Below are 54,687 nucleotides of genomic sequence, written 5' to 3' on the forward strand. Positions count from 1 at the left end.
GGTGGCGGGCGCGGATCCGGTCCACCACGAGCCGTTCGGCCATCAGGTCGAGGTCGGTGACGACGTCACCGAGTCCGCCCTTGGGCCGGGCGGTGAAACCGTCGGGGAAGCGGGACCGCAGCAGCGCCCCGGCCTCCTCGGCGGCGGCGACCGCCGTGGCGCACTCCGAGGTGAAGCGGGCCGTCGGGTCAGGCAGGTGGTTCGGGCTCATGGATCCTCCTGAGGGCGGCCTGCGCGATCCGGACGGTCTGGGCCGCGTCGCACGTCCTGCGGATCACCCGGCGGCCCGGCGCCCGTAAGGGGCCCAGGGAGAGGTCCGCCCGTCCGGGCAGGGTGCGGCCCAGCACCAGGGTGGCGGCCGGCCGGCCGTCCGGGACCACGGTGGTGTGGAACTCCCCCGCGGGCAGGGCGTAGGTCTGGCCGCGCGAGCTGGTCTGCTCGACGCCGGGCAGACAGCGGACCAGCCGTCGGGTGGGCCGCAGTTCGTCCACGCCCGACGGGTCGCTGTGCACCTCGAACACCCGGTGGGTGGGCGTCCCGGACCCCTCCTGGACGGTCACCCGACGGTTGCCGAGCCGCCCGTACAGCACGGTGCTGGTGAGGTCCCAGCTGTGCGAGTGGACCTGATGCCCGGTGAGGACCGGGTCGGCGGGTCCGAAGACGTGCACGCACATGCCCCGCGGTCCGTCCCGCAGCACGGGCAGGCACACGAACCCCAGCGGATGCCGGACCGCCCGCAGCTCCCGACGGCCGCTGACGATCTCCTCCAACTCCGCGGCGGCCTGCCGCATCACCTCGCCGACGGCCCCCCGCCGCGCGGCCCGCTCCAGGCCCGGGTAGTCCATCGTCTCCCCCTTAGGGCCTACCTCCGGTACGGATCCTCCGCGTGCAGCGCCCTGTCGATGATGTCGCCGACGTCCCGGTCGGTGAAGCTGGCCGGCAGCGGCAGGCCGAGCCGGTCCAGCAGCCGGCGGACCTCGTCGACGGTCGGTTCGTCGCTCAGCGCGGTCGCCTCCCGCAGGTCGAGCTTGACCGCCTGCTCGCGGCTCTGGTGCAACTCGGTGACGTAGTAGTCGTAGAGCGGCCGCCCGCGCTCCACGCACAGGCTCACCCGGCGCGGGTCGTCCTGGGTGATGATCAGACAGCTGTCGGAGAGGTCGAAGCGCAGGGTCGGTGCCACCGACGAGAGGTGCACGTCGATCTCCAGGGTGTCCAGCCGCTGCCGGTGCCAGGCGGCGGCGACCACGGTGGCGTACGACTCCCTGCGGGTGCGCTCGGTCGTCCACTCGGTGAACGCGCCGCCCTCCTGCCGGTGCCCGAAGGTGCGGCGGAAACGGGCGTAGGCCTCGCAGGCCCGGTCGTCCGCCGGGTTGACGATGTCGATCTTCATGCTGAGCGAGCGTCGCCGCCGCCGCGCCTCCAGCACGCACTCCGGGAGGGTGACGGCCCGCAGATAGGTGCCGGTGCCACCCTTGAACACCCAGCGGGCGGTGGTGCGCCGGGCCTGCTCGTGTGCCAGTCCGACCTCCGGACCGGCGAGCGTGCGGACCATGGCCAGGTCCTCGATCGCCCGGCCGGTGCCCTCGGTCGCGCCCCGGATGTCGGCCAGCCGGCGCCGTCGCTCGGTCAGCGAGCCGTACACCAGCGCCGCCAGGACCAGCAGGATGGAGCCGGTGACGATGTTGTCGTCGAAGTCCTTGTCCAGGATGTCCATCAGGCCGACGACGAGGGCGAGGGCGATGGCGACGACGCCGTCGGCGTTCCTGACGGCCCACGCGATCGAGTGCTCCAGCCTGCTCCCGGACGGCTGCTGCGGCGTATCGCCTGTCACGGCCTCACCCTCCCCCGACGGCGACCTCCAGAGTAGGAGCAAGGACCCGTCCGCAGCTACGGCGCGTGAATCGGTCTCAACGGCGGGTACCGGCCTCGGAGGGCGCGCCGGACGGCTCGGTGGGCCGCGTGGACGGCGCGGCGGTGGGCGTGGACGGCGAGGCGGACGGCGTGGACGGCGAGGCGGACGGTGCGGGAGTGACCGACGACCGCCACCTGCCGGGGTCCGGGGTGCTGGTGGGCACGGTACCGCCGTGGCGGGTGCCGGTGGGTCCGACGGTCCCGCTTCTCGCGGTGTCCGGGTCGGCGGGTGCGCGGAAGGTCGGCACCGATGTCGGCGCGGCCGACGGGCTGCTCGCGGGCGGCGGGGCCATCGGAACGGTCGGGGCGGCCGGCTCCCCCGGCCCGGCGGGGCGCAGCGGCAGCACGACGAGCGTGGCGATCGCGCAGGTCACCCCCGCTCCGATCGCGGTCCGCAGCAGCCGGCGGCGCGCGGCGCCGCGGCGAACCGCCTCGTAGTGGCCGGGCGGCGGGGAGAGATGGCCGGAAGGGGGCCGCAGGATGACGGTGAGCAGGTCGTCGGGCGCGTGGTCCGTGCCGTCGCCGGCGTCGTCAGCGTGCGTGATCAAGGCTTCTCCCCAGGTGTGCGCGGAGCAGTTCGCGGGCCGCGTGCAGATCGGCCTTGACGGTTCCTTCCTTGCGCCCGGTGAGCACGGACACCTCCCGGATCGGCATGTCAGCGTAGTAGTGCAGCAGGATCGGCACGCGCAGCCGGTCCGGCAGCGACTGGACGAGCAGCCGGACCGACGGGTCGGCGGCCTCCTGGGCGGGCGGGTTCACGGCGGCTTCCGCGGTCGCCCGGCGCACGGCCCGGCGTTCGCGTTCCAGCTTGCGCCAGTGGTCGCGGACCAGGTTGGCGGCGGTGACGTAGAGGAAGCCCTGCGGCTCGGCGACCGCCGTCCAGCGGGCCCAGAGCCGGGTGAACGCCTCCGACGCGATCTCGTGGGCGGTCTCGTCGTCGTCGACGAGCCGGCGGCACCAGCCGGCCAGGCGCGGGTAGAGGGCGGCGAACAGGTCGGCCGCCGCCCGCTCACGAGAGCGTTTCACCGTTCTCCCGCAGGGGTCAGGACCGCGAACACGATCACGTTGTCGCGGTACCCGTCACCGGTGAGCGGCCCGCCGCAGGTGATGAGACGCAGCTCGGGCCGGTCCACGTTCCCGTAGACGTCGGTGGTGGGGAACTCCTTCTTGCCGACGGTCCGTACGGCGGTGACCGCGAACTCCGCGGTGGTGCCGTTCTCCAGGCGCGCCATGATCCCGTCGCCCGGCCGCAGCCGGTCGAGGCGGCGGAAGACGCCGTCGCCGTACTTCCCGACCGTGACGTGGCCGAGGAGCACCGACGGCCCGGTCTGGCCGGGCGTCGGCGAGTACCGGTACCAGCCGGCCCGGTCGTCGGCGGTGACGGCGGGCACCTCCACGCCGCCGTCGGCCCGCAGCCCCAGCGGTACGACCGGGGTGTCGACACCGATGGCCGGAATGCGCAGGCCGACCGGCGCCGACCGGCCGAGCGGGCGCGCCTCCCGCACCGGGGAAGCCGGCACGGGAGGCGGGGTGCTCCCGGCCCGGTCGGCGGGGTGGCCGACGCAGCCCGCGAGCAGGCCGGCGCCGGCCGCGGTGAGGAAGGCGCGCCTGGAGTACGGGCTCATCCGCCGGTCGTCCTCCGGCGACGCAGCACGTACACCCCGGCGCCGCCCGCGGCGAAGGCCGCCGCGACCCCGCCGCCGATCAGCCCGCCGTCGCCCGACGACCGCGCGGCCGTCGGGGCCGCACCGGTGTCGGCTGCGCCGCGGGGGACGAGGGGAACCTGGCCCCGCACGTTCGACGGCATCGCGGTGGGACGGGTCCGGTCGGGCGAGACGGTGGCCTCCGAGCCTTCGGACGGCGCCGCGGTGGCATCCGGCCGCGGCGTCGCCCCGGCCGGAGCGGGGGTCGTCGCGCGTGCGGAGGGAACGGACGTCGGCGTCCCCCCGTCGGCGAACGCGGGCCCTGCCCCGATCAGCAGCGCGGTGCCCGCGACTGCCAGGGCACCGAGGCCGGTCCGTCGTGTGTATCGCATGAGTCGCTCTCCTTCGTCGGTCCGCACGGGCTGTGTGACGGATCGAGCGGAGAGACGAGACAGCGGGGGCACAGGTTGTAAAGAGTTGGCAAAGCCGGGTGGCGGGAACGACACGGCACAGCGCCGCCCCGGACGGAGAACCCCCGTCCGGGGCGGCGAAGTGGGGCGCGAGGCGGTGCGAGGAGGCGGTGCGGCGGCCCACCGAGACGGTCGGTCCGGCGGCTCCCCGAGACGGGCGGTCCGGCGGCTCCCCGAGACGGGCGGTCCGGCGGCCCGCCGAGACGGTCAGTGCGGCAGCTTGCCGAGACGGCCGGCCCGGCGGCGCCTCGCCCGAGACGCTCCGGCCCGGCCGCCGGAGGCCTACGCGTCCAGCGAGGTCATCACGTGCTTGATCCGCGTGTAGTCCTCGAAGCCGTACCCCGACAGGTCCTTGCCGTAGCCGGACTTCTTGAAGCCGCCGTGGGGCATCTCGGCGACGAGCGGGATGTGGGTGTTGATCCACACGCAGCCGAAGTCGAGCTTCTTGGACATGCGCATCGCCCGGCCGTGGTCCTTGGTCCACACCGAGGAGGCGAGGGCGTACTCGACGCCGTTGGCGTACTCGACGGCCTGGTCCTCGTCGGTGAAGGTCTGGACGGTGATGACCGGTCCGAAGACCTCCTTCTGGACGATCTCGTCGTCCTGCTTCAGGCCTGAGACGACGGTCGGGGCGTAGAAGTAGCCCTTGTCGCCGACCCGGTGGCCGCCCGCCTCCACCTTGGCGTGGGCGGGGAGGCGCTCGATGAAGCCGCTGACCTGCTGGAGCTGGTTGGGGTTGTTGAGCGGGCCGAACAGCACGTCCTCGTCGTCCGGCTGCCCGGTCCTCGTCTCGGACGCGGCCTTGGCCAGCGCCGCCACGAACTCGTCGTGGATGGCCTCCTGGACGAGGACACGGGTGGCGGCCGTACAGTCCTGGCCGGCGTTGAAGAAGCCCGCCACCGAGATGTCCTCGACGGCCTTGGCGATGTCGGTGTCCTCGAACACGACGACGGGCGCCTTCCCGCCCAGCTCCAGGTGGACGCGCTTGAGGTCCTTCGAGGCGGACTCGGCGACGGACATGCCGGCGCGTACGGAGCCGGTGATGGAGGCCATCGCCGGAACCGGGTGCTCGACCATCAGGCGGCCGGTGTCGCGGTCGCCCGTGACGACGTTGAAGACGCCCTTGGGCAGGATGGAGCCCACGATCTCGGCGATCAGGACGGTGGAGGCCGGGGTGGTGTCGGACGGCTTGAGCACCACCGTGTTGCCGGCCGCGATGGCCGGGGCGAACTTCCACACGGCCATCATCATCGGGTAGTTCCACGGCGCGACCTGCGCGCAGACGCCGACCGGCTCGCGGCGGACGATCGAGGTCAGGCCGTCCATGTACTCGCCGGCCGAGCGCCCCTCCAGCATCCGGGCCGCGCCCGCGAAGAAGCGGATCTGGTCGACCATGGGCGGGATCTCCTCGGACCGCGTGAGCCCGATCGGCTTGCCGGTGTTCTCCACCTCGGCGGCGATCAGATCCTCGGCCCGCTCCTCGAACGCGTCCGCGATCTTCAGCAGGGCCTTCTGCCGCTCGGCGGGAGTGGTGTCGCGCCAGGCCGGGAACGCGTCCGCGGCGGCCTTCATGGCGGCGTCCACGTCCGCCGGGCCGGAGAGCGGGGCGGTCGCGTACGCCTCACCCGTCGCGGGGTTGACCACCTCGGTGGTCCGTCCGTCGGCGGCGTCCCGGAACTCACCGGCGATGTAATTCCGTAGGGTGCGCAGCCCACGCGGCTCGGTGCTCACTGCCGGCCTCCTGTGTCAGGTCGAACTGTCCAATGGCTGAGACACCCACCCTAATCGGCCGACCGACGTTTTCAACACCCCCGATCGCGTCACTGCTGCGAAATCCGCAAGTCTCGGTCACGTAAACAACGAATTTCATCGCCCATGCCTTGCGTAACTGTCGAGACGTCGTGCAGAGTGACGTCGTGGCCAGTCGAAGCGCAGAGCACCGGGACTCCCGCGAGTCCAAGAACGGCACCCCTCACCTGGATGCCGTCAGCCTCGCCATCATCGAGCAGCTCCAGGAGGACGGCCGCCGGCCCTACGCCGCGATCGGCAAGGCCGTCGGCCTGTCGGAGGCGGCCGTGCGCCAGCGCGTCCAGAAACTGCTCGACCAGGGCGTGATGCAGATCGTCGCCGTCACGGACCCGCTCACCGTGGGCTTCCGCAGGCAGGCGATGGTCGGGATCAACGTCGAGGGCGACACCGAGGCGATCGCCGACGCGCTGACCGACATGGCGGAGGTCGAGTACGTGGTGATGACCGCCGGCTCGTTCGACGTCCTCGCCGAGATCGTCTGCGAGGACGACGACCACCTGCTCGACGTCATCAACAAGCGCATCCGCGCCCTGCCCGGCGTGCGCTCCACCGAGAGCTTCGTCTATCTGAAGCTCAAGAAGCAGACCTACATGTGGGGAACCCGATAACCGTGAGGACCCGATAACCGTGAGCACCAAGGACCTCAGCCGCACCGCGTACGACCACCTGTGGATGCACTTCACCCGCATGTCCTCGTACGAGAACGCTCCCGTCCCGACGATCGTCCGGGGCGAGGGCACCTACATCTACGACGACAAGGGCAAGCGCTACCTCGACGGTCTCGCGGGCCTGTTCGTGGTGCAGGCCGGTCACGGCCGCACGGAACTGGCCGAGACCGCCTTCAAGCAGGCGCAGGAGCTGGCGTTCTTCCCGGTGTGGTCCTACGCCCACCCCAAGGCCGTGGAGCTGGCGGAACGCCTCGCCCACCACGCGCCCGGTGACCTGAACAAGGTCTTCTTCACCACCGGCGGCGGCGAGGCGGTCGAGACCGCCTGGAAGCTCGCCAAGCAGTACTTCAAGCTGACCGGCAAGCCCACCAAGTACAAGGTCATCTCGCGTGCGGTCGCCTACCACGGCACCCCGCAGGGCGCCCTGTCCATCACCGGCCTGCCGGCCCTCAAGGCCCCCTTCGAGCCGCTCGTCCCGGGCGCGCACAAGGTGCCGAACACCAACATCTACCGCGCCACCCTCTTCGGCGACGACCCGGAGGCCTTCGGCCGCTGGGCCGCCGACCAGATCGAGCAGCAGATCCTGATGGAGGGCCCGGAGACGGTCGCCGCCGTCTTCCTGGAGCCGGTCCAGAACGCGGGCGGCTGCTTCCCGCCCCCGCCCGGCTACTTCCGGCGGGTCCGCGAGATCTGCGACCAGTACGACGTGCTTCTCGTGTCGGACGAGGTCATCTGCGCCTTCGGCCGCCTGGGCACGATGTTCGCCTGCGACAAGTTCGACTACGTCCCGGACATGATCACCTGCGCCAAGGGCATGACCTCGGGCTACTCCCCGATCGGCGCCTGCATCATCTCCGACCGCCTGGCCGAGCCGTTCTACAAGGGCGACAACACCTTCCTGCACGGCTACACCTTCGGCGGCCACCCGGTCTCCGCCGCCGTGGGCATCGCCAACCTCGACCTGTTCGAGCGCGAGAACCTCAACCAGCACGTCCTCGACAACGAGGGCGCCTTCCGGGCCACCCTGGAGAAGCTGCACGACCTGCCGATCGTCGGCGACGTCCGCGGCAACGGCTTCTTCTACGGCATCGAGCTGGTCAAGGACAAGGTGACGAAGGAGTCCTTCACCGACGAGGAGACCGAGCGCGTCCTGTACGGCTTCCTGTCCAAGGCCCTCTTCGACAACGGCCTGTACTGCCGTGCCGACGACCGCGGCGACCCGGTCATCCAGCTCGCCCCGCCGCTGATCTCCAACCAGCAGACCTTCGACGAGATCGAGCAGATCCTGCGCGCCACGCTGACGGAGGCGTGGACGAAGCTCTGACCGTCAGCCCGATCAGCTGATCAACACCGGCCCCGGCGTCGACCGTTCGAGTGAGAAACGGCGGCCCGGGGCCGTGTGCTGTCCGGCCTTCCCCTTCCGGCTGCCTAGCGTGCGAGTGACCGATCGGCCCTGCCTTCGTTCCCCCGCACGGGGGATGCGCACGGGAACCACAGATCTGAACCGAGGTGTACGCCCATGGAGGCCCCGCCGGACAACGACGTGCTGTGGGCACGCTCCCTGCACTACACGCACCCCGACGGCTCCCCCGCGCTGGGCGGCGTGTCGCTCGGCGTGCGGGAAGGCGAGATCCTCGCCGTCACCGGCCCGCGGGGGAGCGGCAAGACGACCCTGCTGCACTGCCTGTCCGGGCTGGCCCGCGGCCAGCGCGGCGAGGTCTGGTTCAACAGCGTCCCGGTGCACACCATGGGCCCGATGGCCCGTGAACGGCTCCGCCGCGACCGCTTCGGCTGGATCGACCCGGCCCCCGTGCTCGTCCCCGAGCTGAACGTCTGGGAGAACGCGGCCCTCCCCCTGATGTGGCGCGGCACCAGCCGCCGCCGGGCCAAGGTCGCCGCCCTGGAGTGGCTCGAACGCCTCGACGTCGGCGACAAGGCCCGGCTGCTGCCCCACCAACTGACCCAGGCGGAACGTCAGCGCGTCTGCATCACCCGTGCCCTGGCCCCCGCCCCTTCGGTCCTCTTCGCGGACGAGCCGACGGCCCCCCTGCACCGCGCGGACCGCGGCCACGTGCTGCGCACCCTGACCACGGCGGCCCGCTCGCACGGCATCACGGTCGTCCTGGCCACCCACGACGCCGACACCGCCGCCCTCGCCGACCGCACGGTCTCCCTCCTGGACGGGCGCCGGGTGCGCACCGTCCACCTGCCGCCGGTCACCGAGTCGGAAGGCCGGGCGACGTGCTCGCTCTCCGCCTGACCCGCAGCGCCCATCCGGCCGTCCAGCTGCGTCGGCTGCTCGTCGCGACGGCCTCGGGGGGCACCGGCTTCCTCCTGCTGTGCACCCTCGGCCACGCCCTGAGCCACCCCGACGCCGCGGCGGGCTCGGTGCTCCGGCTGGCCTGGTGCGCGGTCCCGCTGGCCGCCACCGTCCACTTCGCCCTCGCGGTGGCCCGCACCGACCCGGGCACCCGACCGCGCCCCGGCCTGGCGGCGATCGGCCTGGGCCCCGCCCGCCTGATGGCGATCTCGGCGACCACGACGGCCCTGTCCACCGCCCTGGGCTCGATGCTGGCCCTGCTCCTCTTCCTCCACCTCCGCGGCGACCTCACGGGCATGCCCTTCGACGGAGCGGCCGCATCGTTCCTGGCGGCGGAGATCCCCCTGCCCCTCCCCGCCGCCCTCACCCTGCTGGCCCTGACCCCCGCGGCCTCCTCCCTCGCGGTGGTCCTCACCCTCCGTCCCCGGGACACCCGCCTCGCGGCGAACTCCCGGGGCACCGGCTTCGCCCTGCGCCGCTTCACCACCTCCACGGCGTTCCAGGAGACGTTCGGCGCCTACGGCAGATTCGGCGCGAGACGAGCCCACCCCGGCGCCGCCGGGACAGGGGCCGCGGCCACCCGCACCGCACAGACCCCGGTCGCGGTCGACGCCACCGGACCGTCCCGCCGGGCAGCGGCCACCCGCACCGCGCAAGGCGCGGTCGCGGTCGACGACCCCGAACCCGGTCCGGCCGCGGGCGGCGCGGCCGGGCGTTGGTGGCCCCCGCGCCGCAGCGAGGCCGGGCGAGGGACGGGCACCCCGCCGGCGCCGGGCGGCGCGACCGCTCCCCCGGCCCCGGCCGACGACATCGGGAAATCCCCGGCCCACACCCCCGGCTCCGCCCCGCTCGACGCCCCGCCCCTTCCTCCCCGCCCCAACCCCACGACGCTCCCGTGGGGCGCGGCCCTGCTCGCGGCCGGCCTCGCCGTGGAGGCCTACGCCGGCCGCACCCCCGGCCACCACCTGACCCTCCCCGGCGGCCCCACCGGCCCCGCCGCGGTCCTGGTCGGCTGGGCCCTCACCGCGATCGGCCTCGCCGTGGCCGGCCCCAGCCTCACCCACCTCTGCGGCCGCCTCCTCCAGGCCGCCCGCCCCGGCGCCCTCCGCCTTCTCGCGGGCCGCGGCCTGATGGAAGAGGCCTCCCGTATCGGCGCCCCCCTGGGCGTCCTGTGCGCGGTGGCCTCCGGCGCGTACATGATGGCCGTCCTGTACGACCCCGCCGACCCGTCATTCGGCCCGCTCACCGCTCTCGGCGCGGCCCTGGTCGCCGGCTGCGCCCTCGGCACGCTCCTCATGGCCGCGGTGGAGGCCCGCCAGGCCCGCGCCGACACCACGGCCGCGCTGCTGCGCCTCGGCGCCCCGTCCACGGTGCTGCGCAGCGCGGCAGCGCTCAGGGCCGGCGCCCTCGCCGCGCTGTTCCTCCCGCTCACCCTGACCGTGGCGGCTCTCGCGGCCCTCCCGCTGACCCCCTGAGCCGTATCGGAACCGCACGGGAATCCGCTCGAAAAAAATCTTCGAACACCGATGACTTCCGCGCGGCCCCCGGGTCTACCCCACCGAAGAACACGCGCGACACCGCACACCACGCGCCGCGCACCAGCCGTACGACCCGATGGGAGACACCCCGATGAGCACCCCCGCCCACCAGCAGATGGTCTTCGTCAACCTGCCCGTGAACGACCTGGACGCCTCCAAGACGTTCTTCACGGAGCTGGGCTACTCGATCAACCCCCAGTTCACCAACGAGGACGCCGCCTCCGTGGTGATCAGCGACACCATCGCGGTCATGCTGCTCACCAAGCCGTTCTACGCGACCTTCACGAAGAAGGAGATCGCCGACGCCACCAAGACCAGCCAGGTCATGATCGCGCTGAGCGCCGAGAGCCGCGAGAAGGTCGACGAGCTGGTCGACCGCGCCCTGGCCGCGGGCGGTTCGCCGGCCAACGAGACGCAGGACCACGGCTTCATGTACGGCCGTTCCTTCGACGACCTCGACGGCCACACGTGGGAGGTCGTCTGGATGGACCCGTCGGGGATCCAAGGCTGATCCGCGAGCGAAGGCGGCACGCCTAGCATGGGCGGGTGCATCCGACACCCGCCCAGCCGTTCGACGGTACCCACGACCGTGAGATCGAGTCCCTCGCCGAGTTCGACGAGGTCGTCTCCACCCGGGGCACCCTCTCCCACTTCCGCGTCCAGGCGGTCGACCTGACGGACCGTACGGACGTCCTGCTCACCCTGGACACCGCGGGCGCCGTCTTCCTCGGCTGCCCGATGGACCCGGCCGCGGCGACGAAGGCGCGCGGCTCCGGCGCCCTGGTCTTCCCGCCGATACCCGGCCTCCCCTTCGACCCGTACCGCGCGTTCGTCTACACGCCGGACGAGTTGTTCGCCTCGCTCGACGAAGGCTACGAGTCGACCCCGGACGCCCTGGCGTACCGCTGGTTCCAGCGGACGAAGGCCGACGGCGACATCTTCGCCTCCATGCTCCGCTCGATCCATGACGACGCCGTCTCGGACGCGCTCGACGAACTCCTCGTAGGCTCCCGGGTGGTGGGCGTGATGGGCGGTCACGCCATGGCCCGCGGCACGGAGGCGTACGCCGGTGCCGCGCGCCTCGGCCGCGAACTCGCCCGCGCCGGACTGACGGTGGCCACCGGTGGCGGTCCGGGCGCGATGGAGGCGGCCAACCTCGGCGCCTACGCGGCCCCGTTCCCCGACGGCATGCTCGCCGAGGCGCTCGGGATCCTCGCCGCGGCGCCGACGTTCACGCCCTCGATCACCGCCTGGGCGTCGGCCGCCTTCGAGGTCCGTGCCCGCTGGCCGCAGGGCGGCACCTCGGTCGCCGTCCCCACCTGGTTCTACGGCCACGAGCCGCCGAACCCCTTCGCCGCGCACATCGCCAAGTACTTCTCCAACGCCACCCGCGAGGACGGCCTGCTCGCCCGCTGCACCGCGGGCGTCGTGTTCCTGCCGGGTGCCGCCGGGACCGTACAGGAGATCTTCGACAACGCGACGCCCAACTACTACGAGTCGCGGGGCGAGCCGACGCCGATGGTGCTCGTGGACCGGGCGCACTGGACGGAGCGGCTGCCTGCCTGGCCGCTGCTGCGGAAGCTGGCCGAGGAGCGGTCGATGGGGGACCGGATCGCCCTGGTGGACCGGATCGAGGAGGCTCCCGAGGCGCTGAAACGTCTCGGCGGTTAATGAGCGGGCAAAGCCAAGGGGCCGGAAGCGTCGACGCATTGACACTTCTTATGTAACGCTTATAGACCTGTGAGACCCCTGGGGAGGCTGTCGCCGCCGCATCGGGGGCGGCATCTCCCCCTCCGCCCCCCGCAGTTGCACATCACGTAAAGGACAAACGTGTCCCCATCCCGCCGTACCGCCGCTCGTTCGGTACGCATGTTCGGTCTTGCCGGCGCCTCGGCCGCCCTTGTCCTCGGTACCTCCGGCTCCGCCCTGGCCACCGACCCCGTCAGCATCGGGCAGTTCTCCGCGGCAGCCTCCTGCGACGGCTCGAAGGGCGTCATCACCGTCACCAACACGGACGCGACGGCCACCCCCGCGGTCGTCACCGTCTTCCTCCAGAACAACAACGCCGACCTCAAGCGGATAGGCCGGCCCACACCGGTCAAGGGTTCCGCCGAGGGCGACACCGCCGTCTTCGCCGAACAGTGGGAGCCGAACGCCGAGTACCGGGTCCATATCAAGGCCGGCACGTTCGAGGCCGACATCACGCCCAACCTGACCACGCCCGCCAAGGCCTGCGCGGCCGACACCACCCCCACCACCCCGTCGGCCCCGTCGACGCCCTCGACCCCGGCGTCGACCCCCTCCGGCTCCGCCTCGTCCCCGGCCGCGTCGAGGACGCCGACCCCGTCGGCCTCCGAGGGCGACAGCGCCGCGCCCGCGGACACCGCGAGCAACGCGCCCTCGCCGGCGGCCCAGGAGTCCAACCTCGCCGAGACCGGGGCCAGTTCGCGCACCGGTCTGATCGCCGGCATCGCGGCCGTCCTGGTCGTCGTCGGCGGCGGAGCGGTCTTCTTCGGCATGCGCCGCAAGGGCACCGGCAACCGCTGACCGACCGAGTGGCCCGCCCCCTACCGACGAGAGGGAGCGGGCCACTCGCCGGGGCACCCAAAGGCCGTCCTCTCCAGCCACGACCCCCCGTCAGGTGCGCGAGGGGCCGTCCGTCGTACCGATCCGGGCGGGACGATCAGTCGAGCACCACGATCTCGGCCGCGTCGAACTCCGCTCCGACCGTGTCCCCGACCTCCGGCGCGAGCCGCAGCGCGCACGCGGCCTCCAGCCGTGGCGCGTCCGCCGGCTGGAGGTGGACGGCGACATGGGTGCCTCGGAAGGTGCGGGCGGCGACCGTGCACGGCAGTCCCTGTCCGGCGTCGACCAGCCGTACCCCCGCCGGCCGCACCAGCAGCGTGCGGGCGCCCTGCGGGGAACCGGCGGGCACCGGCATCTTGCCCCACGGTGTGTCCGCCGCCTCCGCGGTGACGCTCGCCGCCACCACGTTGTCGAAGCCGAGGAAGCGGGCCACGAACGCGTCCGCCGGCCGCTGCCACACCTCGAGCGGCGTACCGGTCTGGGCGATCCGCCCGTCCCGCATCACCACGACCCGGTCGGCCAGCGCGAACGCCTCGCCCTGGTCGTGGGTGACCGCGAGCACGGTGGTGCCCAGCCGCCCGAACAGTTCCCGGAGTTCGACGACGAGGCGTTCCCGCAGCGACCGGTCGAGCTGCCCGAGCGGCTCGTCCAGCATCAGCAGCCGTGGGCTCGGCGCGAGCGCGCGGGCCAGCGCCACCCGCTGCTGTTCGCCGCCGGAGAGCGCGGCGACCGACCGCCGGGCCGCGTCCGGCAGCCCGACCAGGTCGAGCAACTCGCTCACCCGTTCCCGCTGTCGGCGCCTCTCGGTGCCGCGCATGCGCAGGCCGAAGGCGACGTTGCCGCCCACGTCCCGCTGCGGGAACAGCTGGTGGTCCTGGAACATCAACCCCAGCCCGCGCCGGTGCGCGGGCACGCCCGCCTGGTCGCGCTCGTCGAGCACGACCCGTCCGGCGTCGAGGGATTGCAGCCCTGCCACCGCCCGCAGCAGCGTCGACTTGCCGCTGCCGCTGGGCCCGAGCACGCACACCACCTCGTGCTCGGCGACGGCGAGATCGACGGCGTCCAGCACCGCCCGGCCCCCGAACCGCACGGTCGCGCCTTCGAGCCGCAGCATCAGAACTCCCCCGTACGGTCGGCGCGCAGCCGCTCCAGCACCAGCAGGGCGACCGCGCACACCAGCATCAGAATCGTCGAAAGGGCCATCGCCTGGCCGTAGTTCAGCTCTCCGGCCCGCCCCAGCAGCCGCGCCACGGCGACCGGCAGGGTCGGGTTGTCGGGCCGTGCGATGAACACCGTCGCGCCGAACTCCCCCAACGACACGGCGAAGGCGAACCCGGCCGCGACCAGCAGCGCCCGCCGCACCATCGGCAGGTCCACCTCCCGCCACACCCGCCACGGCGACGCCCCGAGCACGGCCGCCGCCTCCCGCAGCCGCTCGTCCACGGCCCGCAGCACCGGCAGCATGGTCCGCACGACGAACGGCACGCCGACCAGCGCCTGCGCGAGCGGCACCAGGATCCAGGTGGCCCGCAGGTCCAGCGGGGGCTCGTCGAGCGCGATCAGGAAGCCGAAGCCGACGGTCACGGCGGAGACGCCCAGCGGAAGCATCAGCAACGCGTCGAACCCGCGGACCAGGCGCCCGGCGTCCCGCCGGGTCAGGGCCGCCGCCGCCAGCCCGCCGATCGTCACCGCGATCGCGGTGGCGGCGAGGGCGTACTCCAGCGAGTTGCCGATCGCCTCGATCGGCGGGACCAGGAACACGTTGCCGTCGTCGCGGGTCAGCGCCCGGTAGTAGGCGAAGTCGGGGGCGTCGAGGGAGCGCTGCACCAGCACGGCCGGCGGCAGCACGAGCAGCAGCGCCACCGTGCCGAGCACCCCGGCCAGCAGCGCCCACTGGCCGGCGCCGCGGGGCCGGCGCGCCGTCCCGGCCGCGTCGACCAGCCGCAGCGCGCTCTCCCGGCGCCGTACGGTCCAGGCGTGCACGGCGAGGATCGCGCCCACGGCGGCGAACTGGACGATCGTGAGGACGGCGGCCGTCGACAGGTCGAAGATCTCCGCGGTCTGCCGGTAGATCTCGACCTCCAGCGTGGAGAACGTCGGCCCGCCGAGGATCTGCACCACACCGAAGGAGGTGAAGGTGAAGAGGAACACCATGAGCGCGGCGGCGGCCACGGCCGGCCCGAGGGCCGGCAGGGTGACCTGCCGCCAGGCCCGCAAGGGCGAGGCGCCCAGCGTCCGGGCGGCCTCCTCCTGCCGCGGGTCGAGCTGCGCCCACAGCCCGCCGACCGTCCGCACGACGACGGCGTAGTTGAAGAAGACGTGCGCGAGCAGGATCGCCCACACGGTGGTGTCCAGCCGTACGCCCCACAGGTCGTCGAGGAGACCGCCGCGGCCGACCAGCGCCAGGAACGCCGTACCGACGACCACGGTCGGCAGGACGAACGGGACGGTCACCACGGCCCGCAGGACCTGCTTTCCGGGGAAGGAGAAGCGGGCGAAGACGTAGGCGGCGGGCAGGGCGAGCAGCAGGGTGAGCGCGGTGGAGGCGAGCGCCTGCCAGGTGGTGAACCACAGGACGTGCCGGGTGTCCGCCTGCCCCAGCACGTCGAGCAGGCGCCCGAAGTGCCAGCCGCCGCCGGAGTACAGCCCGCGCGAGAGGATCGCGGCGACCGGCCAGGCGAAGAACAGCCCGAAGAACGCGACGGGCAGGACCATGAGTCCCAGCCGCGCCGCGCTCCCGGTACGCCGGCGGCGGGTGGCCGCCCGCCGGTTCACCTCAGTACGAGCGAGGTCCACGACTTGACCCACTGGTCGCGGTCCGCGGCGATCTTCGCCGGGTCCATCGTCTCGGGATCCTTGGCGGCCGGGCCGTACTCGGTGAACTCGGCGGGCACGGCCGCACCCTTCGCCACCGGGTAGACGAACATGTTGAGCGGCATGTCCTCCTGGAACTCCTTGGAGACCAGGAAGTCGAGCAGCGCCTTGCCGCCCTCGCTGTTCCTGGCGTTGCTCAGCAGTCCGGCGAACTCGATCTGCCGGAAGCAGGTGCCGGTCGCGACGCCGGTCGGCGCGGTCGTCGGCTTCGGGTCGCCGTAGATCACCTCGGCGGGCGGCGAGGAGGCGTAGGAGACGACGAGCGGCCGGTCCGCGCCGGCCTTCCTGCCGCCGGCCGAGCCGGAGAACTCCTCGTTGTAGGCCTGCTCCCAGCCGTCGACCACCTTCACGCCGTTGGCCTTGAGCTTCTTCCAGTAGTCCGGCCAGCCGTCGTCGCCGTACTTCGCCGCGGTGCCCAGCAGGAATCCGAGACCCGGCGAGGAGGTGGAGGCGTTCTCGGTGACGAGGAGGTTGCGGTACGCCGGCTTCGCCAGGTCGTCGAAGGTGGCGGGCGGGGCCAGCTTGTGGTCGGCGAAGTACTTCTTGTCGTAGTTGACGCAGATGTCGCCGTGGTCGACCGGTGTGACCCGGTGCTTGGCGGCGTCCAGCTGGTACTGCCCGTCCACCTGGTCGAGCCCGTGGGCCTCGTACGGCTGGAAGAGGCCGTTGTCGAGCGCGCGCGAGAGCAGGGTGTTGTCGACGCCGAAGAAGACGTCGCCCTGCGGGTTGTCCTTGGTGAGGATCGCCTTGTTGACGGCCTGCCCGGCGTCGCCGTCCTTGAGGACCTTCACCTGGTAGCCGGACCGCTTCTCGAAGTCGGCCAGCACCTTCTTGGAGACGACCCACGAGTCATGGCTGACGAGGGTGACGGTCTTGCTCCCGCTCCGCGGGGAACCGTCGTCGTCCGACGATCCGCAGGCGGAGAGCGTGACGAGACCGAGGCCGACGACCGCGGCCACGAACGTCCTGGTGTGCACTGGAATTCCTCCTGGGGGTGACCAGGAAGAGACGCGGCCCCGCCCGGACCCGCGAGGGGCCCGGACAGGGCGCAACAGCTCGAGTGATGACCGAACTTCCTACCCAGAATGACCTGGGCGAGGTTCAGAGGGTCTGCGGCCCGGTTGCCGCACTCTCAGCGCTGTGGCGCTCCCCTGTCGGAATATGAAGATGTCTGGATCATGATCCTGTCTGAAAACAGGACAGTGCTTACGCCGGTCAGACTACCGCTCGGTGGCGGCGAGCTGACCACACGCCCCGTCGATCTCCTGACCGCGGGTGTCCCGGACGGTGACGGGTACCCCGTGCGCCGCGATGGCCTCGACGAACGCCTTCTCGTCCTCGGGCCGGGAGGCGGTCCACTTGGAGCCCGGCGTCGGGTTCAGCGGGATCAGGTTCACGTGCACGGGCCGGCCCTTGAGCATCCGCCCGAGCCGGTCGCCTCGCCAGGCCTGGTCGTTGATGTCACGGATCAGCGCGTACTCGATGGACAGCCGGCGCCCGGACTTCTCGGCGTACTCGAACCCGGCGTCGAGCACCTCGCGCACCTTCCACCGCGTGTTCACGGGGACAAGGGTGTCGCGCAGCTCGTCGTCGGGGGCGTGCAGCGAGATGGCGAGCCGGCACTTGAAGCCCTCGTCGGAGAACCGGTTGATGGCCGGCACCAGCCCGACCGTCGACACGGTGATCCCGCGCTGCGAGAGCCCCAGGCCGTCGGGCGCGGGATCGGTGAGCGCCCGGAGGGCGCCGACGACCCGCTTGTAGTTGGCGAGCGGCTCGCCCATGCCCATGAACACGATGTTGGACAGCCGGGCCGGCCCGCCGGGGACCTCCCCGTCGCGCAGCGCCCGCATCCCGTCCACGATCTGGTGGACGATCTCGGCCGTGGACAGGTTCCGGTCCAGCCCGGCCTGCCCGGTCGCGCAGAACGGGCAGTTCATCCCGCATCCGGCCTGCGAACTGATGCACATGGTGACCCGGTCCGGGTACCGCATCAGCACCGACTCCACGAGCGTGCCGTCGAACAGCCGCCACAGCGTCTTGCGGGTCGTCCCCTCATCCGTCGACAGATGCCGTACGACCGTCATCAGCTCGGGCAGCAGCGCCTCGCGCAGCTTCTCGCGGGCCCCGGCGGGGATGTCGGTCCACTCGGCCGGGTCGTGCGCGAACCGCGCGAAGTAGTGCTGGGACAGCTGTTTCGCACGGAACGGCTTCTCCCCGATCTCCGCCACCGCCTCCTTCCGCTCGGCGGGCGAGAGGTCGGCGAGATGCCGCGGCGGCTTCTTGGCTCCGCGGGGGGCGACGAAAGTGAGTTCTCCGGGCTTCGGCATAACTCTTCCAGTGTCGCAGATCATCCGCGGGGGCCCAGGCCAGGGCGGGGTGGGGGTGGTCACCCGTGGGCACTGACTGTCAGCGTTGGTCGGCCTCGGACGGCCCAGGGACGGCCCAGGACTCAGCCGGCCCCGACCGGCCGTGCTCAGGTAGCGACGCCAGCACCCGTCACTCCAGCTGCACGGGAGCGACTGGGAGCTGTTCCCTGTAGGGCCATGTGAAGGTGCGGTCGGGTTCGAGGTGGGCATCCCCCCAGTGGATGGCATGGATGCCGTTTTCGGCGTCGGCCGTGAAGAACACACAGACCAGCCTGGTGGACGCTCCCAGTTCCTCGAAGACTTCGTGCAGCCCCAGGTACTCCTCGGTCGCAAGGTCCTCATCGACGTCGAACAGGCCTTCCGGAGGCTGCGGCCCGTGCGCCCGAAACAGCCGGTGCCGAGTGGGCGACGCGTTGGCCGGCAGCCGGGCTCGGTCCAGAGGCCTCGGTCTGTCCCCGTACCGAAATGGGAAGAGTGCGTGATCGTTGATCACCGCGTACTCGTACCCGCGCACGTCTCGCACGGCTTCCCCCAGCTCCCGCGCCGTCTCCGCCAGGTTCTCGCGCACCACTCCCGCAAGGGCGACGCCGTACGGACTCCGCTTCTTCAGTCCCGCGGCGAGGTGCGCGGCATGAGCCTTCCCATGCGCCTTGGCCAACTGCACCGGAACCGCAGCGGCAAGCGCGCCGGCATGCCGCCCAAACCGCTCGACGGCCCAGGCCGACGGCCCCACCGGATAGCCACCCAACACCGACATGCAGTGCTCCCCTCCCCCAGGTCCTGCCTCTGAACTGTGTGACACGCACACGAAGGGCGCACAAGGGGGCGATCTGGCCAGGACGCGGCCGCACACGCTCGTTTCTCAGCACAGTCACAACTGATCAGTGGCAGCGCTGAACTTCGGCGGCCTTATTGATCAACTTCCTCACCTTGCTGACGAACTGTCGACGTCCGCTATCGCCTTCAAGCGTCCTGAAGGACAACACTGCCGAGGCAGCCACGAGGCCGAACAGGAGTGCGACCGGTTTCGCCAAAAATACCTGCCCTGTGGCAGCAATGCGTGAGACGCTGATATCTCTTTACTCACGGGAGGGCGGCAGTCATGCATTACGAGTGGCATGAATTTTTGGGCGATTTTGATGTGCCCTGGCCAACGAAAGGCGATGAATGGATCTCCCGCATTAGTAACTACATGACTCAGAATTGCGGCGCGTCTGGTTACGGCAGTAGCAGCGGTGGAGACCTGGGCCCTTTTCTGGAATTTACGGTGACCCTCGGGAGCGAGGGCGAACGAGCCGACACTCGCCTCCTCTTGCTCCCTCAACCGGGGGACAGGATTCAGGTGTGGGCATGCGGTATGGACGCACGAGACATCGACTTGATTGACGCATTTCGGTCGGCAATCAACTTGGCAACAGCAGGAATCCACGAGCCCGTCAAGTCACATAAGTGGTCAGCTGTTATTTCTGAAGCAATTTCACCTTACGGAGACCAACCCAAAAGGCTCCCCAGGAAGCTATCCCTATCACGGATGAAGCTTTCATCCACTGAACGCTACTTCTGGCAGCTCGGACCCACCCCCCTGCCATCTGCGAATTCATGGACATCCCGGCCATCCATCCCAATCCTCATACGAGGAGTAAGTACTGGGTATGACTGGATGCATGCTCAGCGGTCGGCGGCAGAAGAGCTTGGCAGTCTCGTATCCTTTTTGTCTGCCATTTGGGATACAACTATCGAACTGCAGGAATCTCCGGCCCCACTAGAATGGGGCGAGCGGCAGTTGCCTGATCAAGCTGGGTGGATGAGAGCGATGGAGCCTGGCATGATGGAGGCCCCCAATATTGAGGATCTAGATTTCCTGGAAATCCCGGATTGGATCCATGACGCCTGGACCACTATGAATCGGCGCGCAAGGATTAAGGCTGCCGTATCGATCTACATGGAAGCCCTAAGGGTTGAAGTTCGGCACCCCAGTTTGGCTCTCGTTGCTTTTGTCGCCGCCGTGGAGTCAATCTCACTATCGCTATACCATGAGGAGCGCTGCAAATCCTGCTCGAACCACATGAACATCGGAGGTAAATTTAACGAAACCCTTGAACTTGCCACTACCGAATGGGAGCGCGAGAGACTGCGAGCTGCCTACGGAAATAGATCCAATACCGTCCATAAGGGAAGATTGCACGGCAGGGAGCTTACCCCTGGCGCCTTTTCATTTAGCATCCTTTCAAGGATCTCGAATCCATCACTCGAAGCTAGCGATGTGATGATCATGAAGAATGCGGCGCGAAAATTGCTAATAATGGCGATGCGAAATCAGTTGCCAAGTAGAATGCACTACAAAAACCCAGAGTCTTCGCAGTAGCGCCGCCAGGTCGGCGGAGCGGCTTTGGGCTGGAGCTGCTTTGGGGCGAGTGATCATGGCCCCGTAAGCTTCCGGCGCGTCGGGCAGTCTGTGGACCTGCCCGTTAAAGCACGACGTTGGGGCCATGATCTTAGAGGCTCGCCCCAAAGTGGCTGCCTAAAGCCGTGGAGCCGACCGCCCCAGCCACAGAGGGTGCCTCCCCCTTCATGCCCGCAGCCGCCGAGCGCGCCGCCGGGCGCGGCCAGCCGGGGCGCAGACAGGAGGCAGGCCGCGTCGCAGAGGCGGCGCGCGCCCGCGCCGTGCGCGGGCTCTTGATGAAGTAGGGAAAGTTGTACCGCACGCATGATCGAAACCGCTCGATCGTGGCCTGTCGGCTTACCGCTCGTCTCGGCTACCGTTCCATCCATGCCTTCTGCACTGGACACGCCTCAGGGAGCGGCCGAACTCGCCGAGTCCCTGCTTCCTCAGCTCGGGAACCGTTGGCTGCACACTCAGGCTGTGGCCGCTCGGGCTCGCGAGGCTACCGCGGCTGTGTCGGAGGCTGACCGGAATCTCCTCGTCGCCGCAGCCTGGCTGCACGACATCGGTTACGCCCCCGAGCTGCGTGACACCGGGTTCCATCCCCTCGACGGTGCCCGCCACCTGGAATCGCTGGGTGCGCCGGCACGTCTCGTGCGGCTAGTCGCCCACCACTCCGGGGCCGTGTACGAAGCGGAGCAGCGCGGTCTCTCGGCAGAGCTGGCCGTCTACGAGCGGGAGGACTCCCCCGTCCTCGACGCACTGATCTTCGCCGACATGACGACCGGCCCCGCCGGGCAGTCCTTCGACTTCGACACCCGGATTGACGAAATCCTCGTCCGCTACGAGCCGGGCAACGAGGTGCACAACGCGATCAGCAAGGCGCGCCCGTACCTCCAGGCCGCAGTAGAGCGAACCCTCGACCGCATGGTGGCTCAGCCGATGTAGGGCTCGGCCCGGCCGGCCAACCCGTGCTCGATCCGCATGCGCATCGACGGGTGGATGTTCATCTCGTCCAGCTTGCTCGGATCGACGAACGCCACTTCCTTGCTCTCGCTGCTCGTCCGCAGCTGGCCGCCGACGATGCGGGCATGGAAGCAGATGGAGAACTGCTGGCGCACCTCGCCGTCGTCGTACGCCATGACGTGTCCGGGGTTCGTGTAGATCCCGATCAGGCCGGTGATCTCGACGTCGAACCCGGTCTCTTCCTTGGTCTCGCGTACAGCCGCGTCGGGTGCTGACTCGCCCAGATCGATGCCGCCTCCGGGCAGGGCCCACAGGTCGTTGTCGGTCTTGTGGATCAGCAGGACTTCCCCGGCCTCGTTGCGGGCCACGGCGGTCACGGAGGGGACGAGGCTGTTCGCCTTCGGGGCGTTCGGATCGTTGAAGTAGTCGACGCGTGCCATGTGTTCAGCGTCGCACGCCGGGGCCCGGTTATGCCTTCCGCCCCTGCTCCCATGCGTAGTCGAAGCTCCGCATGTAGTGCCGGAACGTCCGCGCTCCCGGTAGGTACTTGAAGTGCATCACGGGGTTCTGTCCGGCGGGAGCTCCCAGCACGTGGGGGTTCACCAGGACGTCGTCGTCGAACCGGTAGATCGAGTTGTAGAGGATCGTGTCGTGCAGCCGGATTTCAACGCCGGGCGTCGACATGGCGGGCTGCAAGTGCCGGCGAGTGATCCGCGCCCGCGCCGCCAGGTCGTCGCCGATTCCCTCCTCTTCGCCACGCTGGCGCACAGCCGCGGACTCCGGGTCACCCAGCAGGATGCGGACCTGGGCGCCGGCCTTCGCCTTGTCGGCCAGCTGGTCCGGCAGGTCCGGGTGACTGTCGAAGAGGAACAGCCCCGCGTACACCAGGATGTCGACCTGGTCCGTCGCCTTCTCGATCAGGGAGGACCACAGCGGGGCAGGCACCGCACCCCGGTGCGGGTAGTACGTGATCAGCTCTGACGCGCTCGCCTTCTCGGCCTGCTTCTCGACTGACGGCCAGACGTAGACCTCGTCGACCCCGAGGAAGCTCGCGGCCTTCCAGCGGTGACCCCGGTGCGGAGTGCGGTTCGTGGTGATCCAGCGCTCGACGCTCTTGGGGTCGACTCCGACGTGCTCAGCAACGGACTGGATCGTCTCGCCCTTCGCCGAAATCGCCGCGCGCAGACGCTCGTTCGCCATGGCGTGCCCTTCCTTGGGACCCGTAGGGACGTTTTGACGATAGCTCAGACGTCCCTAAACGTCCATACGGGCCGTGATGCGTCCACCCCCTCTCGCGGTCTCCTGATCTCACCGACGGAATGTCGGCCAAGAACCCACCACAACAGGAGACAAGACGATGCGTCAGATTCCCGTGGACACCTCCGCCGCGACCGTGATGGTCGCCAAGACCCCGCAGCCCAAGGTGAAGGACCGCCGTACCGGCGAGATCGCCACCGACATGGAGACCGGCGCGAAGCTGATGACCGTGGACGTGATGTTCGCGGCCAACGACGAGGTGGAGATCCTGTCCATCACCGTCCCGGAGCCGGGTATCTCCGGTGAGCTGGCCATGGGCACGCCCGTTGCGCTCACGGGTCTGATCGCGCGGCCGTGGGAGAACGACTTCAACGGCCAGAAGCGGCACGGCATCGCCTTCCGCGCCGTCGCGGTCACGTCCCTGGTCGCCGCTGCCGCGAACTCCACGGCGGCCTGATCATGACCGCCTCCACGGTCGTTCTGGTGCTGGTCGTCGCCGCTGCGGGTCTCCTGCGGTGGCGGCGCCCCGCCTGGTACTGGTTGACCTTCGGCGTCACCCTCGCGAGCGTGCGGGTCCTGGTCCGCTACGCCTCCGTCATGGACGCCTGCGGTCTGACGGTCCCGCCCTCGCGCTGGCGCCTGGCCCTGGCCCGCATCACCAACCGGCCAGTACCGGAGCCGCGTCCGCCGCGCATCCTGCGGTTACGGCCTACCCGGACCGGCCTGGTCCTGCGGCTCAAGCTCCGTCCCGGACAGGACGCCTTCGATGTCGCCGCCGCCTCGGACCGGCTGCGGCACTCGTTCTCGATGTACGGGGTCACCTCACGTGAGCTGCGCTCGGGGGTCGTGGAGCTGCGGATGACCGGTTACGACGTGCTCAAGCGGGTGCAGATGCCCGCCAAGCTCGACGCCTGCCCGATGCGGGTCCCGGTCGCCCTGCGCGAGGACGGCTCGGTGCACTACCGCGACTACCGGGCGATCCCGCACGCTCTCACCCTGGGCGCCACCGAGTCGGGCAAGTCCGTCTACCAGCGCAACCTGGTCGCCGGGCTCGCCCCGATGGATGTCGCCCTGGTCGGCATCGACTGCAAACAGGGGGTCGAGCTGTTCCCGCTGGCCCGCCGGTTCTCCGCGCTGGCCGACAACCCCGACACCGCCGCCGACCTCCTCGACGCACTCGTGTCCCGCATGGAAGGGGTCTACCAGCTCATCCGCGCCGAACAGCGCATCACCGCCGCCGTCCCGGACGCCGAAATCGCCGCCGACATCTGGGACCTGCCCGACCACCTGCGCCCCGTGCCGGTCGTGATCCTGGTCGACGAGGTCGCCGAACTCGCCCTGTTCGCCAGCAAGGACGAGGAGAAGCGACGCGACCGGATCATCACCGCGCTGGTCCGCCTCGCCCAGCTCGGCCGCGCAGCCGGCATCTACCTGGAGATCTGCGGACAGCGCTTCGGCTCCGAACTCGGCAAGGGCATCACCATGCTCCGCGCCCAGCTCACCGGCCGCACCGCCCACCGCGTCAACGACGAAACCAGCGCCAACATGGCCTTCGGCGACATCTCCCCGGACGCCGTCCTCGCCGCCATCCAGATCCCCGCCGAACTGCGCGGCCTCGCCGTCGCCGGGGACTCCACCGGCGGCTGGCACCGCATCCGCGCCCCGCATACCTCGCTCCGCCAGGCCGTGAACACCTGCAACCGGCACGCCGACCGCACCCCGGCCCTGCCCGAACTGGCACCCTTCCGGCCCGAGCTGACCAGCTCCACTGAGGCCCCGGTGCCGCTGGCCAAGACCGCTCCCGCCACGGCCTGACCTCCCCCGCTCCACGGTCGGCACGACCGCCCTGCGCGCCAGATCCCTACCCCCGCCATGCCTGAAGAAGGAGAGGCCCTCTCATGCCCCAACCTCTGACCGCGCTGGATGACCTCCTCCCCAACGACTTCCTCGGCCGGCTTGCCGCCCTGCGGGATGCACGTGATCAGCTGGACCAGCAGATCCGCGCCTACCTGGCCTACGGCCGGGAGTTCACCGGCCCCCGCCCCTACACCCTGGCGTCCCTGGCCGAGGCGGCCGGGCTGTCGATCTCCGGAGTCCGCACCGCCTATACCCCCGCCGACCGCGACGCCGTGGCACGCGCCCTCGGCCGGGCCCCTCTGCGCCGGTCATGAGGACGTCCACCCGCCACGGCCTGCGCGTCGACGCCGTCCTGGTCCAGGCCGTCATCGCCGGGGCCCTGTCCTTCGCCCACCTGCACGACCTGGCCGCCGCTGCCGGACAGGACGGCTGGAAAGCCTGGGCCTACCCGGTCTCGGTGGACCTCCTCCTGGTCGCCGCCTGGCGACGACTCCACTCGGAAGGCCCGTCGCGGCTGGCCTGGTGCTGGTTCCTCATCGCCCTGTTCGCCTCCCTAGGCGCCAACGTCGCCACCGCCGGATTCCTCGACCTGGCCGACCCGCCCGCCCTGCTCCGCCTGGGCATCGCCGGATGGCCCGCCCTCGCCTTCCTCGGCGGCACCCTCCTCGCCCACTCCGCCGACCACCGCACACCCACTCCGCCGGCACCCGCACCGGCCCCGGAACCCGACCGCGCCGACGACCGCACACCGGACCCCGACCCCGTGCCGGACCCGGAACCCGACCTGGCCCCGGCCCCGGCCCCGGCCCCGGTGGAGGAACCTCCGGCCCTTCCGCCCGCCGACCCGGCGCCCGCGGTGCCCGCCGTCCTCGTCGACCACGCCCGCAAGGTCGCCGCCGACTACCGCAACCGCACCGGCGCCCCCATCGACACCGACACCCTGCGCACCCGCCTCGGCGTCCCACCCCACCTCGCCGACGCCATCGCCGCCCACCTCACCTGACCCGGAAGGCAGACCGATGACCTCCGACCCCGCCGACCTGACCGCCGCCAACTACCTCGACAGCGCCCGCGAGATGACCGCCGCCGACCGCCCTTACCTCGCCCACCTGCTCGCCGAGGAAGCCGCCCAGCGCACCACCAACCCGGCCACCGCCGCCGCCATCCGCGCCACCTTCCCCGACCCCACCACCCGGAAGGACTGACCGCCATGCCCGCCCGCGACCACTTCCACTCCGTGATGCGCATCGGCCCCGTACAGATCGGCACCCACCGCGACCGCCACGGCCACACCGCGCACGCCGCCGTCTGCACCGCCGACCGCTGCGGCTGGTCCGCCGACTACTCCAGCCAGTCCGCCGCCCAGCTCGCCGCCCGCACCCACCGCTGCCGCGTCCGCTAGGAGACACCCCTCATGCAGGTCCCCCTCTGGTTCGCCCTCGCCGCCGTCGGCTACCTCGGCGTCAAGTTCCTGCGCCCGCCCTGGTGGCTCGTCGCCGTCCTCCTCCTGGGCGGCTACCTCCTCGCCGACAGCGTCCTGGCCCCCGCCATCGACACCGCCCTCACCAAGTAGTCCGCACCGAAGGGAGAACCGCCATGCTCCGCCCCAAGATCCCCACCATGCCCACCCCCACCGGGCTCATCACCCCGCCCGCCGTCGTCGAGCCGACCGCCGTGGTCCAGCACCACCCGGCGCCCGCCCCGGCCCCGGCCGCGTCGACCCGCCCCACGGTCCAGCTCACCCCCGGCGCGGTCCTCGCCCTCGTCGGCGCCGGCACCGCCGTCGTCCTGGTCGTCGGCGCCGTCCTCGTCTCGATGCTCCTGGCCGTCGCCGTCACCGGCGCGTCCGTCGCCGTCTGCGCCGTGGTGGTCCGCTCGGTCATCGCCTCGCAGCACCGCCGCTGAACGGTCCCAGGGGCGACGCACAAGCCGCCAAGCACGCCGCCGCTCCTGGGACCGGGTTCCGCCCAAACCAACCGCCATCGCCAAGGGACAACGCCACGGACCTGCACATAGCCGCGAGCATCGTGCCGTTACTCGGCTGGGCCGTGCACGGCGGCATCCTCACCCGCCGTCTCGCCTGCGCCCGCCGCGACCCGCTCACCGGCCTGCACACCCGCGCCGGGTGGACCGCCCGCGCCGAGCACCTCATCCGCCGGCACCCGAACGCGGCCGTGCTCCTGGTCGACCTCGACCACTTCAAGACTTTGAACGACACCCACGGCCACGCCGCCGGGGACGCCGCCCTCGTCGCCACCGCAGACCGGCTGCGCACCTGGTGCGGACACAACGGCACCGCCGGACGCCTGGGCGGGGACGAATTCGTCGCCGTGATCCGGGACCTGGCCGTCGCCGACCTCGACGCGCTCACCGCGGCACTGCATCGGCCGCTGCCCTACGCCGGAACGTTCCTCCCGCTGGCCGCCTCGGTCGGCGTCTGCCCCGTCGCGGAGCTGGCGGTGCCGCTCCTCACCGACGCACTCGCCGCCGCCGACGCGGCCATGTACGCGACCAAGGGCCGCACCCGCCGGGGCTCCCGCACCACTCGCTGAAAGGCCACCGGGTGGCGCACAAGCCGCCAAGCACGCCGCCACCCGGGGCCGTTCCTTCCAACCGCAATCGAAAGGAACCACCATCATGGCCCACCACACCCCGCCCCCGCCGAGGATCTGCCCGGCCTGCGACGGCTTCGCCTGCGTCGCTGTCACCCTCGGCGGCCGTGACCACCGTGGCCACCTGCGCACCATCACCGCCCGCTGCCCGGCCTGTCAGGGCACCGGCACCGCCACCGTCCGCCGCTCCCCGGAGGGCGCGCGTGCCTGAGCAGCTGCTCGACCGTGCCACCCTCGGCGACCTGCTGAGGGTGGCTTCGGCCTCTGACTACCACCGCTGGCACGAGCAGATCCGCCGCACCGGCGGCTGCGCCGACCCCATCCACCTGACCGGCTGGGTCCTGCACAAGGACAAGACGACCGGCGAGACCCTGCACCACTACTCCACCGAGGGCGAACCCGGCGGACGGCTCCGCCTCGCCTGCGGCAACCGCCGGGCCTCCCGCTGCCCGTCCTGCGCCTGGACCTACGCGGGCGACACCTACCACCTCATCCGCGCCGGCCTCGCCGGGGACGACCGACGCGACATCCCCGCCACCGTCCGCGACCATCCCCGCGTCTTCGCCACCCTCACCGCCCCCTCGTTCGGCCGCGTCCACAACCGGCCCGACCGGGGCGTCTGCCGCTGCGGCACCCGCCACACCCCCGACGACCCCGCCCTCGGCACCGCCCTCGACCCGGAGACGTACGACTACGCGGGCGCGGTGCTGTTCAACAACCACGCCGGGCACCTCTGGCAGCGCTTCACCAACCGCCTCCGCCGGGAAGTCGCCGCCCGCGCCGGCATCACGCAGCGAGAGCTGAAAGAAGCCGCCCGGCTCTCCTACGGCAAGGTCGCCGAGTTCCAAAAGCGCGGTGCCCTGCACTTCCATGCCGTGATCCGCCTCGACGGACCGGACGGCCCCGGCACCCCGCCGCCGACCTGGGCGACAGTCGACCTCCTCAGTGATGCCATCCGAGCCGCCGCCGCGCACTCCTACACCTCGGTCTCCGTCCCGACCGCCGCCGACCAACCGGCCCGGACCTTCCGCTGGGGCCGACAACTCGACGTCCGCCCGGTCAAGGCCTTCGGGGACGGCTCCGACATCACCGAACAGGCCGTCGCCTCCTACGTCGCCAAGTACGCCACCAAGGCCGCCGAGAACACCGGCACCCTGGACCGCCGCATCGGCGAACTCTCCGAACTCGACCGCCACGGCGTACCCGACCACACCCGCCGCCTGATCGAAGCCTGCAAGCTGCTCGACCCGCTCTACCCGGACCGGCGCCTGTGGGCCTGGGCGCACATGCTCGGCTTCCGCGGCCACTTCTCCTCGAAGTCCCGCCGCTACTCCACCACCCTCGGCGCCCTGCGCCAGGCCCGCGCCGACTACCGCGCCGCGCAGGAACACGCCGCCCTCGGCCTCGACGACCAGGAGCCGGACACCGTCTTGGTCCTCACCAACTGGCAGTACGCGGGCCACGGCCACACCCCCGGCGAATCCGTCCTGGCCGCCACCATCGCCCGCGGCCTCCAACTCAACCGCGAAACCGCCCGCGAAGCCCTGCAAGACCTGGCCCAGGAAGGAGCCGCCGCATGACCGTCCACACGCTTCCCGAGCAGTACCTGACCCCGGCCGACGTCGCCGAGCTACTCGGTGTTCCGGTCGAGACGCTCTACCAGTGGCGGCGCAAGCGCACAGGTCCTCCCGCCTTCCGCGTCGGCCGGCACCTTCGCTACGATCCCGCCCGGCTTCGCCAGTGGGTCGACGGACTGACCGAGGTGGCCGCCTGATGCCCGGCCACGTGCAAGATCGCTGGTACAGGACCGAGGCGGGTCCGGACGGCAAGCCGGTGAAGGTGAAGACCGACCGCTACGGCAGCGGCCTCCGCTACCGGGCCCGGTACGTCGGGCCGGACGGCACCGAAAAGAGCCGGTCCTTCCCCGACCGTCAGAAGCGCAAGGCCGAAGAGTGGCTGGCCGAGACGGCTGCCGACATGTCCCGTGGGCAGTACGTCGATCCCAAGGCTGCCCGGATGACCTTCCAACAGTACGCGGAGCGCTGGATCACCGGTCAGACGACCGACCTCAACACGCGCATCGGAGTGGAGACCCGGCTTCGGAGGCATGCCTTCCCCCGCATCGGGGCGCGTCCGCTCGGATCCTTCCGGCCGGTCCACATCCGTGAGTTCGTGCGTGATCTGGAGATCGACCCGGCGATAGGCGGCAGCTACGCCCGCAACATCTACGCCAACGTCCGCGCGGTGCTGTCGGCCGCCGTGGACGACGGCCACCTCGCCCGGAATCCGTGCTCGGCGGCATCGGTCCGTCCGCCGGCCGTCTCGGCCGCCCGGGTCGTGCCCTGGCTCCCGTCCCAGGTGCGCGCGGTCCGTGACGCTCTGCCGGAGAGGTACCAAGCGATGGTCTCCATGGGCAGCGGCTGCGGTCTCCGCCAGGGCGAGATCATCGGCCTGTCCGAGGACTCCGTGCACCTTGACGGCGACACGCTGCGGGTCACCACTCAGGTCAAGCTGATCCGGGGTGTCGCGGTCTTCGCCCCGCCCAAGGGCAACAAGGAGCGGGACGTGCCGCTGCCGTCCTCGGTGGCCTCCGCCCTGCGCCGGCACATGGAACGTCACCCGCCCGTGGGCATCAAGCTGCCGTGGGGCCGACCGGACGGCCCGCTCACCGAGCGGCGTCTGATCTTCACGAACACGGTCGGCGGAATCGTCTGGCGGAGCAACTTCAACTTCCACGAGTGGAAGCGCGCCCTCGCCGCGGCCGGCCTCATCCCGACGCCGGAAGCCGGGAAGCCGTACGCCTCCGCCCGGCAGCACGGGATGCACGCCCTTCGCCACTTCTACGCGTCGGTCCTCCTGGACGCGGGCGAAAGCATCAAGGCCGTGAGCGAGTACCTCGGGCATGCCGATCCGGCGATGACGCTGCGGGTGTACGCCCACCTGATGCCGTCGAGCCAAGAGCGCACCCGAAAGGCCCTCGACAGTGCCCTACGCAGCCATGACGACGGCTAGGTCACCTCTTCTGGACATCCTGGTTCACCGAAATTCCGGATTCCGCCCTCACCACGCTCGCTGATCCGATTGAATCAGTGCGGACACTGGTTTCGGTGCTTCTTCCGGGCTGCGAGCCCATGCGCGTATCGAACATCCACTCGGAATGTCAGCGCAGGCTCGTTGTTCGGAGGGAGAGCGACTTGGCCACTCTATGGAGCCGCAATGCGGCACTGTGGTCAGCGGTTGTCAAGTGGGTCCGGAGGCGGCTCATGCTTGCGCGTGCCAGCAAAAACTACGGCCGTGCGAAGCGGATGGCCTGGGATGTGCTCGTCGCGGTGGCTGCAACCACCATCACGGCACTCCTGACCGGGCTTCTACACGGCCGGTAGTCCACCGCGGGGTCCCTGAGGCTGACAGGCAATGGGGGCCCCGCTCATGTTTGAGGCCGATGATCGCAACAGATCTTTGACCTCACCCAAGGGCAACGGTTGTTGCGCTTAGTGGTACCACCCTAGCGCCACCTACGAACTTTCGGAGATGGTTCGCTAATCTGGTGTCTCATCAAAGTTCCGAGATTTGGACGGCAGACACTTTTCAAAGTGGTACCACTCCGAAACTTTGCCGGAAGACTCGATCGGCGTGCGCTGTCTTTCGAGGTCTGTCGTCCCATCGCTGTCAGAGGTAGCGCATCAGCTGGCCACACCCTGAAGTCGGCAACAGCTGACAGTCTCAGACGGCCCAGGGACGGCCCACCGGGTACGAGACGGCCCCCTGCTGACGGCAAAACCGCTGGTAGGGGGCTTCTTCATGCCCGTGGGAGATCAGTTCTCCGGGCTTCGGCATAACTCTTCCAGTGTCGCAGATCGACTCGGGTGCCCCGGTCGGCGAGGGACGGGCCCCCGATGGGGCCGGTGCAGCAGTCGGGCCGGTGCAGCAGTCGGCGTGCGCTTCGTCCGGTGCCGTCCGCCGCGGTGCGGCTTCGGCCCGCACCGCCCGTTCCGCGCGAGGAGTGCCTCGCACCACCGGAACGGCAGGTCGCCGGGTATCCGCCGTCCTCGCCCCGTCCGCCGGCCTCGGCAGGTCGCCGGGTATCCGCCGTACTCGCCCCGTCTCCGTCCCCGTCCCCCTGGGCGGGACCCTGTCGGTGCGGCCGGTCACGGGATCGGTGCGGCCGGTCACGGGACGAGCCTCCGTCCGCGGGGACGGGGGCTCGTTCCGGCTGGGTCGAGCAGCGATCAGCCGGACCCCACGAACAGCACGAGCAACAGCCACACCACCGGCGCGGTGGGCAGGAGCGAGTCCAGGCGGTCCATGATGCCGCCGTGGCCGGGGAGCAGGGTGCCCATGTCCTTGATGCCGAGGTCCCGCTTGATCATGGATTCGCCGAGGTCGCCGAGGGTGGCGCTGGCCGCGACCGCCAGGCCGAGCAGCAGGCCCTGCCACCAGGTGCCGTCCTCGATGACGAACTCCATGCACAGCGCGCCCGCGACCATCGCGAACGACACCGCGCCTAGCAGACCCTCGCGGGTCTTGCCGGGGCTGATGCGCGGGGCCAGCTTGTGCTTGCCGAAGCGCCAGCCGACGGCGTACGCCCCGGTGTCGCTGACCACGGTCAGGAGCAGGAACGTCATGACGCGCAGCGCTCCGTCGTCCGCGGTGAGCATCATGGCGACGAACGTGGCCAGGAACGGGACGTAGAAGGCCGCGAAGACACCGGCCGTGACGTCCTTGAGGTAACCCTCCGGCGGTTCCGTCATCCGCCAGACCAGGACCGCCAACGCGGTCAGGGCCATGGCGACCCAGGCACCCTCGGCGCCCCTGACGTACCCGGCGACGACCATCGCCGCGCCGCCGACCGCGAGCGGCACCAGCGGCGCCTTGACGCCCTTGCGCTCCTGGAGCCGGCTGGTCAGCTCCCAGAGGCCGACGACGACGGCGACCGCGATCACGCCGACGAAGGCGGCCTTGACGACGAACAGGGACGCGATGATCACCGCACCGAGCCCGACGCCGACGCCTATGGCCGCGGTCAGGTCCCGTCCCGCGCTCTTCTTCTGCGGGGCGGGGGCCGGCCGTGGTGCGTCGGGCATGGGCTCCGGATTCTGCGGCACCGCCGCAGGGGGCTGTGCCGACGGGGTCTCGTCACGGAACGTCCCCGCCGAGGACGTCTCGTCACGGAACGCCCCGCCGTGGGACGCCCCGCCGTGGGACGCCCCACCGTGGGACGCCCCACCGTGGGACGCACCGTCGCGGAACGTCTCGCCGGGGAACGTCTCGTCTCGGAACAAGGGGCCGCCCAGCCGAGCGGCCCCCCGGTCGTCATCCTGGTTTCCGCCGTGAGCGGGTACGTCGGGGACGATGGGCATGGGGCGAGTCTGCTGCGCCTCAGGCGCATCGTACGCGGGACCCGCCGGGGCAGCCCCCCGGACAGGTCCGTGCGGGACGGCCCCGTGATCGTTGGGCCCCCAGTACCCGGCCTGTGAACCGGCACGTGGCGGAGCGCCCCAGGAAGAGTCGTTCATCAGACCTCGAGCAGCTCCGCTTCCTTGTGCTTCAGGAGCTCGTCCACCTGCGCGACGTACTTCGCGGTGGTGTCGTCGAGTTCCTTCTCCGCACGGCGGCCGTCGTCCTCGCCGACCTCGCCGTCCTTGACGAGCTTGTCGATGGCGTCCTTGGCCTTGCGGCGCACGGCGCGGATGGACACCTTGGCGTCCTCGCCCTTGCTCTTGGCGACCTTGATGTAGTCGCGGCGGCGCTCCTCGGTCAGCTCGGGGAACACCACCCGGATGATGTTGCCGTCGTTGCTCGGGTTGACGCCCAGGTCCGAGTCGCGGATCGCCTGCTCGATGTTGCGCAGCGCGCTCTTGTCGAACGGGGTCACGACCGCCATGCGCGGCTCCGGCACGGAGAACGAAGCCAGCTGGTTGATCGGCGTCGGCGCGCCGTAGTAGTCGGCCACGATCTTGTTGAACATCGCCGGGTGCGCACGGCCGGTGCGGATCGCGGCGAAGTCCTCCTTGGCGACCACGACGGCCTTCTCCATCTTCTCCTCGGCCTCGAGGAGGGTCTCTTCGATCACCACTTGCTCCTGCGTGTCTTGAGTAGGCCCGGCTGCGATTCCTTGCGGAGACGGCGGCCGGCTGCGTCGCGTCTTCTTCCTGCACGGTTCCCGACCGGCAGGACATTGTCCATCCCCCGACCAGGGTCCGTCGCCCGGTCACGTGTTGTCGTACGAACCGGGGTTCCTACGGACCGGACCGGGGAGTTGCGCCGGTCAGGCCCGGCTGCCTTCCTCACTCACCAGCGTGCCGATCTTCTCACCCTTGACGGCCCGCGCGATATTGCCCTCCGCCAGAAGCTCGAAGACGAGGATCGGGAGCTTGTTGTCGCGGCACAGCGTGATGGCGGTGGCGTCGGCGACCTTCAGTTCCCGGGTGATGACCTCGCCGTAGCCCAGAGCGTCGAACTTGACGGCTCCCGGGTTGGTCTTCGGGTCGGAGTCGTAGACGCCGTCCACGCCGTTCTTGCCCATCAGGAGCGCCTCGGCGTCGATCTCCAGGGCGCGCTGGGCGGCGGTGGTGTCGGTGGAGAAGTAGGGCATGCCCATGCCTGCGCCGAAGATGACCACGCGGCCCTTCTCCAGGTGGCGCACGGCGCGCAGCGGGATGTACGGCTCCGCGACCTGCCCCATGGTGATGGCGGTCTGCACGCGGCTGTCGATGCCTTCCTTCTCCAGGAAGTCCTGGAGGGCGAGGCAGTTCATGACCGTGCCGAGCATGCCCATGTAGTCCGAGCGGGCCCGGTCCATGCCACGCACCTGGAGTTCGGCGCCGCGGAAGAAGTTGCCGCCGCCGATGACCACCGCGATCTCCGCCCCGTCCCGCACGACGGCCGCGATCTCACGGGCGATCTTGTGCACCACGTCGGGATCGACACCCAGGCTGCCGCCACCGGCGAAAGCCTCTCCGGACAGCTTCAGCAGGAACCGTCCGTTCGCTTTGCCGACGTCGCTCTTCTGGGCCTTGGTGGTGGTCATGGGAGATCCCGCCTCTTTCACGTGGTGCACATACGAAGAAGGCCACTGCCGGTGGGGTGTTCGCAACCCATGCGCGGCAATGGCCTCCTCGTCAGATCTGCTGTCGTCCGTCACACGCCAGGTGACGGCGTCCACGGACGACTGCTGCCGACCCTGTCGGGGTCGGGCGTCCGTCACGGTACGGACTCAGATGCCGACCTTGATGCGCGCGAAGCGCTTCAGGGTGACACCGGCCTCGTCCAGGACCTTCTGCACGGACTTCTTGTTGTCCAGGGCGTACGGCTGGCCGAGGACCGTGGCGTCCTTGAAGAAGCCGTTGAGACGACCCTCGACGATCTTGGCGATCGCGGCCTCGGGCTTGCCCTCGGCGCGGGTGGTCTCCTCGGCGATACGACGCTCCGACTCGACGACGTCGGCCGGCACGTCCTCCTTGGAGAGGTACTTCGGCGCGAAGGCGGCGATGTGCTGGGCGATGCCCTTGGCGACCTCGGCGTTGGGCTTGTCCAGCTCGACGAGGACACCGATCTGCGGCGGCAGGTCGGGCATCGTGCGGTGCATGTAGACGGACACGTAGCCGTCCGCGAACTGCGCGAAGCGGTCCAGGACGATCTTCTCGCCCAGGTTGGCGTTGGCCTCGTCCACGAACGCCTGGACGGTCTTGCCGGGCTCGATCTCGGAGGCGAGCAGCGCCTCGATGTCGGCCGGGGACGTCTTGGCGGCGTGCTCGGCGATCGCCTGGGCGGCGGCCTGGAACTTCTCGCCCTTGGCGACGAAGTCCGTCTCGCACTTCAGCTCGACGATGACGCCGGCGGAGTTGTCGTCCGCGATGACCGAGACGACGGCGCCGTTCTCGGCGGAGCGGCCCTCGCGCTTGGCGACGCCCTTCTGGCCCTTGATACGGAGCGCCTCGACGGCCTTGTCGACGTTGCCCTCGGCCTCGTCCAGCGCCTTCTTGCAGTCCATCATGCCGGCGCCGGTGAGCTCGCGGAGCTTCTTGACGTCGGCGGCGGTGTAGTTCGCCATGAGTCTGTGAGTCTTTCTCGAAGTCTGGAAGATCGAAGATCTACGGGTCTGTGGCCCACGCTGAGCCGTGGGGCCGTGACCCACCGCTGACCTACGGGTGAACGGCGGGAGCGGACGTGATGTCACCGCTCCCGCCGTCGCACGTCCCGACAGGTCAGGCCTGCTCGGCCTCGGCGGCCGGAGCCTCGGTGGCCGGAGCCTCGACCTCGGCGGCCGGGGCCTCCTCGGCGGCGGGCGCCTCAGCGGCGGCCTCGGCGGCGGGCGCCTCGGCAGCGGCCTCAGCCGGCTTCTCGGCGTCGTCGTCCGCCTTCTCGGCGTCCGCCTTCTTCTCGCCCTCGAGCAGGTCGCGCTCCCACGCGGCCAGCGGCTCGCCGGCGGCCTTGTCGCCCTTGCCCTCGGTGGCGACACCGGAGCGGGAGATGAGGCCCTCGGCCACGGCGTCGGCGATCACGCGGGTGAGCAGGGTGACGGAGCGGATCGCGTCGTCGTTGCCCGGGATCTTGTAGTCGACCTCGTCGGGGTCGCAGTTGGTGTCGAGGATGGCGACGACCGGGATGTTGAGCTTCCGGGCCTCACCGACCGCGATGTGCTCCTTCTTGGTGTCCACGATCCAGACGGCGCTGGGCACCTTGGACATCTCGCGGATACCACCGAGGGTCTTCTCCAGCTTGGCCTTCTCGCGCGAGAGGACCAGGAGCTCCTTCTTCGTCAGACCCGAGGCGGCGACGTCCTCGAAGTCGATGAGCTCGAGCTCCTTGAGGCGCTGAAGGCGCTTGTAGACGGTCGAGAAGTTGGTGAGCATGCCGCCCAGCCAGCGCTGGTTGACGTAGGGCATGCCGACGCGGGTGGCCTGCTCGGCGATGGCCTCCTGCGCCTGCTTCTTCGTGCCGACGAACATGACCGTGCCGCCGTGGGCGACGGTCTCCTTGACGAACTCGTAGGCGCGGTCGATGTACGACAGCGACTGGAGCAGGTCGATGATGTAGATGCCGTTGCGCTCGGTGAAGATGAAGCGCTTCATCTTCGGGTTCCAGCGACGGGTCTGGTGACCGAAGTGGACGCCGCTTTCCAGCAGCTCCCGCATCGTGACGACGGCCATGGCCGTTCTCCTTGGTTTTCTCGGTTGTGCCGCGGGGGCCGGACGGCTCCCGCGCCTGACGCCCGCGATGCGCCGAGCCGCGAAGGACCGAGGGGCGCAGATACCGGAATCCGACCGATGTCGGGACCCTGGTACCGGGGCGTGCGAAGTCGACCCGGTGACCCGGATCGCCAGAAGAAGTGTACGGGACCCGCGGGGCACCGGGTGACGCCGCTGTCCACAAACGGGGAGTTGTCCACAGGTCCGGACGCCGCCGGTGCGGGGACGGGACCGTTCTCCCATGCACGTCAAACGACTCCTGGCCCTGCTGCCGGGCCTCCTGCTCACGGCGACGGCCTCGACGGCCGGCGCGACACCCCCGCCATCGCCGTCGCCGTCGCCGTCGCCGTCGCCGTCGCCGTCGCCGTCGCCCACGCTCTCGCTCACGGTCCGGGCGGCGGAAGCGGTCCCGGCTACGGCTACGGCTACGGCTACGGTCCCAGCCCCGGTCCCGGTCCCGGCCCCGGCTCCGGTCCCCGCGATCGCCCGGTCCTGGCCGGTGGGCATCCGCCCCGCGGTGGTACGCGGCTGGGATCCCCCGCCCTCCCCGTACGCCCGCGGCCACCGCGGAGTCGATCTGGCGGCCCCCGCCGGCGCCCCGGTCCGGGCCGTCGCGGCGGGCCGGGTGCTGTTCGCGGGCCAGGTGGCGGGAAGGGGTGTGGTCTCCCTGGAACTCACCGGCACGGGCACCCCACCCCTGCGCACGACCTACGAGCCGGTACGCCCGTCGGTCACCAAGGGCGACGAGATCGCCCCGGCCCAGACGGTCGGCACCCTCGCCCCCACGCCCTCCCACTGCCCGACCGCATGCCTGCACTGGGGCCTGCGCAGCGACAGCGCCTACCTGAACCCGCTGTCCCTGCTCCCCGCCTGGCTGAGCGGAAGGGCCCTGTCACGGCTGCTCCCGGTACTGGGCGTGCCGCTGCCGTGAGGGCGTGCCGCCGCGTCGACGCGTGACCGGCGCCGCACCTATCCCCGCACGCCCCGCACGACCATCCCCACCGCCGCCTCCGTCACCACGGAGGGCTCCTCCACCCCCAGCTCGATCCTGCGGACCGCCGCGTCCACAACGCCCTGGACCAACATCGCCGCCAGCCGCGGCTCCGCATGCCCCATCTCCCCCACCGCCTCGACGATCATCGCCACCAGCCCTCCGTGGGCGGCCCGGATCTTCTCCCGTGCCCCCGCGTCCAGCTCGCTCGCCGAGATCGCCACCACGGCCCGGTGGCGCCGGTCCCCGACCAGCGCCAGCTGCCGCCGCACATACGCCTCGACCTTGGCCTCCGGCCCCGCCGCCGCGGCCATCGCCGCCTCGACCTCGGCCGCCCAGACGGGGAAGTCGACCTCGCACAGCTCCTCGACCACGGCCGCCCGCGACCGGAAGTACTCGTACACGGAGGAGCGCGCGAGTCCCGTCCGCTCGGCGAGGGCGGGGAAGGTCAGCGCCTCCGTACCGCCCTCGGACAACAGCGAACGAGCCGCGTCCAGCAGGGCGGCTCGCTGCATCGACCGGTGCTCGGCCACGGAGGCCGCTCGAATCCTTGGCACGTCAACCACTCTACGGACGCCGCACCCGCGTGGGGAGTGGCTCCACCCGCACGAGCGCCGCACCACCGCCGCACCACCGCCGCACGGCAGCGGTCCGGCAGCGGTCCGGTAGCGGTCGGGCCAGGTCAACGACCGAAGCTCGCCAGTTTCGCGCGCAGCTGGAGTACGGATTTGGTGTGGATCTGACTGACCCGGCTCTCCGTGACCCCCAGTACGTTGCCGATCTCGGCGAGGGTCAGCCCCTCGTAGTAGTACAGGGTGACGACCGTCTTCTCCCGCTCGGGCAGCGTGTTGATGGCCCGCGCCAGGAACCGTCGCAGCTCCCGGTCCTCGGCCACCTCGACGGGGTTGTCGGCGGCGGTGTCCTCCAGCGTGTCCATGACGCTCAGGCCGCCCTCGCCGCCGCCGACATGCAGCAGTTCCTCCAGGGCCACCACGTTGGCCAGCGACAGCTGACTGAACACCGCGTGCAGATCGTCCACCGCGATACCCAGCTCGGCGGCCACCTCGACCTCCGACGGCGTCCGCCGGAGCCGCGCCTCGAGGGTGGCGTAGGCACGCTCCACGTTCCGCGCCTTCTGCCGCACGGACCGGGGGATCCAGTCCAGCGCCCGCAGCTCGTCGATCATCGCGCCGCGGATCCGGGTGATCGCGTACGTCTCGAACTTGATCTCCCGTCCGATGTCGAACTTCTCGATGGCGTCGATCAGCCCGAACACCCCCGAGGAGACGAAGTCGGCCTGCTCCACATTGGGCGGCAACCCCACGCTCACCCGTCCCGCCACGTACTTCACGAGCGGCGAGTAGTGCAGGATCAGCTGCTCCCGCAGCCGCTCGTCCCCCGTCGCCTTGTACGACCGCCACAGCTCGTCGAGTGTCGAGGGAGCGGGCGGCCGCACGCTGCCACCGTCACGGGCGGCTGGGGGGATCGCCGCCCGGTCGGACCCGGAGGTGTGCTGGGGCATTCGTCGCCTTGTGTCGTATCTGCCGTGATGTGCGTGTGGATGTGGGGTGTGGGGTACCCGCGGAGAGCTTCGGTCTGGTGTCGGATGGTGCCGAGTGGCCGGTCTGTGCCGGAATGCTCGTGAGCGTAGCGTGACTGACGTGTCGCGGTGTGCGAACAGCGTGCCCCGAGCTGTACGCAGATACGTTCCGCCGAGGCCCCCGCGGGGCACGGCAGTAGCCCTGGGTGACCGGCGGGCCGCGTCAACTGCGGGCGTTCTCAAGGGGTTCGGCGTTCCCCCGGACGGCCGAACCCCCTCGGTCAACACGGGCGCCGCCCCGCCCGCAGAGAGACCATGGCCTGGCGTGTCAACTTCCAGTCGTCGCCGTGTCGTTCGACGTAACCGAGTGCCCTGAGTTCATACAGTCTCGCGATCGCGTCGTCCCTGGTGGTCCCGCCCTCGCGGGCGATCTCGTCGACCGCCGCGGCGCGTCGGCCGGGGAGCGCGGCCAGAACGCGCCGGGCGTCCGCTTCCAGCAGGTCACGAGGGAGCACCGGGCCGCGTCGCTCCGGGGCCAGTTCTCCGATGCCGCCGACCAGTTCGACGACCTCCGCGGCATCGGTGACCAGCACGGCTTCTCCGCGCAGGAGTTCGTGCACCCCCGCCGACAGCCCGCTGGTGGCGGGCCCGGGGACGCCCATGGTGTGCCGGCCCAGCCGCTGCGCGGCCCGCGCGGTGACGAGGGAACCGCTGCGGTAGGCCGCCTCGACGACCACGGTGCCGCCGGTGAGGGCGGCGATGACCCGGTTGCGCAGGATGAACCGGGTCTGGGTGGGATGGTCCCCCGGCGGCAGCTCCCCCACGACCAGGCCCTGCTCCGCGATTCTGTTGATCAACCCGGTGTGCCCGCGCGGGTAGGGCCGGTCGACCCCGCAGGCCAGTACGGCGACGGTGGCGCCGCCCGCGGCGAGGGCGCCCCGGTGGGCCGCGCCGTCGACTCCGTAGGCGCCGCCGGAGACCACCACCCAGCCGCGCTCGGCGAGTCCGGCGGCGAGGGTGGCCGCCATGTGCGCGCCGTACGCGGTGCAGGCTCGGGCGCCGACGAGCGCGACCGACCTGAGCGCCCACATCCGCAGGCTGGGCCGGCCCCGGACCCACAGGCCGAGCGGCCTGGCGTCCCCGAGGTCGTCCAGCGGGCCGGGCCACTCGGTCTCCCCCGGGCACAGGAAGCGCACTCCCGCCTCCCGGGCGACGGCGAGGTCCCGCTCGGGCTCGGCCCGGGCGGCCCGTGCCAGGAGCCCTGCCCATCGCTGCCCGGTCGCCCCGGGCAGGGGTTCCCCGCCGTCCCGCAGCCGCTCCGCCACCTCCACGGCGCCGCGCTCGCGCACCCAGCCGCCGCCGACCTCGTCGCCGGGTTCGAGGATCCGGGTGAGGAAGGCCCGCGCGAGCCGTTCCCCGTCCGGCTCGCCGGTGCCGGTCATGCCAGCGCTCCGAGCGCCATCGGCACGCCGCGCGGGACCCCGGTGCGCAGTTGCAGGGCGAGGGCGACGTCCCCCGCGTCGGGCCGCTCGTGTCCGACGAGGTCGGCGACGGTCCAGGCGACGCGCAGCACGCGGTCCAGCCCGCGGGCGGTCAGCACCCCCCGCTCCAGGCTCCGCTCGGCCTCCTCCATCGCGCCGGCCACGGGATGCCACCGGTTGCGCAGTTCTCGTCCGGGCACCTCGCTGTTGGTCCGCCAGGGTGTGCCCGCCAGCCGGGCTCCCGCGCGCTCGCGTGCGGCACGGACCCGGTCGGCGACGGTCGCCGTGGAGTCGCCGCCGGGGCCGCGGTGCGCCAGCTGGGCCCTGCTGACCGGGTCGACCTCGACCCGCAGGTCCACCCGGTCGAGCAGTGGCCCGGAGAGCCGCGCCTGGTAGCGGCGGATCGCCGAGGGCGGACACTCGCACAGGGTGTCGCGCTGCGAGAAGCGGCCGCACGGGCACGGATTCGCGGCCAGCACCATGAGGAACCGCGCGGGAAACCGGACCACCCCGGCGCTGCGGGCGATCACGACGTGCCCCGCCTCCAGAGGCTGCCGCAGGGCGTCGAGGGCATGGGTGCTGAACTCGGGGGTCTCGTCCAGGAAGAGAATGCCGCGGTGGGCCATCGACACGGCTCCGGGCCGGGCGATGTGGGGTCCGCCTCCGACGAGCGCCTGCATCGTGGCCGAGTGGTGCGGGGCGCAGTACGGGGGGACGTCGATGAGCGGCTTGCCCGGCGGCAGCAGCCCGGCGACCGAGTGGACGGCCGTGACCTCCAGGGAGTCCTCCCGGCCGAGCCGGGGCAGGACGGCCGGCATGCGCTCCGCGAGCATGGTCTTGCCGGCGCCCGGCGGGCCTTCCAGGAACAGGTGGTGTCCGCCCGCCGCGGACACCTCGACCGCCGTGCGCGCCGACCGCTGGCCCACGACGTCGGCCAGGTCGTGCCCCGGGTCGTGCGGGGCGGCGCCGAGACCGTGCACGCCGGTGCCCGGCATGCGCAGCCCGGCCATGAGCGGGTCGGGCCGGCCCGGCTCGTCCGGTTCCTCGTCGGGTACCGGTTCGTCGGCCAGGACGGCGATCAGCTGGCGCAGACTGCGCACCCCGAGCACGGAGACGCCCGGGACCAGAGAGGCCTCGGCGGCGGCGCACTCGGGCACGACCACCTGTTCATAGCCGGCGTCCGCCGCGGCCAGCACCGCGGGAAGGATCCCGCGAACCGGGCGGACCCGCCCGTCGAGACCCAGCTCCCCGATCATCACGATGTCGGCGAGCACCCGAGGATCGATCCGCTCGGCCGCGCCGAGCACGGCGCTGGCGATGGCGAGGTCGAAGCCGCTGCCCGCCTTGGGGACGGAGGCGGGGCTGAGACCGACGGTGAGTTTCTTCTGCGGCCATTCGCCGCCCGAGTTCACCACCGCCGCCCGCACCCGGTCCCGGCTCTCGCTCAGGCTCTTGTCGGGCAGTCCCACCAGCGTGAAGGCCGCGACTCCGGGCTCCAGGTCGGCCTGGACCTCGACCACGACGCCTTCGACGCCGACCAGCGCCACCGAGCACGTGCGCGCGAACGCCATCTCAGGCCACCCCCCGAGCATGCTCGACGAGGGCGGCCCCGCGGCGGGGCAGGAGGACGCCGACCAGGTCGATGCGGACGCCGCCCGGCGGGGCTCCTCCGTGTGTCTGGATCCATCGCTCGGCCAGTCCGCGCAGCCGCTCGGCCTTCTCGGGCGTGACCCCGGCCATGGGGTGCTGGAACCCACCGTCCCTGCGGGTCTTCACCTCGCAGACGACCAGCACGTCGCCGTCCCGCGCGACGATGTCGATCTCTCCGGTCCTGCCGCAGCGCCAGTTGCGCTCCAGGACCGTCATGCCGGCGTCGGTCAGCCGCCGCGCGGCCAGTTCCTCGCCGTACCTGCCGAGTGCTCCTCGTGCCAGATCCGTGTTCATGTCGGCACCACCTCCGGCGCCAACGTTCACGCATCCGCGGCACCGGAATGGATCTTGGTGTACAAGTCCGCGGCTGTGGAGAACTCCGTCACCCCGAGGGGGGACGGCCGTCCGGGCGGGGAGGACCGTCCAGGGCAGGGACGGTCACACGGGAGGGTGGCACACAGGAGAGGGGCACACGGGAAGCGGGCGGTGGCACAGGGAAGGAGCGGCCACAGCGGGAACCGTCACCCGCCCGGAAGCTCCAGGTCGCTCTTGTTCAGCTCCTCGATGTTCACGTCCTTGAACGTGAGTACCCGCACCTGCTTCACGAACCGGGCCGGCCGGTACATGTCCCACACCCAGGCATCCGCCATCGAGACCTCGAAGAACACCTCACCCTGGACCGAGTGCACCTGCATCTCGTAGTCGTTGGTCAGGTAGAAACGCCGCTCGGTCTCGATCACGTATTTGAACAGACCGACGACGTCGCGGTACTCCCGGTAGAGCTTCAGCTCCATCTCGGTCTCGTACTTCTCGAGGTCCTCGGCGCTCATGGCATGTTCCCCTTCAGCCGTGCGATCCCCCCATTGTGCGCCAGTCCCGTGAGCCGCTAGACGATTTCCGTGTCAAGGGTTACGGGCCGGGCCGGGGGACCGTCGTCGAGCAGCCTGCTCAGCAGCCCGGCGAGTCTGGTCGGATACACCGTCTCATGTGCCTGGGTCAGTTCCCGACACGTCCACCAGCGCGCTCCGGAGACGCTTCGCCGCTCCAGTTCGGTCAGGGCCGTCGGCCGGGGCTCCAACCCGGCGACGCCGGCCGTACGCGCCAGGTAGTACCACTCGTCCTGGTCCCAGCGGCGGCCCGCGAACGGGAAGGAGCACCTCCGTCGCCACAGCACCGGGCCGAGGTCCACGTCGGTGATGCCGGTCTCCTCGGCTAGTTCCCGCAGTGCGGCCTGTTCGCGGGTCTCGTCGCCCTCCACGCCGCCGCCGGGCGTGAACCACCAGTCGTCGGCCGGGTCGTCCGGCTCATGACCGTGCAGCAGCAGGATGCGGTCCTCGGGGTCGAGCAGCACCACGCGGGCGACCCTGCGCAGTCCGCCCTGGTACGAGTCGGCATCCGCGTCCGTCGTCTCAGCGGGCACCGGCGGGCTCCGGGCGCGTGCCGTCGCGGCCCCGGGCGGCACGCTTGGCGATCGGGCCGTACGCGCCGCCGCCGAGGACGAGCACCGTGCCGGCCACGATCAGCCAGCCGATCGTGCGCAGCGGTCCCGGCTGGGACAGGGTGCCCAGCGGCTCGAAGCCGGTGGGGCGCTTGAGCATGCCGTTCATGGGCCATACGACGGCGTCCACGCGGGCCTTGACGGAGGCGCGCGCCACCGTGCCGCTGGCGGCGTCCGTGAGGTGGGCGGTGGAGTCCAGGGAGCCCTGGCGTTCGTCGCCGAGCAGGAAGAGGCGACCGTCGGGCACCTTCACCGTGGGGAAGTTCGTGATCTCGGCGAGGCTGCCCTCGGGCAGATACGGTTCTTCGATCTGCTTGCCGTTGACGGTCAGTCTGCCCTCGGTGCAGCAGGAGACGGTGTCCCCGCCGACCGCGACGACCCGCTTGACCACGGGCGCGTTGCTCGCCCACGTCTTGTCGGTGAAGACGACGACGTCTCCGCGGCGCACCTCGTCGCCGTCCACGACCTGGGCCAGTACCCGGTCACCCGCGGCGATCGTCGGGGCCATCGAGCTGGTCGGCACGGTGTACGGCCGGTAGATGAGCGCGGCCCAGCCGAATCCGCCGAGGAACAGCGCGAGGCCCAGCGCGACGGCCACACCGGACAGAACGTGTCCGGCCCGGCCGCCCGCCGGGCCGGCGCTGGTGCCACCGCCGCTGTGCGGGGCCGTACGTGTCGTGCTCTCGCCACCCATGGATCGGCACCCTACCCGGCGGTACCGAGCCGGGTCAGCCCCTCGTCCCCGGCCGGGGCCGGAGCTTGAGAAAGGGTTTGCCCGCCGGGCCACCAGGTCCTGAGCGGATCAGCGGTCGCTCGCGGGCACGAATCCTCGGCGGATCAGCGGCCGCGGGCGAGTCTCCAGGTCCTGAACGGATCAACGGCCGCGGGCGGGTCTCCAGGTCCTGAACGGATCAACGGGTCCCGGACGGGGCACCAGGTCCTCGGCGGATCAGCGGGTCTCCGCCGCCTCGGCGCGCCGACGGCGCCACAGGGCCACCGGGACGACGCCGACCAGCGCGACGCTCTGCGGCGCGACCGTGAGGGCGGCCGAGGCCGCCGGCCGGGCCTGGAGACCGTCCTGGTCGAAGGTGTCCGGTACCGGCAGCGTGCCCCAGCGGTTGATCGGCCAGGCCTTGACGATGGCGCGGCCGACGACCTGGTCGACGGGGACCATGCCGTGGTTCTTGTCGGACTGGTTGTAGCGGGAGTCGCGCGAGTTCTGGCGGTGGTCGCCCATCACCCAGATGAAGCCCTTGGGGATCTTCACCGTGAACTGGCCGCCCTGGTCGTCCATGCTGCACGGGGTGTTGCCGGGATACACGTACGGCTCGTTCAGCGCCTTGCCGTTGACCCGCAGGGGCCCGGTCTTGTTGCAGGAGACGGTGTCGCCGCCGACCCCGATCACCCGCTTGATCAGGTCCTTCTCCTCCACCGACGGCATCAGGCCGATCCAGCTGAGGAAGGTCTGGATCGCGTTCGGCTCCGCGGTGGGCTCGCCCGCGAGCCAGGCGTCCGGGTCGTGGAAGACGACGACCTCGCCGCGCTCAGGCTCGGAGCCGAACCACGGCGTGAGCTTGTCGACCAGGACGCGGTCACCCTCCTGGAGGGTGTTCTGCATCGAGTCGGAGGGGATCGAGAACGCCTGCACCAGGAACGTCTTGATCAGCAGCGCGAGGACGAGCGCGATACCGATCAGGATCGGCAGCTCCTTCCAGAAGGAGCGCGGCTTCTTCGCCCTGGGGGCCCCGTCGCCGGAGCCTTCTCCCGGCGCGGGAGGCCGGCCGTCTCCGGGCCCGTCGTCTCCGGGCCCCTCGTCTCCGGCCGCCGGGGAATCACTCCCGGAGGTCACCGCGCCGTCCGCGGCCGGACCGGCCGAGTCCACGGGGTGTCCGCGGTGCTCCTCGCCGTCGTGCCCCGACCGTGCGCCAACCGCCACATCCCCCACGCCAACTCCTTACTCTGTGCCGCTGCCTGCCCCACATGCGGCGCAGGCCCACCACTCCCATAACGAGCGGGAGTTCCGCAGGGCTCGGGAGTCGGATCGTTCCGTTCGGATCGTCGGGGGCAACACTATGCGACCCGTCGGACTGCGCGGTCGCCCCGGGCACCGAGTCGGTCACGGAGGAAAAGGTTTGCGGTTCCTTGAGGGAGTTCCAGTGGCCCAGTGGCCAGGCGATGACCATGGCGCGTCCCACCACGCCGTCCTCGGAGACCGTGCCGCCGTAGTCGGTGTCCTGGTGGGACCGGGAGTCCGCGGAGTTGTCCCGGTGGTCGCCCATCACCCACAGACGTCCCCGTGGGACGGTGATGTCGAAGGGCGTGAGTGAGGGGGCGTTGGCGGGATAGAGGTAGTCGGCCTCGTTCAGCGGAACGCCGTTGACGGTGACCCGCCCTTGCGTGTCACAGCACTGGACGTGGTCGCCGCCCACGCCGACGACCCGCTTGATGAGGTCCTTCTCGTCGTCGGACGGCAGCAGGCCGATGAAGGTGAGCCCTTCCTTGACCTGCTTGACGACGATGGGGTCGTTCTTCTTCGTGGTGGGCTGCTCGTCCTCGAGCCAGCCGCCGGGGTCCTTGAAGACGACGACGTCACCACGCTGCGGCTTGGAGCCGAACCACGGGGTGAACTTGTCGACCAGGACCCGGTCGCCGATCTGGATCGTCTGCTCCATCGAGCCGGACGGGATCACGAAGGCCTGCACCAGGAAGGTCTTCAGGACGAGTGCTATGAGCACGGCGACCCCGACGAGCAGCGGGATCTCGCGGACGGCGCTGCGCCTGCGCTTGCGCTTGACCTTGCGCTGGAGCTTGCGCCGCTCCGCGCGCGTGCGACCGCCGGCCGGTCCGGCGGCCCGCCGTACGCCCGTGGGCAGGAGATTGTCCGCGGCACTGTCGGACAGGCCTCGGGGTCTGCCGCGGTTACCCATGGGCGCCCGCCGGGTCCGACGCGGTGCTCGCCTCCGGCACGCGCGCGTAGCCGCTGGGGCGGTGCAGGCGGGTGAGATGGGCGAAGGGCCAGGCGATCCAGTCGGCGCGGCCGATCACCCGGTCGACGGGGACCATGCCGCCGCCCGGCGAGCCCAGATGGTCGCGGGAGTCGCTGGAGTCACCGCGGTGGTCGCCGAGGAGGAACAGGGTGCCCTCGGGCACGACGACGTCGAAGGGCACCGTGGACGGGCTGTCACCCGGATACAGGAACGTCGACTCGTCCACCGGCCGGCCGTTCACCTGGATCCTCCCCTCCTTGTCGTCGCAGCAGACCACGTGGTCTCCCCCCACACCCACGACGCGCTTGACGTAGTCGGCGTCCCCGAAGTACCCGGTGCCGTCGAACACGACGACATCGCCGCGCCGGGGCTCGGCACCGAAACGGTACGCCAACCTATTTACGAGAACGCGGTCGCCGATCCTCAATCCGTTCTCCATGGATCCGCTGGGAATCTGGAACGGTTTCACCACGAAGAGGTTGAGGAGCAGCGCGAACAGCAGGCAGATCACCAGCGTGAGGCTGATCCGGCCGCCCGGGAGCCAGTCCGTGATCCGCGCCACCAACGCGAAACGCGACCGCGCCTCCGGTCCCTCCGCATCCGGGATCGCTCCGGGATCGGAAGGGCGGGAGGAGCGGTCGCGCTCCGTCGGCTGAGCTTCGGTGTCCATCGGGGCCAGATGCTATCCGGCCCCGCCATGAACTCCTGAAGGCGCTCAGTTGTCGCGCTTCTCCTTGATCTTCGCGGCCTTGCCGCGCAGCTCACGGAGGTAGTAGAGCTTGGCGCGACGCACGTCACCGCGGGTAACCAGCTCGATCTTCTCGACGATCGGGGTGTGCACCGGGAAGGTGCGCTCGACGCCGACGGAGAAGGAGACCTTGCGGACCGAGAAGGTCTCGCGGACACCGGCGCCCTGACGGCGGATGACCACGCCCTTGAACTGCTGGACACGAGAGCGGTTGCCCTCGATGACGCGGACGTGGACGTTGACGGTGTCACCCGGGCGGAAGGCCGGGACGTCGCTGCGCAGCGACGCGGAGTCGACGGTGTCGAGCAGGTGAGACATTTCGTCTGCTTTCCTCGTTGATGCCACAGGTCATCAACGGAAACTAGGAGTTCTGAAGGTGGGTGGTGCGCGTCGGGGCGGGCGTCGTGTCCCCCCGTGGCAGGGGCGCACGCCGGACAGCGCACAACAGCGACCTATTCTTCCACGCCGTCGGTCCTGCGCCAAAATCGGCCGTACGGCTCACCCTCGGGGTCGGGCGACCAGCCCAGGATCGAGAGCATCTCGCGGTCCTTCTTGTCGAAGGCCTTGGGGTCGCAACGCTCGATCAGGTCGGGCCGGTTGGCCGTCGTACGCCGCAGGGCCTCGTCGCGGCGCCAGCGGGCGATCTTCCCGTGGTGGCCGCTGAGCAGCACGTCGGGGATGCCCCGGCCGCGCCAGGCGGGCGGCTTGGTGTAGACGGGGCCTTCCAGGAGGGCGGCCATGGCACCGGGCGCGAAGGAGTCGTCGCGGTGGGACTCCGCGTTGCCGAGCACACCGGGCAGCAGGCGGGCCACGGCCTCCGTGACGACCAGGACGGCCGCCTCGCCGCCGGCCAGGACGTAGTCGCCGATGGAGACCTCGTACACGGGGATCCGGGCCGCGTACTCGTCGATGACGCGCCGGTCGATGCCCTCGTACCGGGCCGGGGCGAAGATCAGCCAGGGCCGCTCGGAGAGTTCGACGGCGAGGCCCTGGGTGAAGGGCCGGCCGCTGGGGGTGGGGACGACGAGCGCCGGGGCGTGCGCGCCCGTCTCGTAGCCGTCGGCGAGGACGGTGTCGAGGGCGTCGCCCCACGGCTCCGTCTTCATCACCATGCCGGGACCGCCGCCGTAGGGGGTGTCGTCGACGGTGTTGTGCCGGTCGTACGTCCACTGCCGCAGGTCGTGCACCTGGACGTTCAGCTGTCCACGCGCGCGTGCCTTGCCGACCAGGGAGACGTTCAGCGGGTCGAGGTACTCGGGGAAGATCGTGACGACGTCGAGACGCATCAGGAGCCGTCCCCGGTCTCGTCGGCGGTCCCGTTCGCGGTCCCGTCCGTGCTCTCGTCCCGCGCGGAGGCGATCTCGGCACGGTCGTCGATCAGGCCGGGCGGCGGATCGATGACCATCCGCTGCTCCTCCAGGTCGATCTCGACGACGATCGCCTCGACGAAGGGGATCATCACCTCGCTCCCGTCGGCCCGCTCGACGATGAAGAGGTCCTGGGAGGGCAGGTGCGAGATCTCCGTGATCCGGCCCACCTCGGCGCCGTCCTTCGTCACCACGTCCAGGTCCATGAGCTGGTGGTCGTAGTACTCGTCCTCCTCCTCGGGGAGTTCCTCCGGGTCCACCTCGGCGATCAGGAGGATGTTGCGCAGGGCCTCGGCCCCCGTGCGGTCGGTGACCCCCTGGAAGCGCAGGAGGAGACGGCCGCTGTGCACCCGGCCGGTCTCGATCGTGAGCGGACCCTTGGCGGCGGGGTCCGTGGCCAGTACGGCACCGGGGGCGAGCCGCAGTTCCGGCTCGTCGGTGCGGACCTCCACGGTGACCTCGCCCTTGATGCCGTGGGCGCGGCCGATCCGTGCGACTACGAGCTGCACTGTCGAAGATCTCCTGTCGTACCTGTCGTACCTGTCGTACCTGTCATGCCTGGCGTGCGTGTGTGCCTGTCGTCACGACTGCCGTGACAACTGCCGTAACGACTGCGGGCCGGGGACGGCCCAGTGGCCCTCCCCGGCCCGAGCCGGTGCTGCTGATGCGTCAGCGGACGTGGTCGACGTCGACTAGGTCGACGCGGACACCGCGGCCGCCGATGGCGCCCACGACGGTACGCAGAGCGCGTGCGGTGCGGCCGTTGCGGCCGATCACCTTGCCGAGGTCGTCCGGGTGGACCCGGACCTCGAGCACCCGCCCGCGGCGCAGGTCGCGCGAGGCGACCTGCACGTCGTCAGGGTTGTCGACGATGCCCTTCACGAGGTGCTCAAGCGCCTCTTCGAGCATGCTGCTCAGGCCTCGGTCGACTCGGACTCAGCCGCGGCCTCGTCCTTCTTCTCAGCCTTCTTCTTCTGGGTGATGGCCTCACCCTTGCCCGCGTCGTCGCCACCGAGGGCCTCGAACGACGGGCGCGCCTTCTTCGGCTCGGCGACGAGCAGCGGAGCCGGGGCGGGCTCGCCCTTGAACTTCTGCCAGTCGCCGGTCTTCTTCAGGATGGCGAGGACGGGCTCGGTCGGCTGCGCGCCGACACCCAGCCAGTAGGCCACGCGGTCGGCGTCGACCTCCATGACGGACGGGTTGTACGTCGGGTGGTACTTGCCGATCTCCTCGATCGCACGGCCGTCACGACGGGTGCGGGAGTCGGCGACGACGATGCGGTAGTGAGGCGCACGGATCTTGCCCAGACGCTTCAGCTTGATCTTGACTGCCACTGGAGTGAGTTCTCCTGGATTGACGTGTTTGGGCACGGCAGATTGCCGCGTGGGGTTGCGGTACCCGAGTGCCCGATGGACGCGTCAGCCGGAGGAGAGAGGGGTCCTATGCGGCTGTCGAGTACAGCTGACCATTCTGCCACACCCGGCGGGTCCACCCGAGCCGTGGGGTTCGCGGGGCTGTGCGGGGGCGTGCGGCAGCGGCACCCGGCGCCATGATCGCCCTACGGCGGCCGTACGTCGGGTGCGCGTGCCGGACGGCGGGGTTGCCGTCGGTGTGACGGCTCCCCGCGCCGTCCGTCGAACCGGCAGCCACGAGATGCCGGTGCGCTGGACGCCCGCGGTCACGCGGCGCCCATGACCTCCGGGATGCGGAACGGCTTGCCGCAGCCGCCGCACACGATGGGGGCCTGGGCCAGCACCGACGGAACGACCCGGACGTTGCGCCCGCAGTCGCAGACGGCCTTGACGCGGACGCCGCCACCGGAGGAGCCGTGCCGGGCGGCCGGGCCCCGGAAGGCACGGGTCGTCTCGGCGGTGGTGGCCGCCACGTGGGCCTTGAGGGCCCGCTGGAGGCGCTCGATCGTCGGGCGGTAGCGCCGCTTGGCCTCGGGGTTGAGCGTGACCAGGGAGAAGCCGCTGCTGGGATGCGGTTCCTCGGGGTGGTCCAGGCCCAGCTCCTCGGCGATCGCGAGGAATCGGCGGTTGTGGTAGCGGCCGGCGCGGGAGGTGTCGCGGACACCTCGGGCGGCGGCGATGCCATGGACTGCCTCATGAAGCAGCCGCTCGAAGGAGAGCTCGTGACCGCAGGCGGACGACGACTCCCCGATCAGTGACTCTGGCGCGGCGAGGTCCGGCAGCTCGGGGTGGTACCGCTGAATGTCGGCCCACGCCTGTGCCAGCTCCGCGGCGAGAACAGGTGGTGTCTGTGTCGTGCTCACGTAATGACAACGAGCGGGGGTGCCACTGTGTTCCTATTCCGGGGCATCTCAAATATTTTGCACGTACCCGTCAGTTGCCCCTGATGCGTCCTGACGAGGGCGGGTGCGCTGATCTGCGGAGAAGCCTCACAGTCCGCATCAACCTGGTGCGTAGCCCTACATACGTCCCGGCGCGTAGAGCGTGTCCACGCGCCGGGGGAGGAATGTTCCGCTGAGGCGCAAGAGTCCTTTCGGTCGCCTTCGCGGCGGAGGGCGTCGGCTCAGTACGCGCGCGCGACGACCGCGACGTTACCGGGCGCGTCCTCGTCCTCGGGCACCGACCCGTCCTCCGCGACCAGACACCGTACGGTCGCCGCGTGCTCGGCCAGGGCCTTCTCGCCGTCCTCGCCGAGGGTGGCCCAGGGGATGCGGGCCCAGCCGCCGGCGGTGGCGACCTCGACGGCCTCGGCGAGCGTGGACACGTCGGCCGTACGGGACTCGCGACGCTCCCGGGCCTGCCTGAGCAGCAGCGCCTGGTCCTCTTCCAGAGTTGCGGGCAGCAGCCCGGCCAGCGCGTCCAGGGCGACCGGCTCCTTGCCCCCGGGAATGCGCCGGGCCAGCATCGCCGTGCCGCCCTCCAGATCGCGCGGACCGATCTCGACGCGGACGGGGACGCCCTTCAGCTCCCAGTCGACCGCGCGCCGCCCGAACGGGATGTCGGTGCGGTCGTCGACGTGGACGCGGATCCCGGCCGCCCTCAGCCGGTCGCCGACCTCGTGGACCTTGGCCAGAACCGCCTCGTCGCCCTTGATCGCGAGGACGACGGCCTGGATCTGCGCCAGCCGGGGCGGGACCCGTAGCCCGTTGTCGTCGCCGTGCATCATCACCAGGGCGCCGATCATGCGGGTCGTCGAGCCCCAGGAGGTCTGCCAGACCAGTTCCTGGGTGCCGGCCCTCGACAGGTACGAGGTGTTGAACGCCTTGGCGAAGTTCTGGCCCAGCTCGTGGCTGGTGGCCATCTGGAGGGCCTTGCCGTCGCCCATCATGCCTTCGAGCGTGAGGGTGTTGATCGCGCCGGCGAACCGCTCCCTGGCGGTCTTGCGGCCGGGCACGACGTCCATGGCGAGGACGTTCACCATGAAGTCCTCGTAGACCCGGCGGTGGATGCGCGCGGCGAAGTCGCGGGCGTCCTCGTACGTGGCGTGCGCGGTGTGGCCCTCCTGCCACAGGAACTCCGTGGTGCGCAGGAACAGCCGGGGGCGCAGCTCCCAACGCACCACGTTGGCCCACTGGTTGATGAGCAGCGGCAGGTCGCGGTAGCTCTGCACCCACTTCGCGAAGTAGTCGTTGACGATCATCTCGGAGGTGGGCCGGACGACCGCGGGCTCCTCCAGCTCCTTGCCGCCGCCGTGGGTCACCACGGCCAGTTCCGGCGCGAAGCCCTCGACGTGGTCCGCCTCGCGCGCGAGGTAGGACTGCGGGATCAGCAGCGGGAAGTACGCGTTCTGGGTGCCCGTGTCCTTGATGCGGGCGTCCATCTCCGCCTGCATGCGCTCCCACAGCCCGTACCCGTACGGTCGGATCACCATGGTGCCGCGCACCGGACCGTTGTCGGCCAGTTCCGCCTTGGCGATCAGATCCTGGTACCAGCGGGGGAAGTCGTCCGCCCGCGAGGTGAGAACGGGTGCCTTTGCCATGGCGCGATGGTACGGGTCCATGTTGCCGGAAGGTGAAATCTCGCCACCCGCGCGGGCGGCGCGCAAGCGGGTCCCCGCAACCCCTGGACGCGGGCACGAGTGGGGAGTTACCTGGCATACGGGAGGGAGTGCGAGCGCACTGACGGGGGCCACCTGAACGGGTACTGCGGCAAACTCTCGGCGGATTGGGGCGCTTATCCATGACACCTACGCTCGTGCGGGAGCACCTTCCTCATGCGGGGCCCGCGCTCCGCATCGACCTCGGTGCACGCGCGCGTGACTGGTCCGAGATCCAGGAGCGGATGCTGGTCCCGCTCTACGAGGCCGTCTACGAGCGACTGGAAGTGGGGGCCGGCACCCGGCTCCTGGGCCTCGGCTGCGGTTCCGGGCTGGCCCTGCTGATGGCGGCCTCCAGAGGCGCGGCCCTCACCGGCGTCGAGGCGCGGGCCCCGGAGCGGCTGGCCCTGGCACGGCAGCGGCTGACCCCGGAGGCACGGGGCACGCGCGCGGGAGACGGCAGGCGACTCGTCGACGGCTCGCCCGCGGACGCGGCCGACGCCGGGGCGCCGGCGTACAACCTGGTGACGGCCTTCGAGCCGATCGGATGTCTGGCGGGCGACTCGGCGGGCCTCGGGGAGCTGCTCGCGGCGGCCATGCCGCTGGCCGCGCCCGGGGCGCCCGTGGTGCTGGCGGGATGGGGTCCGCCGGAGCGCTGCGCCACCTCGTCGGTGCTGCGGGTCGCCACCCGGCTGGCCGAGCCGCTGCGGGCCGCGGGCAGCTGGCGTCCCGCGCTGCGCGACGACCTGGAGGAGGTCGCCCAGCGGGCCGGCCTCAGGCTCGACGGCTCGGGGCGGGTGGCCTGCCCGTTCGGGTACGCCGGAGTGGACAGCGCCCTCAAGGGCCTGTTGTCCACGGGCCTCTTCGACGCGGCGATCTCCGCGACGGACCAGGCCCAGGTGGACAAGGAGGTGACCGAGGCGCTCCACCCGTACCTGCGGGCGGACGGCACGGTGTGGATGCCGAACGTCTTCCGGTACCTGATCGCCAGGGTCCCCTGACACCTGTCCCCGGAAGACCCTAGCTCTCGGACTCCTTGGTCAGCCTGGTGACGCCCGCGATGCGGTAGGCGTCCGCCTCGTCCAGCGTCTCGTTCTCCAGCAGTGCCCGGGCGAGGGCGTCCAACTGGCCGCGGTGGTCGCGGAGTTTGCGGCAGGCCTCCTCGTAGCACTCGTCGACGACGCGCCGCATCTCGTCGTCGATGGCGTCGAGGGTCCGCGGGGCGGCGGAGAGCCCGTAGGCCTGCTGGGCGTCGCCGGGCAGGGCCGACAGGCGGCCGACGCGTTGGCTCATGCCCCAGCGGGCGACCATGCCCCGCACGATGGTGGTGACCTGTTCCAGGTCGTTCTCGGAGCCGGTGGTGATCATGCGGTAGACGACGTGTTCGGCCGCCATGCCGCCGAGCGCGCCGATGACCCGGCCGCGCAGGTACTCCTCCGTGTACGCGTACCGGTCCGCGTCCGGCGTCGACAGGGTCACGCCGAGGGCACGGCCGCGCGGCACGATGGTGATCTTGCGGACCGGGTCGGCGCCCGGCTGGAGCATCCCCAGCAGGGCGTGCCCGCTCTCGTGGTACGCCGTCCTGCGCCGCTCCTCCTCGGGCATCACCAGGGAGCGTTCCGCGCCGAGCTGGACCTTCTCCAAAGCCTCGGACAGGTCGCCGCGGGTCACCTGGTCCTGTCCCCGCTTGACGGCGAGCAGGGCCGCCTCGTTGGCGAGGTTGGCCAGCTCGGCGCCGGTCATGCCCGGGGTGGTACGGGCCACCTGGGCGAGGTCGACGTCCGGGGCGAGCGGGATCTCGCGGGTGTGGATCGCGAGGATCGCCTCGCGGCCGCCGCGGTCGGGGGGCGAGACGTTGACGATCCGGTCGAAGCGGCCCGGCCGGGTCAGGGCCGGGTCCAGGATGTCGGCGCGGTTGGTGGCGGCGAGGACGATCACGCCCTCGGAGCCGGAGAAGCCGTCCATC

64 protein-coding genes and 1 riboswitch (2 of these 65 only partly in view) are annotated in these 54,687 nt (G+C 71.0%); of the genes, 25 read left to right on the top strand and 39 right to left on the bottom strand.

Annotated features, from left to right (window positions below; genetic code table 11):
* The 8 genes from ACFYO5_RS32025 to ACFYO5_RS32060 form a co-directional block, all read right to left on the bottom strand.
* Window positions 1-211, bottom strand: partial view of an inositol monophosphatase family protein gene (locus ACFYO5_RS32025; protein ID WP_388715540.1) — the start only. 650 nt of this gene lie to the left of the window's left edge; the window shows 211 of its 861 coding nt (coding positions 1-211); its start codon is at window positions 209-211; its stop codon lies off the left edge, out of view.
* Window positions 189-845 carry a hypothetical protein gene (locus ACFYO5_RS32030; protein ID WP_388715543.1) on the bottom strand — a complete coding sequence of 219 codons (657 nt, stop codon included), beginning with the start codon at window positions 843-845 and terminating at the stop codon, window positions 189-191. Before ACFYO5_RS32030 ends, ACFYO5_RS32025 begins: the two co-directional genes overlap by 23 nt.
* 17 nt (window positions 846-862) lie before the next feature.
* Window positions 863-1,831, bottom strand: a complete 969-nt coding sequence (locus ACFYO5_RS32035) for a hypothetical protein (RefSeq protein ID WP_388715546.1) — start codon at window positions 1,829-1,831, stop codon at window positions 863-865.
* A gap of 76 nt (window positions 1,832-1,907) precedes the next feature.
* Window positions 1,908-2,459 carry a hypothetical protein gene (locus ACFYO5_RS32040; protein ID WP_388715549.1) on the bottom strand — a complete coding sequence of 184 codons (552 nt, stop codon included), beginning with the start codon at window positions 2,457-2,459 and terminating at the stop codon, window positions 1,908-1,910.
* Window positions 2,443-2,937, bottom strand: a complete 495-nt coding sequence (locus ACFYO5_RS32045) for an RNA polymerase sigma factor (protein WP_388715551.1) — start codon at window positions 2,935-2,937, stop codon at window positions 2,443-2,445. The genes ACFYO5_RS32040 and ACFYO5_RS32045 overlap by 17 nt, the downstream gene beginning before the upstream one ends.
* Window positions 2,934-3,536: a class F sortase gene (locus ACFYO5_RS32050; protein WP_388715554.1), complete on the bottom strand. Its 603-nt coding sequence runs from the start codon at window positions 3,534-3,536 to the stop codon at window positions 2,934-2,936. The genes ACFYO5_RS32045 and ACFYO5_RS32050 overlap by 4 nt, the downstream gene beginning before the upstream one ends.
* On the bottom strand, window positions 3,533-3,946 hold the full coding sequence (locus ACFYO5_RS32055; protein ID WP_388715557.1) for a sortase-dependent protein: 414 nt from the start codon (window positions 3,944-3,946) through the stop codon (window positions 3,533-3,535). The genes ACFYO5_RS32050 and ACFYO5_RS32055 overlap by 4 nt, the downstream gene beginning before the upstream one ends.
* Window positions 3,947-4,306: 360 nt before the next feature.
* Complete coding sequence (locus tag ACFYO5_RS32060; RefSeq protein ID WP_356561919.1) at window positions 4,307-5,755, bottom strand: gamma-aminobutyraldehyde dehydrogenase; 1,449 nt, start codon at window positions 5,753-5,755, stop codon at window positions 4,307-4,309.
* 170 nt (window positions 5,756-5,925) lie between these two features.
* Between ACFYO5_RS32060 and ACFYO5_RS32065 the strand changes: the two genes are divergently transcribed.
* The 7 genes from ACFYO5_RS32065 (at window position 5,926) to ACFYO5_RS32095 (ending at window position 12,906) form a co-directional block, all read left to right on the top strand.
* A complete protein-coding gene (locus ACFYO5_RS32065; RefSeq protein ID WP_356561921.1) occupies window positions 5,926-6,441 on the top strand; it encodes an Lrp/AsnC family transcriptional regulator in 516 nt (171 codons plus the stop codon).
* Window positions 6,442-6,460: 19 nt separating this feature from the next.
* Window positions 6,461-7,825 carry an aspartate aminotransferase family protein gene (locus ACFYO5_RS32070; protein WP_356561923.1) on the top strand — a complete coding sequence of 455 codons (1,365 nt, stop codon included), beginning with the start codon at window positions 6,461-6,463 and terminating at the stop codon, window positions 7,823-7,825.
* Window positions 7,826-8,020: 195 nt separating this feature from the next.
* Window positions 8,021-8,761, top strand: a complete 741-nt coding sequence (locus ACFYO5_RS32075) for an ABC transporter ATP-binding protein (protein WP_388715562.1) — start codon at window positions 8,021-8,023, stop codon at window positions 8,759-8,761.
* Window positions 8,743-10,296 carry a hypothetical protein gene (locus ACFYO5_RS32080; protein WP_388715565.1) on the top strand — a complete coding sequence of 518 codons (1,554 nt, stop codon included), beginning with the start codon at window positions 8,743-8,745 and terminating at the stop codon, window positions 10,294-10,296. Before ACFYO5_RS32075 ends, ACFYO5_RS32080 begins: the two co-directional genes overlap by 19 nt.
* Window positions 10,297-10,450: 154 nt before the next feature.
* Window positions 10,451-10,870, top strand: coding sequence for a VOC family protein (locus ACFYO5_RS32085; protein ID WP_388715568.1), 420 nt, complete (start codon window positions 10,451-10,453; stop codon window positions 10,868-10,870).
* Window positions 10,871-10,905: 35 nt separating this feature from the next.
* Window positions 10,906-12,030 carry an LOG family protein gene (locus ACFYO5_RS32090; RefSeq protein WP_388715571.1) on the top strand — a complete coding sequence of 375 codons (1,125 nt, stop codon included), beginning with the start codon at window positions 10,906-10,908 and terminating at the stop codon, window positions 12,028-12,030.
* A gap of 159 nt (window positions 12,031-12,189) precedes the next feature.
* Window positions 12,190-12,906: an LAETG motif-containing sortase-dependent surface protein gene (locus ACFYO5_RS32095; protein ID WP_388715574.1), complete on the top strand. Its 717-nt coding sequence runs from the start codon at window positions 12,190-12,192 to the stop codon at window positions 12,904-12,906.
* Between the two features lie 136 nt (window positions 12,907-13,042).
* Here ACFYO5_RS32095 and ACFYO5_RS32100 read toward each other — a convergent pair whose 3' ends face one another.
* The 5 genes from ACFYO5_RS32100 to ACFYO5_RS32120 form a co-directional block, all read right to left on the bottom strand.
* Window positions 13,043-14,059, bottom strand: coding sequence for an ABC transporter ATP-binding protein (locus ACFYO5_RS32100; RefSeq protein ID WP_388715577.1), 1,017 nt, complete (start codon window positions 14,057-14,059; stop codon window positions 13,043-13,045).
* The gene (locus ACFYO5_RS32105; RefSeq protein ID WP_388715580.1) at window positions 14,059-15,660 is read right to left on the bottom strand and encodes an ABC transporter permease; all 1,602 of its coding nucleotides are present in this window, start codon (window positions 15,658-15,660) and stop codon (window positions 14,059-14,061) included. The genes ACFYO5_RS32100 and ACFYO5_RS32105 overlap by 1 nt, the downstream gene beginning before the upstream one ends.
* A 56-nt stretch (window positions 15,661-15,716) precedes the next feature.
* Window positions 15,717-16,796 carry a thiamine ABC transporter substrate binding subunit gene (locus tag ACFYO5_RS32110; RefSeq protein WP_388715583.1) on the bottom strand — a complete coding sequence of 360 codons (1,080 nt, stop codon included), beginning with the start codon at window positions 16,794-16,796 and terminating at the stop codon, window positions 15,717-15,719.
* Between the two features lie 78 nt (window positions 16,797-16,874).
* Window positions 16,875-16,982, bottom strand: a riboswitch (TPP riboswitch).
* Window positions 16,983-17,039: 57 nt separating this feature from the next.
* Entirely contained in the window at window positions 17,040-18,146 is a 1,107-nt protein-coding gene (gene rlmN / locus ACFYO5_RS32115) for a 23S rRNA (adenine(2503)-C(2))-methyltransferase RlmN (RefSeq protein WP_388715586.1), read from the bottom strand.
* Window positions 18,147-18,315: 169 nt separating this feature from the next.
* A complete protein-coding gene (locus tag ACFYO5_RS32120) occupies window positions 18,316-18,942 on the bottom strand; it encodes a hypothetical protein (protein WP_388715589.1) in 627 nt (208 codons plus the stop codon).
* A 127-nt stretch (window positions 18,943-19,069) separates the two neighbouring features.
* On the opposite strand from ACFYO5_RS32120, the gene ACFYO5_RS32125 reads away from it, so the two are divergent.
* The 3 genes from ACFYO5_RS32125 (at window position 19,070) to ACFYO5_RS32135 (ending at window position 21,516) form a co-directional block, all read left to right on the top strand.
* Window positions 19,070-19,249 (top strand): hypothetical protein, encoded by a 180-nt coding sequence (locus tag ACFYO5_RS32125; RefSeq protein WP_388715592.1) that lies wholly within the window; start codon window positions 19,070-19,072, stop codon window positions 19,247-19,249.
* Between the two features lie 38 nt (window positions 19,250-19,287).
* Window positions 19,288-20,550 (top strand): hypothetical protein, encoded by a 1,263-nt coding sequence (locus tag ACFYO5_RS32130; RefSeq protein WP_388715595.1) that lies wholly within the window; start codon window positions 19,288-19,290, stop codon window positions 20,548-20,550.
* Between the two features lie 405 nt (window positions 20,551-20,955).
* Complete coding sequence (locus ACFYO5_RS32135) at window positions 20,956-21,516, top strand: HDIG domain-containing metalloprotein (RefSeq protein ID WP_388715598.1); 561 nt, start codon at window positions 20,956-20,958, stop codon at window positions 21,514-21,516.
* Here the strand turns inward: ACFYO5_RS32135 and ACFYO5_RS32140 are convergent.
* Together ACFYO5_RS32140 and ACFYO5_RS32145 are read right to left on the bottom strand one after the other, a co-directional pair.
* Window positions 21,504-21,974, bottom strand: a complete 471-nt coding sequence (locus tag ACFYO5_RS32140; protein WP_388715601.1) for an NUDIX hydrolase — start codon at window positions 21,972-21,974, stop codon at window positions 21,504-21,506. The genes ACFYO5_RS32135 and ACFYO5_RS32140 overlap by 13 nt on opposite strands.
* A gap of 28 nt (window positions 21,975-22,002) precedes the next feature.
* A complete protein-coding gene (locus ACFYO5_RS32145; protein ID WP_388715604.1) occupies window positions 22,003-22,734 on the bottom strand; it encodes an XRE family transcriptional regulator in 732 nt (243 codons plus the stop codon).
* Between the two features lie 157 nt (window positions 22,735-22,891).
* Here ACFYO5_RS32145 and ACFYO5_RS32150 point away from each other — a divergent pair, with 157 nt between their 5' ends.
* From ACFYO5_RS32150 to ACFYO5_RS32210, 13 genes are all read left to right on the top strand, one after another.
* Window positions 22,892-23,248: a hypothetical protein gene (locus ACFYO5_RS32150; RefSeq protein WP_388715606.1), complete on the top strand. Its 357-nt coding sequence runs from the start codon at window positions 22,892-22,894 to the stop codon at window positions 23,246-23,248.
* 2 nt (window positions 23,249-23,250) lie between these two features.
* Entirely contained in the window at window positions 23,251-24,606 is a 1,356-nt protein-coding gene (locus ACFYO5_RS32155) for an FtsK/SpoIIIE domain-containing protein (protein WP_388715609.1), read from the top strand.
* Window positions 24,607-24,689: 83 nt separating this feature from the next.
* Window positions 24,690-24,962: a hypothetical protein gene (locus tag ACFYO5_RS32160; RefSeq protein WP_388715612.1), complete on the top strand. Its 273-nt coding sequence runs from the start codon at window positions 24,690-24,692 to the stop codon at window positions 24,960-24,962.
* Window positions 24,959-25,651: a DUF2637 domain-containing protein gene (locus ACFYO5_RS32165; RefSeq protein ID WP_388715615.1), complete on the top strand. Its 693-nt coding sequence runs from the start codon at window positions 24,959-24,961 to the stop codon at window positions 25,649-25,651. Before ACFYO5_RS32160 ends, ACFYO5_RS32165 begins: the two co-directional genes overlap by 4 nt.
* A gap of 16 nt (window positions 25,652-25,667) precedes the next feature.
* Entirely contained in the window at window positions 25,668-25,853 is a 186-nt protein-coding gene (locus tag ACFYO5_RS32170) for a hypothetical protein (protein WP_388715618.1), read from the top strand.
* Between the two features lie 5 nt (window positions 25,854-25,858).
* Entirely contained in the window at window positions 25,859-26,050 is a 192-nt protein-coding gene (locus tag ACFYO5_RS32175) for a mobile element transfer protein (protein ID WP_359775757.1), read from the top strand.
* A 12-nt stretch (window positions 26,051-26,062) separates the two neighbouring features.
* The gene (locus tag ACFYO5_RS32180) at window positions 26,063-26,221 is read left to right on the top strand and encodes a hypothetical protein (protein WP_094103445.1); all 159 of its coding nucleotides are present in this window, start codon (window positions 26,063-26,065) and stop codon (window positions 26,219-26,221) included.
* A 23-nt stretch (window positions 26,222-26,244) separates the two neighbouring features.
* Entirely contained in the window at window positions 26,245-26,553 is a 309-nt protein-coding gene (locus tag ACFYO5_RS32185; RefSeq protein ID WP_388715622.1) for a SpdD-like protein, read from the top strand.
* 122 nt (window positions 26,554-26,675) lie between these two features.
* A complete protein-coding gene (locus ACFYO5_RS32190; protein WP_388715625.1) occupies window positions 26,676-27,200 on the top strand; it encodes a GGDEF domain-containing protein in 525 nt (174 codons plus the stop codon).
* Window positions 27,201-27,285: 85 nt separating this feature from the next.
* Window positions 27,286-27,471: a hypothetical protein gene (locus ACFYO5_RS32195; protein ID WP_388715628.1), complete on the top strand. Its 186-nt coding sequence runs from the start codon at window positions 27,286-27,288 to the stop codon at window positions 27,469-27,471.
* Complete coding sequence (gene repSA, locus ACFYO5_RS32200; RefSeq protein WP_388715630.1) at window positions 27,464-28,840, top strand: replication initiator protein RepSA; 1,377 nt, start codon at window positions 27,464-27,466, stop codon at window positions 28,838-28,840. Before ACFYO5_RS32195 ends, repSA begins: the two co-directional genes overlap by 8 nt.
* Window positions 28,837-29,034, top strand: a complete 198-nt coding sequence (locus ACFYO5_RS32205; protein WP_388715633.1) for a helix-turn-helix domain-containing protein — start codon at window positions 28,837-28,839, stop codon at window positions 29,032-29,034. The genes repSA and ACFYO5_RS32205 overlap by 4 nt, the downstream gene beginning before the upstream one ends.
* Window positions 29,034-30,272, top strand: coding sequence for a tyrosine-type recombinase/integrase (locus ACFYO5_RS32210; RefSeq protein WP_388715636.1), 1,239 nt, complete (start codon window positions 29,034-29,036; stop codon window positions 30,270-30,272). Before ACFYO5_RS32205 ends, ACFYO5_RS32210 begins: the two co-directional genes overlap by 1 nt.
* 1,217 nt (window positions 30,273-31,489) lie before the next feature.
* On the opposite strand, the gene ACFYO5_RS32215 is transcribed toward ACFYO5_RS32210, so the two are convergent.
* The 5 genes from ACFYO5_RS32215 to rpsB all read right to left on the bottom strand — a co-directional run bounded on the left by ACFYO5_RS32215 (window position 31,490) and on the right by rpsB (window position 36,412).
* The gene (locus ACFYO5_RS32215) at window positions 31,490-32,776 is read right to left on the bottom strand and encodes a phosphatidate cytidylyltransferase (RefSeq protein ID WP_388715639.1); all 1,287 of its coding nucleotides are present in this window, start codon (window positions 32,774-32,776) and stop codon (window positions 31,490-31,492) included.
* The gene (frr, locus tag ACFYO5_RS32220; RefSeq protein WP_356561943.1) at window positions 32,776-33,333 is read right to left on the bottom strand and encodes a ribosome recycling factor; all 558 of its coding nucleotides are present in this window, start codon (window positions 33,331-33,333) and stop codon (window positions 32,776-32,778) included. The genes ACFYO5_RS32215 and frr overlap by 1 nt, the downstream gene beginning before the upstream one ends.
* Before the next feature lie 195 nt (window positions 33,334-33,528).
* Complete coding sequence (gene pyrH, locus ACFYO5_RS32225) at window positions 33,529-34,290, bottom strand: UMP kinase (RefSeq protein WP_356561945.1); 762 nt, start codon at window positions 34,288-34,290, stop codon at window positions 33,529-33,531.
* A 186-nt stretch (window positions 34,291-34,476) separates the two neighbouring features.
* Complete coding sequence (gene tsf, locus ACFYO5_RS32230) at window positions 34,477-35,313, bottom strand: translation elongation factor Ts (protein ID WP_356561947.1); 837 nt, start codon at window positions 35,311-35,313, stop codon at window positions 34,477-34,479.
* A gap of 154 nt (window positions 35,314-35,467) precedes the next feature.
* Window positions 35,468-36,412: a 30S ribosomal protein S2 gene (gene rpsB, locus ACFYO5_RS32235; protein WP_356561949.1), complete on the bottom strand. Its 945-nt coding sequence runs from the start codon at window positions 36,410-36,412 to the stop codon at window positions 35,468-35,470.
* A gap of 280 nt (window positions 36,413-36,692) precedes the next feature.
* Between rpsB and ACFYO5_RS32240 the strand changes: the two genes are divergently transcribed.
* Entirely contained in the window at window positions 36,693-37,382 is a 690-nt protein-coding gene (locus ACFYO5_RS32240) for a murein hydrolase activator EnvC family protein (protein WP_388715644.1), read from the top strand.
* Between the two features lie 38 nt (window positions 37,383-37,420).
* Here ACFYO5_RS32240 and ACFYO5_RS32245 read toward each other — a convergent pair whose 3' ends face one another.
* From ACFYO5_RS32245 to proS, 18 genes are all read right to left on the bottom strand, one after another.
* Window positions 37,421-37,975, bottom strand: a complete 555-nt coding sequence (locus ACFYO5_RS32245) for a helix-turn-helix domain-containing protein (RefSeq protein WP_356562197.1) — start codon at window positions 37,973-37,975, stop codon at window positions 37,421-37,423.
* A 149-nt stretch (window positions 37,976-38,124) separates the two neighbouring features.
* The gene (gene whiG / locus ACFYO5_RS32250; protein ID WP_388715647.1) at window positions 38,125-38,964 is read right to left on the bottom strand and encodes an RNA polymerase sigma factor WhiG; all 840 of its coding nucleotides are present in this window, start codon (window positions 38,962-38,964) and stop codon (window positions 38,125-38,127) included.
* A gap of 299 nt (window positions 38,965-39,263) precedes the next feature.
* The gene (gene dprA, locus ACFYO5_RS32255) at window positions 39,264-40,424 is read right to left on the bottom strand and encodes a DNA-processing protein DprA (RefSeq protein WP_388715650.1); all 1,161 of its coding nucleotides are present in this window, start codon (window positions 40,422-40,424) and stop codon (window positions 39,264-39,266) included.
* Window positions 40,421-42,034: a YifB family Mg chelatase-like AAA ATPase gene (locus ACFYO5_RS32260; RefSeq protein ID WP_388715653.1), complete on the bottom strand. Its 1,614-nt coding sequence runs from the start codon at window positions 42,032-42,034 to the stop codon at window positions 40,421-40,423. Before ACFYO5_RS32260 ends, dprA begins: the two co-directional genes overlap by 4 nt.
* Before the next feature lies 1 nt (window position 42,035).
* Window positions 42,036-42,437 carry a YraN family protein gene (locus tag ACFYO5_RS32265; protein ID WP_388715656.1) on the bottom strand — a complete coding sequence of 134 codons (402 nt, stop codon included), beginning with the start codon at window positions 42,435-42,437 and terminating at the stop codon, window positions 42,036-42,038.
* A 197-nt stretch (window positions 42,438-42,634) separates the two neighbouring features.
* Window positions 42,635-42,943: a DUF2469 domain-containing protein gene (locus ACFYO5_RS32270; RefSeq protein WP_003965949.1), complete on the bottom strand. Its 309-nt coding sequence runs from the start codon at window positions 42,941-42,943 to the stop codon at window positions 42,635-42,637.
* Window positions 42,944-42,999: 56 nt separating this feature from the next.
* Complete coding sequence (locus ACFYO5_RS32275; RefSeq protein ID WP_356561961.1) at window positions 43,000-43,533, bottom strand: NUDIX hydrolase; 534 nt, start codon at window positions 43,531-43,533, stop codon at window positions 43,000-43,002.
* Complete coding sequence (lepB, locus tag ACFYO5_RS32280; protein ID WP_388715659.1) at window positions 43,523-44,305, bottom strand: signal peptidase I; 783 nt, start codon at window positions 44,303-44,305, stop codon at window positions 43,523-43,525. The genes ACFYO5_RS32275 and lepB (ACFYO5_RS32280) overlap by 11 nt, the downstream gene beginning before the upstream one ends.
* A 255-nt stretch (window positions 44,306-44,560) precedes the next feature.
* Window positions 44,561-45,556 carry a signal peptidase I gene (lepB, locus tag ACFYO5_RS32285; RefSeq protein WP_388715662.1) on the bottom strand — a complete coding sequence of 332 codons (996 nt, stop codon included), beginning with the start codon at window positions 45,554-45,556 and terminating at the stop codon, window positions 44,561-44,563.
* Window positions 45,444-46,538, bottom strand: coding sequence for a signal peptidase I (gene lepB / locus ACFYO5_RS32290; RefSeq protein ID WP_356561965.1), 1,095 nt, complete (start codon window positions 46,536-46,538; stop codon window positions 45,444-45,446). Before lepB (ACFYO5_RS32290) ends, lepB (ACFYO5_RS32285) begins: the two co-directional genes overlap by 113 nt.
* Entirely contained in the window at window positions 46,531-47,268 is a 738-nt protein-coding gene (lepB, locus tag ACFYO5_RS32295; protein WP_388715665.1) for a signal peptidase I, read from the bottom strand. Before lepB (ACFYO5_RS32295) ends, lepB (ACFYO5_RS32290) begins: the two co-directional genes overlap by 8 nt.
* Window positions 47,269-47,313: 45 nt before the next feature.
* On the bottom strand, window positions 47,314-47,664 hold the full coding sequence (gene rplS / locus ACFYO5_RS32300) for a 50S ribosomal protein L19 (RefSeq protein ID WP_388715668.1): 351 nt from the start codon (window positions 47,662-47,664) through the stop codon (window positions 47,314-47,316).
* Between the two features lie 134 nt (window positions 47,665-47,798).
* A complete protein-coding gene (gene trmD / locus ACFYO5_RS32305) occupies window positions 47,799-48,632 on the bottom strand; it encodes a tRNA (guanosine(37)-N1)-methyltransferase TrmD (protein ID WP_388715671.1) in 834 nt (277 codons plus the stop codon).
* Window positions 48,632-49,222 carry a ribosome maturation factor RimM gene (gene rimM, locus ACFYO5_RS32310; RefSeq protein WP_388715674.1) on the bottom strand — a complete coding sequence of 197 codons (591 nt, stop codon included), beginning with the start codon at window positions 49,220-49,222 and terminating at the stop codon, window positions 48,632-48,634. Before rimM ends, trmD begins: the two co-directional genes overlap by 1 nt.
* 160 nt (window positions 49,223-49,382) lie before the next feature.
* Complete coding sequence (locus ACFYO5_RS32315) at window positions 49,383-49,622, bottom strand: RNA-binding protein (protein WP_005479813.1); 240 nt, start codon at window positions 49,620-49,622, stop codon at window positions 49,383-49,385.
* 5 nt (window positions 49,623-49,627) lie between these two features.
* Window positions 49,628-50,047, bottom strand: a complete 420-nt coding sequence (rpsP, locus tag ACFYO5_RS32320; RefSeq protein ID WP_356561975.1) for a 30S ribosomal protein S16 — start codon at window positions 50,045-50,047, stop codon at window positions 49,628-49,630.
* 344 nt (window positions 50,048-50,391) lie between these two features.
* Window positions 50,392-50,988: a hypothetical protein gene (locus tag ACFYO5_RS32325; RefSeq protein ID WP_086769908.1), complete on the bottom strand. Its 597-nt coding sequence runs from the start codon at window positions 50,986-50,988 to the stop codon at window positions 50,392-50,394.
* Window positions 50,989-51,248: 260 nt separating this feature from the next.
* Entirely contained in the window at window positions 51,249-52,664 is a 1,416-nt protein-coding gene (gene proS / locus ACFYO5_RS32330) for a proline--tRNA ligase (protein WP_388715678.1), read from the bottom strand.
* A 200-nt stretch (window positions 52,665-52,864) separates the two neighbouring features.
* On the opposite strand from proS, the gene ACFYO5_RS32335 reads away from it, so the two are divergent.
* A complete protein-coding gene (locus ACFYO5_RS32335) occupies window positions 52,865-53,722 on the top strand; it encodes an SAM-dependent methyltransferase (RefSeq protein WP_388715681.1) in 858 nt (285 codons plus the stop codon).
* A 19-nt stretch (window positions 53,723-53,741) separates the two neighbouring features.
* On the opposite strand, the gene ftsH is transcribed toward ACFYO5_RS32335, so the two are convergent.
* Window positions 53,742-54,687: the end of an ATP-dependent zinc metalloprotease FtsH gene (gene ftsH, locus ACFYO5_RS32340; protein WP_388715684.1), read on the bottom strand. 998 nt of this gene lie beyond the right edge of the window; the window shows 946 of its 1,944 coding nt (coding positions 999-1,944); its start codon lies off the right edge, out of view; the stop codon is at window positions 53,742-53,744.

This window comes from Streptomyces sp. NPDC006259 (assembly GCF_042870975.1).
Lineage (GTDB): Bacteria > Actinomycetota > Actinomycetes > Streptomycetales > Streptomycetaceae > Streptomyces.

Bases quoted from the DNA above. Each gene is read 5' to 3' on its own strand.
- ACFYO5_RS32030 (WP_388715543.1), bottom strand. From the start codon at position 845: ATGGACTACCCGGGCCTGGAGCGGGCCGCGCGGCGGGGGGCCGTCGGC.
- ACFYO5_RS32050 (WP_388715554.1), bottom strand. From the start codon at position 3,536: ATGAGCCCGTACTCCAGGCGCGCCTTCCTCACCGCGGCCGGCGCCGGC.
- ACFYO5_RS32055 (WP_388715557.1), bottom strand. From the start codon at position 3,946: ATGCGATACACACGACGGACCGGCCTCGGTGCCCTGGCAGTCGCGGGC.
- ACFYO5_RS32075 (WP_388715562.1), top strand. From the start codon at position 8,021: ATGGAGGCCCCGCCGGACAACGACGTGCTGTGGGCACGCTCCCTGCAC.
- ACFYO5_RS32085 (WP_388715568.1), top strand. From the start codon at position 10,451: ATGAGCACCCCCGCCCACCAGCAGATGGTCTTCGTCAACCTGCCCGTG.
- ACFYO5_RS32100 (WP_388715577.1), bottom strand. From the start codon at position 14,059: ATGCTGCGGCTCGAAGGCGCGACCGTGCGGTTCGGGGGCCGGGCGGTG.
- ACFYO5_RS32105 (WP_388715580.1), bottom strand. From the start codon at position 15,660: ATGGTCCTGCCCGTCGCGTTCTTCGGGCTGTTCTTCGCCTGGCCGGTC.
- rlmN (WP_388715586.1), bottom strand. From the start codon at position 18,146: ATGCCGAAGCCCGGAGAACTCACTTTCGTCGCCCCCCGCGGAGCCAAG.
- ACFYO5_RS32120 (WP_388715589.1), bottom strand. From the start codon at position 18,942: ATGTCGGTGTTGGGTGGCTATCCGGTGGGGCCGTCGGCCTGGGCCGTC.
- ACFYO5_RS32130 (WP_388715595.1), top strand. From the start codon at position 19,288: ATGCATTACGAGTGGCATGAATTTTTGGGCGATTTTGATGTGCCCTGG.
- ACFYO5_RS32135 (WP_388715598.1), top strand. From the start codon at position 20,956: ATGCCTTCTGCACTGGACACGCCTCAGGGAGCGGCCGAACTCGCCGAG.
- ACFYO5_RS32140 (WP_388715601.1), bottom strand. From the start codon at position 21,974: ATGGCACGCGTCGACTACTTCAACGATCCGAACGCCCCGAAGGCGAAC.
- ACFYO5_RS32145 (WP_388715604.1), bottom strand. From the start codon at position 22,734: ATGGCGAACGAGCGTCTGCGCGCGGCGATTTCGGCGAAGGGCGAGACG.
- ACFYO5_RS32150 (WP_388715606.1), top strand. From the start codon at position 22,892: ATGCGTCAGATTCCCGTGGACACCTCCGCCGCGACCGTGATGGTCGCC.
- ACFYO5_RS32155 (WP_388715609.1), top strand. From the start codon at position 23,251: ATGACCGCCTCCACGGTCGTTCTGGTGCTGGTCGTCGCCGCTGCGGGT.
- ACFYO5_RS32160 (WP_388715612.1), top strand. From the start codon at position 24,690: ATGCCCCAACCTCTGACCGCGCTGGATGACCTCCTCCCCAACGACTTC.
- ACFYO5_RS32165 (WP_388715615.1), top strand. From the start codon at position 24,959: ATGAGGACGTCCACCCGCCACGGCCTGCGCGTCGACGCCGTCCTGGTC.
- ACFYO5_RS32170 (WP_388715618.1), top strand. From the start codon at position 25,668: ATGACCTCCGACCCCGCCGACCTGACCGCCGCCAACTACCTCGACAGC.
- ACFYO5_RS32175 (WP_359775757.1), top strand. From the start codon at position 25,859: ATGCCCGCCCGCGACCACTTCCACTCCGTGATGCGCATCGGCCCCGTA.
- ACFYO5_RS32180 (WP_094103445.1), top strand. From the start codon at position 26,063: ATGCAGGTCCCCCTCTGGTTCGCCCTCGCCGCCGTCGGCTACCTCGGC.
- ACFYO5_RS32185 (WP_388715622.1), top strand. From the start codon at position 26,245: ATGCTCCGCCCCAAGATCCCCACCATGCCCACCCCCACCGGGCTCATC.
- ACFYO5_RS32195 (WP_388715628.1), top strand. From the start codon at position 27,286: ATGGCCCACCACACCCCGCCCCCGCCGAGGATCTGCCCGGCCTGCGAC.
- ACFYO5_RS32205 (WP_388715633.1), top strand. From the start codon at position 28,837: ATGACCGTCCACACGCTTCCCGAGCAGTACCTGACCCCGGCCGACGTC.
- ACFYO5_RS32210 (WP_388715636.1), top strand. From the start codon at position 29,034: ATGCCCGGCCACGTGCAAGATCGCTGGTACAGGACCGAGGCGGGTCCG.
- ACFYO5_RS32215 (WP_388715639.1), bottom strand. From the start codon at position 32,776: ATGAACGACTCTTCCTGGGGCGCTCCGCCACGTGCCGGTTCACAGGCC.
- pyrH (WP_356561945.1), bottom strand. From the start codon at position 34,290: ATGACCACCACCAAGGCCCAGAAGAGCGACGTCGGCAAAGCGAACGGA.
- tsf (WP_356561947.1), bottom strand. From the start codon at position 35,313: ATGGCGAACTACACCGCCGCCGACGTCAAGAAGCTCCGCGAGCTCACC.
- rpsB (WP_356561949.1), bottom strand. From the start codon at position 36,412: ATGGCCGTCGTCACGATGCGGGAGCTGCTGGAAAGCGGCGTCCACTTC.
- ACFYO5_RS32240 (WP_388715644.1), top strand. From the start codon at position 36,693: ATGCACGTCAAACGACTCCTGGCCCTGCTGCCGGGCCTCCTGCTCACG.
- whiG (WP_388715647.1), bottom strand. From the start codon at position 38,964: ATGCCCCAGCACACCTCCGGGTCCGACCGGGCGGCGATCCCCCCAGCC.
- dprA (WP_388715650.1), bottom strand. From the start codon at position 40,424: ATGACCGGCACCGGCGAGCCGGACGGGGAACGGCTCGCGCGGGCCTTC.
- ACFYO5_RS32260 (WP_388715653.1), bottom strand. From the start codon at position 42,034: ATGGCGTTCGCGCGCACGTGCTCGGTGGCGCTGGTCGGCGTCGAAGGC.
- ACFYO5_RS32270 (WP_003965949.1), bottom strand. From the start codon at position 42,943: ATGAGCGCCGAGGACCTCGAGAAGTACGAGACCGAGATGGAGCTGAAG.
- lepB (WP_388715659.1), bottom strand. From the start codon at position 44,305: ATGGGTGGCGAGAGCACGACACGTACGGCCCCGCACAGCGGCGGTGGC.
- lepB (WP_356561965.1), bottom strand. From the start codon at position 46,538: ATGGGTAACCGCGGCAGACCCCGAGGCCTGTCCGACAGTGCCGCGGAC.
- lepB (WP_388715665.1), bottom strand. From the start codon at position 47,268: ATGGACACCGAAGCTCAGCCGACGGAGCGCGACCGCTCCTCCCGCCCT.
- rplS (WP_388715668.1), bottom strand. From the start codon at position 47,664: ATGTCTCACCTGCTCGACACCGTCGACTCCGCGTCGCTGCGCAGCGAC.
- trmD (WP_388715671.1), bottom strand. From the start codon at position 48,632: ATGCGTCTCGACGTCGTCACGATCTTCCCCGAGTACCTCGACCCGCTG.
- ACFYO5_RS32315 (WP_005479813.1), bottom strand. From the start codon at position 49,622: ATGCTCGAAGAGGCGCTTGAGCACCTCGTGAAGGGCATCGTCGACAAC.
- proS (WP_388715678.1), bottom strand. From the start codon at position 52,664: ATGGCAAAGGCACCCGTTCTCACCTCGCGGGCGGACGACTTCCCCCGC.
- ACFYO5_RS32335 (WP_388715681.1), top strand. From the start codon at position 52,865: ATGACACCTACGCTCGTGCGGGAGCACCTTCCTCATGCGGGGCCCGCG.